46 protein-coding genes and 1 pseudogene (2 of these 47 only partly in view) are annotated in these 57,671 nt (G+C 59.0%); 19 read left to right on the forward strand and 28 right to left on the reverse strand.

Annotation, left to right across the window (positions count from 1 at the left end; translation table 11 throughout):
* Both tsf and rpsB read right to left on the reverse strand, forming a co-directional pair.
* Positions 1 to 511 carry the 5' portion of a translation elongation factor Ts gene (gene tsf / locus RYB09_RS05470; protein ID WP_005743432.1) on the reverse strand. It extends 353 nt beyond the left edge of the window, so only the first 511 of its 864 coding nucleotides appear in the window; it begins with the start codon at positions 509 to 511; the stop codon falls past the left edge of the window.
* 190 nt (positions 512 to 701) lie between these two features.
* The gene (gene rpsB / locus RYB09_RS05475) at positions 702 to 1,445 is read right to left on the reverse strand and encodes a 30S ribosomal protein S2 (protein ID WP_002554730.1); all 744 of its coding nucleotides are present in this window, start codon (positions 1,443 to 1,445) and stop codon (positions 702 to 704) included.
* A gap of 312 nt (positions 1,446 to 1,757) precedes the next feature.
* Here rpsB and map point away from each other — a divergent pair, with 312 nt between their 5' ends.
* The 4 genes and pseudogenes from map to RYB09_RS05495 all read left to right on the forward strand — a co-directional run bounded on the left by map (position 1,758) and on the right by RYB09_RS05495 (position 7,510).
* Positions 1,758 to 2,540 (forward strand): type I methionyl aminopeptidase, encoded by a 783-nt coding sequence (gene map, locus RYB09_RS05480; RefSeq protein ID WP_316887625.1) that lies wholly within the window; start codon positions 1,758 to 1,760, stop codon positions 2,538 to 2,540.
* A 50-nt stretch (positions 2,541 to 2,590) separates the two neighbouring features.
* Positions 2,591 to 5,287: a [protein-PII] uridylyltransferase gene (locus RYB09_RS05485; RefSeq protein ID WP_058399653.1), complete on the forward strand. Its 2,697-nt coding sequence runs from the start codon at positions 2,591 to 2,593 to the stop codon at positions 5,285 to 5,287.
* 51 nt (positions 5,288 to 5,338) lie between these two features.
* Positions 5,339 to 6,532 (forward strand): succinyldiaminopimelate transaminase, encoded by a 1,194-nt coding sequence (gene dapC / locus RYB09_RS05490; RefSeq protein ID WP_316887626.1) that lies wholly within the window; start codon positions 5,339 to 5,341, stop codon positions 6,530 to 6,532.
* 133 nt (positions 6,533 to 6,665) lie between these two features.
* Positions 6,666 to 7,510, forward strand: a pseudogene (locus tag RYB09_RS05495) (matrixin family metalloprotease).
* A 161-nt stretch (positions 7,511 to 7,671) separates the two neighbouring features.
* Here RYB09_RS05495 and RYB09_RS05500 read toward each other — a convergent pair.
* Positions 7,672 to 7,902: a hypothetical protein gene (locus tag RYB09_RS05500; RefSeq protein WP_058399650.1), complete on the reverse strand. Its 231-nt coding sequence runs from the start codon at positions 7,900 to 7,902 to the stop codon at positions 7,672 to 7,674.
* 233 nt (positions 7,903 to 8,135) lie between these two features.
* On the opposite strand from RYB09_RS05500, the gene RYB09_RS05505 reads away from it, so the two are divergent.
* From RYB09_RS05505 to RYB09_RS05520, 4 genes are read left to right on the forward strand one after another with little or no spacing between them, the layout of a single operon-like run.
* Complete coding sequence (locus RYB09_RS05505) at positions 8,136 to 8,483, forward strand: ArsC family reductase (RefSeq protein WP_002554735.1); 348 nt, start codon at positions 8,136 to 8,138, stop codon at positions 8,481 to 8,483.
* Positions 8,484 to 8,530: 47 nt separating this feature from the next.
* Positions 8,531 to 9,565 (forward strand): 2,3,4,5-tetrahydropyridine-2,6-dicarboxylate N-succinyltransferase, encoded by a 1,035-nt coding sequence (dapD, locus tag RYB09_RS05510; RefSeq protein ID WP_002554736.1) that lies wholly within the window; start codon positions 8,531 to 8,533, stop codon positions 9,563 to 9,565.
* A 58-nt stretch (positions 9,566 to 9,623) separates the two neighbouring features.
* Entirely contained in the window at positions 9,624 to 10,829 is a 1,206-nt protein-coding gene (locus RYB09_RS05515) for an aminotransferase class V-fold PLP-dependent enzyme (protein ID WP_057421386.1), read from the forward strand.
* The gene (locus RYB09_RS05520; protein WP_122259213.1) at positions 10,826 to 11,233 is read left to right on the forward strand and encodes a SufE family protein; all 408 of its coding nucleotides are present in this window, start codon (positions 10,826 to 10,828) and stop codon (positions 11,231 to 11,233) included. Before RYB09_RS05515 ends, RYB09_RS05520 begins: the two co-directional genes overlap by 4 nt.
* Here the strand turns inward: RYB09_RS05520 and tcdA are convergent.
* Entirely contained in the window at positions 11,224 to 12,054 is an 831-nt protein-coding gene (tcdA, locus tag RYB09_RS05525) for a tRNA cyclic N6-threonylcarbamoyladenosine(37) synthase TcdA (RefSeq protein WP_122259214.1), read from the reverse strand. The two genes, RYB09_RS05520 and tcdA, sit on opposite strands and share 10 nt — an antisense overlap.
* 412 nt (positions 12,055 to 12,466) lie before the next feature.
* On the opposite strand from tcdA, the gene dapE reads away from it, so the two are divergent.
* The 5 genes from dapE (at position 12,467) to RYB09_RS05550 (ending at position 18,612) form a co-directional block, all read left to right on the forward strand.
* A complete protein-coding gene (gene dapE, locus RYB09_RS05530) occupies positions 12,467 to 13,618 on the forward strand; it encodes a succinyl-diaminopimelate desuccinylase (protein ID WP_058399647.1) in 1,152 nt (383 codons plus the stop codon).
* Positions 13,618 to 14,427 (forward strand): putative RNA methyltransferase, encoded by an 810-nt coding sequence (locus tag RYB09_RS05535; RefSeq protein ID WP_122259215.1) that lies wholly within the window; start codon positions 13,618 to 13,620, stop codon positions 14,425 to 14,427. The genes dapE and RYB09_RS05535 overlap by 1 nt, the downstream gene beginning before the upstream one ends.
* Positions 14,428 to 14,446: 19 nt before the next feature.
* Complete coding sequence (locus RYB09_RS05540) at positions 14,447 to 14,824, forward strand: hypothetical protein (protein WP_058407359.1); 378 nt, start codon at positions 14,447 to 14,449, stop codon at positions 14,822 to 14,824.
* Between the two features lie 164 nt (positions 14,825 to 14,988).
* Complete coding sequence (gene plsB, locus RYB09_RS05545) at positions 14,989 to 17,490, forward strand: glycerol-3-phosphate 1-O-acyltransferase PlsB (protein WP_230017859.1); 2,502 nt, start codon at positions 14,989 to 14,991, stop codon at positions 17,488 to 17,490.
* A gap of 432 nt (positions 17,491 to 17,922) precedes the next feature.
* Entirely contained in the window at positions 17,923 to 18,612 is a 690-nt protein-coding gene (locus RYB09_RS05550; protein WP_230017857.1) for a DUF4197 domain-containing protein, read from the forward strand.
* 73 nt (positions 18,613 to 18,685) lie between these two features.
* Here the strand turns inward: RYB09_RS05550 and RYB09_RS05555 are convergent, their stop codons facing one another.
* Positions 18,686 to 19,495, reverse strand: a complete 810-nt coding sequence (locus RYB09_RS05555) for a class I SAM-dependent methyltransferase (RefSeq protein WP_230017855.1) — start codon at positions 19,493 to 19,495, stop codon at positions 18,686 to 18,688.
* Positions 19,496 to 19,591: 96 nt separating this feature from the next.
* Between RYB09_RS05555 and RYB09_RS05560 the strand changes: the two genes are divergently transcribed.
* A complete protein-coding gene (locus RYB09_RS05560) occupies positions 19,592 to 20,215 on the forward strand; it encodes an energy transducer TonB (protein ID WP_122259217.1) in 624 nt (207 codons plus the stop codon).
* Positions 20,216 to 20,249: 34 nt separating this feature from the next.
* Here RYB09_RS05560 and RYB09_RS05565 read toward each other — a convergent pair whose 3' ends face one another.
* The 6 genes from RYB09_RS05565 to ppc all read right to left on the reverse strand — a co-directional run bounded on the left by RYB09_RS05565 (position 20,250) and on the right by ppc (position 26,817).
* Positions 20,250 to 20,939, reverse strand: coding sequence for an extensin family protein (locus RYB09_RS05565; RefSeq protein ID WP_122280200.1), 690 nt, complete (start codon positions 20,937 to 20,939; stop codon positions 20,250 to 20,252).
* A gap of 133 nt (positions 20,940 to 21,072) precedes the next feature.
* On the reverse strand, positions 21,073 to 21,936 hold the full coding sequence (locus RYB09_RS05570; protein WP_122280201.1) for a DUF72 domain-containing protein: 864 nt from the start codon (positions 21,934 to 21,936) through the stop codon (positions 21,073 to 21,075).
* 2 nt (positions 21,937 to 21,938) lie between these two features.
* On the reverse strand, positions 21,939 to 22,250 hold the full coding sequence (locus tag RYB09_RS05575) for a hypothetical protein (RefSeq protein WP_002554750.1): 312 nt from the start codon (positions 22,248 to 22,250) through the stop codon (positions 21,939 to 21,941).
* A gap of 237 nt (positions 22,251 to 22,487) precedes the next feature.
* Positions 22,488 to 23,162: a tRNA (adenosine(37)-N6)-threonylcarbamoyltransferase complex dimerization subunit type 1 TsaB gene (gene tsaB, locus RYB09_RS05580; RefSeq protein WP_058399639.1), complete on the reverse strand. Its 675-nt coding sequence runs from the start codon at positions 23,160 to 23,162 to the stop codon at positions 22,488 to 22,490.
* A 91-nt stretch (positions 23,163 to 23,253) separates the two neighbouring features.
* On the reverse strand, positions 23,254 to 23,901 hold the full coding sequence (gene adk, locus RYB09_RS05585) for an adenylate kinase (RefSeq protein WP_002554752.1): 648 nt from the start codon (positions 23,899 to 23,901) through the stop codon (positions 23,254 to 23,256).
* 279 nt (positions 23,902 to 24,180) lie between these two features.
* Positions 24,181 to 26,817 (reverse strand): phosphoenolpyruvate carboxylase, encoded by a 2,637-nt coding sequence (ppc, locus tag RYB09_RS05590; RefSeq protein ID WP_316887627.1) that lies wholly within the window; start codon positions 26,815 to 26,817, stop codon positions 24,181 to 24,183.
* A 380-nt stretch (positions 26,818 to 27,197) separates the two neighbouring features.
* Here ppc and RYB09_RS05595 point away from each other — a divergent pair, with 380 nt between their 5' ends.
* Complete coding sequence (locus RYB09_RS05595) at positions 27,198 to 27,611, forward strand: DUF4398 domain-containing protein (RefSeq protein WP_004657980.1); 414 nt, start codon at positions 27,198 to 27,200, stop codon at positions 27,609 to 27,611.
* A gap of 58 nt (positions 27,612 to 27,669) precedes the next feature.
* Positions 27,670 to 28,452, forward strand: coding sequence for an OmpA family protein (locus tag RYB09_RS05600; protein WP_002554755.1), 783 nt, complete (start codon positions 27,670 to 27,672; stop codon positions 28,450 to 28,452).
* 76 nt (positions 28,453 to 28,528) lie between these two features.
* Here the strand turns inward: RYB09_RS05600 and RYB09_RS05605 are convergent, their stop codons facing one another.
* The 13 genes from RYB09_RS05605 to RYB09_RS05665 all read right to left on the reverse strand — a co-directional run bounded on the left by RYB09_RS05605 (position 28,529) and on the right by RYB09_RS05665 (position 43,541).
* Positions 28,529 to 28,849: a hypothetical protein gene (locus RYB09_RS05605; protein ID WP_058399637.1), complete on the reverse strand. Its 321-nt coding sequence runs from the start codon at positions 28,847 to 28,849 to the stop codon at positions 28,529 to 28,531.
* Positions 28,846 to 29,742 (reverse strand): alpha/beta hydrolase, encoded by an 897-nt coding sequence (locus RYB09_RS05610; protein ID WP_058399636.1) that lies wholly within the window; start codon positions 29,740 to 29,742, stop codon positions 28,846 to 28,848. The genes RYB09_RS05605 and RYB09_RS05610 overlap by 4 nt, the downstream gene beginning before the upstream one ends.
* A gap of 220 nt (positions 29,743 to 29,962) precedes the next feature.
* Complete coding sequence (locus RYB09_RS05615; RefSeq protein WP_193601230.1) at positions 29,963 to 31,282, reverse strand: flavohemoglobin expression-modulating QEGLA motif protein; 1,320 nt, start codon at positions 31,280 to 31,282, stop codon at positions 29,963 to 29,965.
* A gap of 90 nt (positions 31,283 to 31,372) precedes the next feature.
* Complete coding sequence (locus tag RYB09_RS05620) at positions 31,373 to 32,098, reverse strand: TetR/AcrR family transcriptional regulator (RefSeq protein ID WP_005778392.1); 726 nt, start codon at positions 32,096 to 32,098, stop codon at positions 31,373 to 31,375.
* A 77-nt stretch (positions 32,099 to 32,175) separates the two neighbouring features.
* Complete coding sequence (lysS, locus tag RYB09_RS05625) at positions 32,176 to 33,678, reverse strand: lysine--tRNA ligase (protein ID WP_005732488.1); 1,503 nt, start codon at positions 33,676 to 33,678, stop codon at positions 32,176 to 32,178.
* 69 nt (positions 33,679 to 33,747) lie between these two features.
* Positions 33,748 to 34,843, reverse strand: a protein-coding gene (gene prfB, locus RYB09_RS05630; protein WP_122259221.1) for a peptide chain release factor 2 whose coding sequence is annotated in 2 segments (ribosomal slippage) — positions 33,748 to 34,770 and positions 34,772 to 34,843 — 1,095 coding nt in all. Because the reading frame shifts where the segments join, the coding sequence is not laid out codon by codon here.
* 117 nt (positions 34,844 to 34,960) lie between these two features.
* Positions 34,961 to 35,965, reverse strand: coding sequence for a PleD family two-component system response regulator (locus RYB09_RS05635; protein ID WP_058399634.1), 1,005 nt, complete (start codon positions 35,963 to 35,965; stop codon positions 34,961 to 34,963).
* Between the two features lie 45 nt (positions 35,966 to 36,010).
* Positions 36,011 to 37,021 carry a chemotaxis response regulator protein-glutamate methylesterase gene (locus RYB09_RS05640; protein ID WP_122259222.1) on the reverse strand — a complete coding sequence of 337 codons (1,011 nt, stop codon included), beginning with the start codon at positions 37,019 to 37,021 and terminating at the stop codon, positions 36,011 to 36,013.
* Positions 37,018 to 39,393, reverse strand: a complete 2,376-nt coding sequence (locus RYB09_RS05645; protein ID WP_316887628.1) for a hybrid sensor histidine kinase/response regulator — start codon at positions 39,391 to 39,393, stop codon at positions 37,018 to 37,020. Before RYB09_RS05645 ends, RYB09_RS05640 begins: the two co-directional genes overlap by 4 nt.
* Entirely contained in the window at positions 39,390 to 40,079 is a 690-nt protein-coding gene (locus RYB09_RS05650; RefSeq protein WP_058407365.1) for a chemotaxis protein CheW, read from the reverse strand. The genes RYB09_RS05645 and RYB09_RS05650 overlap by 4 nt, the downstream gene beginning before the upstream one ends.
* On the reverse strand, positions 40,079 to 41,377 hold the full coding sequence (locus RYB09_RS05655) for a CheR family methyltransferase (protein ID WP_122259224.1): 1,299 nt from the start codon (positions 41,375 to 41,377) through the stop codon (positions 40,079 to 40,081). The genes RYB09_RS05650 and RYB09_RS05655 overlap by 1 nt, the downstream gene beginning before the upstream one ends.
* On the reverse strand, positions 41,374 to 41,910 hold the full coding sequence (locus RYB09_RS05660; RefSeq protein ID WP_058399630.1) for a chemotaxis protein CheW: 537 nt from the start codon (positions 41,908 to 41,910) through the stop codon (positions 41,374 to 41,376). The genes RYB09_RS05655 and RYB09_RS05660 overlap by 4 nt, the downstream gene beginning before the upstream one ends.
* Before the next feature lie 8 nt (positions 41,911 to 41,918).
* On the reverse strand, positions 41,919 to 43,541 hold the full coding sequence (locus RYB09_RS05665; RefSeq protein WP_058399629.1) for a methyl-accepting chemotaxis protein: 1,623 nt from the start codon (positions 43,539 to 43,541) through the stop codon (positions 41,919 to 41,921).
* Positions 43,542 to 43,830: 289 nt separating this feature from the next.
* Between RYB09_RS05665 and RYB09_RS05670 the strand changes: the two genes are divergently transcribed.
* Positions 43,831 to 49,800 carry an NEL domain-containing protein gene (locus RYB09_RS05670; protein WP_316887629.1) on the forward strand — a complete coding sequence of 1,990 codons (5,970 nt, stop codon included), beginning with the start codon at positions 43,831 to 43,833 and terminating at the stop codon, positions 49,798 to 49,800.
* A 57-nt stretch (positions 49,801 to 49,857) separates the two neighbouring features.
* Here the strand turns inward: RYB09_RS05670 and RYB09_RS05675 are convergent, their stop codons facing one another.
* Positions 49,858 to 50,604 (reverse strand): tellurite resistance TerB family protein, encoded by a 747-nt coding sequence (locus RYB09_RS05675; protein WP_057403261.1) that lies wholly within the window; start codon positions 50,602 to 50,604, stop codon positions 49,858 to 49,860.
* A 288-nt stretch (positions 50,605 to 50,892) separates the two neighbouring features.
* Here RYB09_RS05675 and RYB09_RS05680 point away from each other — a divergent pair, with 288 nt between their 5' ends.
* Positions 50,893 to 52,980 carry a PAS domain-containing sensor histidine kinase gene (locus RYB09_RS05680; RefSeq protein WP_058399627.1) on the forward strand — a complete coding sequence of 696 codons (2,088 nt, stop codon included), beginning with the start codon at positions 50,893 to 50,895 and terminating at the stop codon, positions 52,978 to 52,980.
* A 59-nt stretch (positions 52,981 to 53,039) separates the two neighbouring features.
* Here the strand turns inward: RYB09_RS05680 and RYB09_RS05685 are convergent, their stop codons facing one another.
* From RYB09_RS05685 to RYB09_RS05695, 3 genes are all read right to left on the reverse strand, one after another.
* Entirely contained in the window at positions 53,040 to 54,146 is a 1,107-nt protein-coding gene (locus RYB09_RS05685) for an NADH:flavin oxidoreductase/NADH oxidase (RefSeq protein ID WP_058399626.1), read from the reverse strand.
* A gap of 113 nt (positions 54,147 to 54,259) precedes the next feature.
* Positions 54,260 to 55,975 (reverse strand): single-stranded-DNA-specific exonuclease RecJ, encoded by a 1,716-nt coding sequence (gene recJ / locus RYB09_RS05690; RefSeq protein WP_004666049.1) that lies wholly within the window; start codon positions 55,973 to 55,975, stop codon positions 54,260 to 54,262.
* A 62-nt stretch (positions 55,976 to 56,037) separates the two neighbouring features.
* Positions 56,038 to 56,580 carry a YaeQ family protein gene (locus tag RYB09_RS05695; RefSeq protein WP_002554774.1) on the reverse strand — a complete coding sequence of 181 codons (543 nt, stop codon included), beginning with the start codon at positions 56,578 to 56,580 and terminating at the stop codon, positions 56,038 to 56,040.
* A 333-nt stretch (positions 56,581 to 56,913) separates the two neighbouring features.
* On the opposite strand from RYB09_RS05695, the gene RYB09_RS05700 reads away from it, so the two are divergent.
* A protein-coding gene (locus tag RYB09_RS05700; RefSeq protein WP_058399625.1) for a TIGR02285 family protein crosses the window boundary here: on the forward strand, positions 56,914 to 57,671 show its 5' portion. Its footprint extends 82 nt past the window's final position; the window shows 758 of its 840 coding nt (coding positions 1-758); it begins with the start codon at positions 56,914 to 56,916; the stop codon falls past the right edge of the window.

The raw sequence follows: 57,671 nt of genomic DNA on the forward strand, positions 1-57,671 counted from the left end.
TGGCGATATCTTTGGCCAGCTCGACGTCGCCACCCTTGAGGGTAACAACTACGCCGATCTTGTTGCCGTGCAGGTAAGTACCTACAACATCACCTTCGATACGCTTCAGGCGACGGATGTTGACGTTTTCGCCAACCTTACCGACCAGTACCAGACGCGCAGCTTCCTGAGCTTCGATCAACGGAGCGGCATCAGTCATCTTCTCAGCGAAGGCTTTTTCGACGCTTGCAGCAACGAAAGCCTTGAAGTCGTCTTGCAGGGCCAGGAAGTCGGTCTGCGAGTTGACTTCGATGATGACAGCGGCTTTACCGTCGTCCTTGATGGCGATAGCGCCTTCAGCAGCCACGTTACCTGCTTTCTTGGCGGCCTTGATGGCGCCGGAAGCACGCATATCGTCGATTGCTTTTTCGATGTCGCCGCCAGCCTTGGTCAAGGCCTTTTTGCAATCCATCATGCCTTCGCCGGTACGCTCGCGCAGTTCTTTGACCAACGCTGCAGTAATCTCTGCCATTTCAAAATCCTCTTGGATAGGTCTTCAACCATTCCACCCGGTTCGCCGGGCGTGCAATTCTTGAAAAATCAGGGTGGCAGCAACACATGACAGCAAGGTCATGGCTACAGACCGACAAATCATTTCCTAGGTGGCAAAAAGGGGGCTAAGCCCCCTTTTCGCGTACTGAGTAAACGCCAGGCGTTTGTACTCAGCCTTCTACAGCAGCTGCAGCTGGAGCTTCTTCGACGAATACGTCGGTGCCGCCAGCAACATTGTTACGGCCACGGATAACAGCGTCAGCCATCGAACCCATGTACAGCTGGATGGCGCGAATGGCGTCATCGTTGCCCGGGATGATGTAGTCAACGCCTTCCGGGCTGCTGTTGGTATCGACAACGCCGATAACCGGGATGCCCAGCTTGTTGGCTTCAGTGATCGCGATGCGCTCGTGATCAACGTCGATAACGAACAGTGCGTCTGGCAGACCGCCCATGTCCTTGATACCACCCAGGCTGCGATCCAGTTTTTCCAGATCACGGGTGCGCATCAGGGCTTCTTTCTTGGTCAGCTTGGCGAAAGTACCGTCTTCGGACTGTACTTCCAGCTCGCGCAGACGTTTGATCGACTGACGGATGGTCTTGAAGTTGGTCAGCATGCCACCCAACCAGCGATGGTCGACGTACGGCGAACCGCAACGTGCTGCTTCTTCAGCAACGATCTTGCCAGCGGAACGCTTGGTGCCGACGAACAGAATCTTGTTTTTGCCCGAAGCCAGGCGCTCAACGAAAGTCAGAGCTTCGTTGAACATAGGCAGGGTTTTTTCAAGGTTGATGATGTGAATCTTGTTACGCGCGCCGAAAATGTACTTACCCATTTTCGGGTTCCAGTAACGGGTTTGGTGACCGAAGTGCACACCGGCCTTCAGCATATCGCGCATATTGACTTGGGACATGATAGTTCCTTGATAAGTCGGGTTAGGCCTCCACGTATCCCAATGACCAACCAATGGCATCTGCCAAGGGCACCCAGGTCATCGTGTCGACACGTGTGTGGGTTTGTGCTTCAAGGGCGGACCTTGGAAAGCGGCGCATTTTATATCACAAAAGGGAAGAGAACGGAACTCCCATCAAGTTCTTGTTTTGCGGTGCTTTTAAAGCGGCATCCGTTGCCTATAGAAGGAAGCGATGATTACCCGGCACTGGCGGTCTGATAGAATTGCGCCTTTGCGCACCAACCGCGTGCCAGCCACGCCGAGAGATTCTGTATGACCATCACCCTCAAAACCCCGGAAGACATCGAAAAGATGCGCATCGCCGGTCGCCTGGCCGCCGATGTACTGGAAATGATAACGCCTCACGTAAAGCCCGGTGTGACCACCGAAGAGCTGGACCGCCTCTGCCACGATTACATCGTCAACGAGCAACAGGCGATCCCTGCCCCGCTGAACTACAAAGGCTTCCCCAAGTCGATCTGCACCTCGATCAATCAGGTGGTCTGCCACGGCATCCCGAGCGACAAGAAGCTGAAGAACGGCGACTCGCTCAACATTGACGTTACCGTCATAAAGGACGGGTACCACGGAGACACCAGCAGAATGTTCCATGTCGGCACCGTTCCGGTATGGGCCGAGCGCCTGTCGAAAGTGACTCAGGAATGCCTGTACAAGGCCATCGAAATCGTCAAACCCGGCACTCGCCTGGGTGACATCGGCGCGGTTATTCAGAAACACGCTGAAAAGAACGGCTTCTCCGTTGTTCGGGAGTTCTGTGGTCACGGCATCGGCAAGGTGTTTCATGAGGAGCCGCAGGTCATGCACTTCGGCGAGGCCGGAACCGGTATCGAGCTGCAGGAAGGCATGACCTTCACCATCGAGCCGATGATCAACCAGGGACGCCCTGAAACCAAGATTCTTGGCGATGGCTGGACGGCGATCACCAAGGACCGCAAGCTCTCGGCGCAATGGGAGCACACGCTGCTGGTAACCGCCGACGGTTACGAAATCTTCACTTTACGCAGCGACGACACTATTGCACAAAAAGCCCCCTGACCGGAGGCTGCACGACTGAACACCCGACCCGACGTGAGGAATACTGCTCCATGCCGCAAGTAGATCCAGACTTGTTCGATCGTGGCCAGTTCCAGGCCGAACTGGCCTTGAAAGCCAGCCCCATCGCTGCGTTCAAGAAGGCTATCCGCAGGGCGAAAGACGTCCTCGATGATCGCTTCAAGTCGGGGCGCGACATTCGGCGACTGATCGAAGACCGGGCATGGTTTGTGGATAACATCCTGCAGAAGGCCTGGGATCAGTTCGAATGGAGCGAAGACGCCGATATCGCCCTGCTTGCAGTGGGCGGCTACGGGCGCGGCGAGCTGCACCCGTACTCTGACATTGATCTGCTGATCCTGCTGGACAGTGATGACCACGAAGTTTTTCGCGAACCTATCGAGCGGTTTCTGACGCTGCTCTGGGACATCGGCCTGGAGGTCGGGCAAAGCGTGCGCTCCGTCAATGAATGTGCGCAGGAAGGCCGTGCCGACCTGACTGTCATCACCAACCTGATGGAAAGCCGCACCATCGCCGGCCCCGAGCATCTGCGCCAGCGCATGCTGGAAGTCACCAGCACCGAGCACATGTGGCCTAGCAAGGAGTTCTTCCTTGCCAAGCACGCCGAACAGAAAAAGCGTCATCACAAGTACAACGATACCGAATACAACCTGGAACCCAACGTCAAGGGATCGCCCGGCGGCCTGCGCGACATTCAGACCATTCTGTGGGTTGCGCGACGCCAGTATGGCACGCTGAATCTGCACGCACTGGCAGGCGAAGGCTTCCTGCTGGGCAGCGAAAACGCCCTGCTCGCCTCCTCTCAGGAGTTTTTGTGGAAGGTGCGTTACGCGCTGCACATGCTGGCGGGACGCTCCGAGGACCGGCTTCTGTTCGATTATCAGGTCCGCATCGCAGGCTTGCTGGGCTATGAAGACAACGATGCAAAGCTGGCCATAGAGCGTTTCATGCAGAAGTATTACCGCGTGGTCATGAGCATCGCCGAACTCAGCGATCTGATCATCCAGCATTTCGAAGAAGTGATTCTTTCCGACGACAGCGGCACAGCACAGCCGATCAATTCGCGCTTCCAGCTGCACGACGGCTATATAGAAGCCACCAACCCGAACGTCTTCAAGCGCACCCCATTTGCCATGATCGAGATCTTCGTGCTCATGGCCCAGCATCCCGAGATAAAGGGCGTGCGCGCCGACACCATTCGTTTGCTGCGTGAACATCGGCACCTGATCAACGATGATTTCCGTAACGATATTCGTAACACCAGCCTGTTCATCGAGCTGTTCAAGTGCGAGATAGGCATTCATCGCAACCTGCGCCGAATGAACCGCTACGGCATTCTCGGGCTGTATCTGCCGGAATTCGGCCATATCGTCGGGCAGATGCAGCACGACCTGTTCCACATCTATACCGTCGATGCGCACACGCTGAATCTGATCAAGCACCTGCGCAAGCTGCAATACACCGAAGTCTCCGAAAAATTTCCGCTGGCCAGCAAAATCATGGCTCGCCTGCCAAAGCCGGAGCTGATCTACCTGGCCGGGCTGTACCACGACATTGGCAAGGGCCGCGGCGGCGATCACTCTGAGCTGGGCGCAATAGATGCACAGGCGTTCGGTACGCGCCATCATCTGCCCGACTGGGACACCCGCCTTATTGTCTGGCTGGTGAGCAACCATCTGGTCATGTCGACCACCGCACAGCGCAAGGACCTTTCAGATCCACAGGTCATCCACGATTTCGCCCAGTTCGTTGGCGACGAAGTGCATCTGGACTATCTGTATGTGCTGACCGTTGCCGACATCAACGCGACCAACCCGACCCTCTGGAATTCGTGGCGCGCCAGCCTGCTGCGCCAGTTGTACACCGAGACCAAGCGCGCCTTGCGCCGTGGCCTGGAAAACCCGGTTGATCGCGAGGAGCAGATCCGTCGCACCCAGACCGCAGCGCTGGACATCCTGGTACGTAACGGCACCGACCCTGACGATGTCGAGCAACTCTGGTCAGCGCTGGGAGACGATTATTTCCTGCGCCACACCGCTGGCGACGTCGCCTGGCACAGCGATGCCATCCTGCAGCAGCCAGCCGACGGCGGCCCGCTGGTGCTGATCAAGGAAACCACACAACGGGAATTCGAGGGCGGCACGCAAATATTCATTTACGCCCCGGACCAGCATGATTTCTTCGCTGTGACCGTGGCGGCGATGGACCAGTTGAACCTGAACATTCATGACGCGCGCATTATCACGTCCAGCAGCAAATTCACCCTCGACACCTATATCGTCCTCGACAACGAAGGTGGTTCGATCGGCGACAATCCGGAACGCGTTCAGGAAATCCGCAACGGCCTGACCGAAGCGCTGCGCAACCCGGATGATTACCCGACGATCATCAAGCGCCGCGTGCCTCGCCAGCTCAAGCATTTTGCTTTCGCACCGCAAGTCACCATTCACAATGACGCCCAGCGCCCGGTGACGGTACTTGAACTACTGGCACCTGACCGCCCCGGCCTGCTGGCGCGCATCGGCAAGATCTTCCTGGAGTTCGATCTGTCATTGCAGAATGCCAAGATTGCGACCCTGGGCGAACGCGTGGAAGACGTGTTCTTCATCACCGACGCGAACAATCATCCGCTGTCCGACCCACAGTTGTGCAGCCAGTTGCAGGACGCAATCGTCAAGCAACTGAGCGTCAACTCAGAGCCCGGCCATGACTTGCGGATCAGCATATGAGCACTCGGCCAAACGAATCGACTCAACGCAGCCCATTGAGGAACACCCCACATGAATAACGCGATGCAACTGCTTCAGCCTTACCCTTTCGAGAAGCTGCGCGCCTTGCTGGCCGGCGTAACGCCCAACCCGGAAAAGCGCCCTGTTGCATTGTCGATTGGTGAGCCTAAGCACCGCTCACCCGATTTCGTCGCCAAGACACTGGCAGACAACCTCGATCAGATGGCGGTTTACCCGACCACGCTGGGTATCCCGGCGCTGCGCGAAGCCATTGCCGGCTGGTGCAACCGTCGATTCGGCGTACCACAGGGCTGGATCGATCCGGCACGCAATGTATTGCCGGTCAATGGCACACGCGAAGCGCTGTTCGCCTTCACCCAGACAGTGGTCAATCGTAGCGATGACGGCCTGGTGATCAGCCCGAACCCGTTTTATCAGATCTATGAAGGCGCCGCCTTTCTGGCCGGAGCCCAGCCTCACTACCTGCCATGCCTGAGCGATAACGGTTTCAACCCCGATTTCGACGCAGTCAGCGCGGACACCTGGAAGCGCTGCCAGATCCTGTTCCTGTGCTCGCCGGGTAACCCGACCGGAGCACTGATTCCGGTTGAAACCCTGAAAAAACTCATCGCCCTGGCCGATGAACATGACTTTGTCATTGCTGCGGACGAATGCTACAGCGAGCTGTACTTTGATGAGCAGACCCCACCGCCTGGCTTGCTCAGCGCCTGCATCGAGCTGGGTCGCCAGGATTTCAAGCGTTGCGTGGTGTTCCACAGCCTGTCCAAGCGTTCCAACCTGCCAGGCCTGCGTTCAGGTTTTGTGGCCGGTGATGCCGACGTTCTCAAGGCCTTCCTGCTGTATCGCACGTATCACGGCTGCGCCATGCCGGTACAGACTCAACTGGCCAGCATCGCTGCCTGGAATGACGAGGATCACGTACGCGCGAACCGGGACTTGTACCGTGAAAAATTCGATGCCGTGCTCGACATCCTCGCGCCAGTGCTCGACGTCCAGCGCCCGGACGGGGGTTTTTACCTATGGCCGAATGTCGGCACCGATGATGCTGCATTTTGCCGAGACCTGTTCATCGATCAGCATGTGACTGCAGTACCGGGTTCATACCTTTCCCGCGAAGTGGATGGCGTCAACCCGGGTGCCGGCCGGGTTCGCCTGGCGCTCGTGGCACCTTTGGCCGAGTGCGTCGAAGCCGCCGAACGTATCCGCGCATTCCTGAGCAAATAAAAAGCCAAGCTTCAGGAATACAGCCCCGCCGCCTGCGTTGTGCGGCGGGGTAATTAGTTACCACCTGCTACACCCTGCACAAACGTACCTTCAACCTTCATTTTTCAGGCTTCCTGAAAGGAAGCGAACTACGATGAAGGTCAACCCCATGTCCGCACCCACCACACAGGGCATAAAGCTGCCTGCATCCTGCGCCATGCGCAGTGCAACGAATCATCAAGCCTCGTACGAAACCGCCATTCGCGAAAACCCAGCCAACGCGGCAATCACTCCCACTTACGAATCAGAAACAGGCTATGACACCGAGGAGTCAACGCGCATGGCACGTCTTCTGGTGTCGTTCAGCAAATACTGGGCACGCGGTCGGACTCTGAAAATTCTTTTCCAGAAAGACCCTCCTGCCATTCTGACGACACCCATCGTCGACGCTGCGAAGAAGTGGCTGCCTCACATAAGTCTGAAATTCGAGTTTGTGACAGGCGGGGCCAGCGATATTCGAATCGGCTTCAACGAACATCTGAACTGGAGCGCCATAGGCCTGATGCCCTGTTGGCCGAGCAGAATGAAACCACCATGGAATTCAACGTCAAGGAGCTGTACACGGCAGAGCTGAAACCCATGCCGGACTTGACGCGTATCGTGCTCCATGAATTCGGGCACGCCTTGGGAGCAGTTCACGAGCACCAGCATCCTCAGGCAAACATCCCCTGGAACGAATCGCTTCTACGCCCCCTGCTTTTGCAATCCGGATTGACTGACGAAGAAATCAATACCAATTTTTTCGACAAGTACGAAGCTGCTGATTTCTACCATTCGGCTTACGACCGTGATTCTGTCATGCATTACGATATTCCCAACGGCCTGACCCTTGGCGACTTTGAAATTATCAACACAGGCAAGACGCTCAGCCCTGACGACATCGAAGTGATGGGCTCCATATACGGGGACCGGAAGAACTCAAAGTTTGAAACGCGGTGACAGGACATCGCAAAGAAAATACTGATCGTCAGGCAGTGACGCGCAAGCAGTGCCTGCAGGGCGCTGGCCGACAGCCCTGCGGAACTCGCCAGTAACCGGATTTGAGCCATCGCGCCACGTACTTCACCCCGTGTGGCGCGATGGCTTTACAGCGATACCGGTCACTGTCGTGTTCGCAATTTTTCCGCAACCCACCCGACCGCCCAGCTTACCGGGTCATGGGACTGCATGGGCAGCAACGGCTTTCCTTCACGGGCGGCCAGCCTGCCTTGCGTCTCAGCCTCACCATGAATCCAGATCGTACTTTGCTTGAACCCCTCGGCACGTTGACGTTCCCTGTAATAACGTTGCCGGACAAGCGCTTCTTGACGCTTTCTCTCTTGTTCAGACATAACGCACCCAGCCTTTAAATGGAAAGCAATAATTGCCCGCCCGGGCTTGCCACTCAAGCGTGGAAGGGTGAAGTTTTCTTAATGACAGTTAGGGTTATTATCTAGTTTTTGTTCAGTCTTTGTACCAGCGCTGTCACAACACGATGCGGTCTGACGTGGCATAATACCCGGCTAAATTGCGAGGAGAGAAAGTGGGGAGTATCGAGCAAGATCAGCCACCCCACCCCAAAACGATGACTTACACTCTATTTGGCATCAAAGCCTGCGACACCATGAAGAAGGCCCGCACCTGGCTCGACGATAATTCCGTGAGCTACGATTTTCATGACTACAAGACACAGGGCATCGACCGGGAACACCTCGCGCAGTGGTGCAATGAACACGGCTGGCAGGTCGTGCTGAACCGCGCAGGTACTACCTTTCGCAAGCTCGATGACGGACAAAAGGCCGATCTCGATCAAGCGAAAGCCATAGAACTGATGCTCGCGCAGCCGTCCATGATCAAGCGTCCGGTGCTTGATCTGGGCAATAAAACCCTGATCGGCTTCAAGCCCGACCTGTATGCAGCGGCTTTACAGTAAGCCAGAGCGCTACTGAAAGCCCCTTGATAAAGCCAAGAGGTATTTACATGTCCACTACCCTGTTCAGCCTGGCCTTCGGCGTCGGCACTCAAAATCGTCAAGGCTCATGGCTCGAAGTATTTTACGCTCAGCCGCTGATCAATCCTTCCGTAGAACTGGTCGCGGCCATCGCGCCTGTTCTGGGTTACACCAACGGCAATCAGGCAATCACCTTCAATGTCGACCTGGCATACAAGCTGGCCGAGGCGGTCAAATCCGTGGACGCGACCCAGGCCGCGCTGCTGACTCGTCTGGCGGAAAGCCAGAAGCCGCTGGTTGCCACCCTGCTGGCTGAAGACGCAACCCTGACGTCGACTCCAGAGGCTTACCTCAAGCTGCACCTGCTGTCGCATCGCCTGGTCAAGCCACACGGCCTGAACCTGGCAGGTATCTTCCCGTTGCTGCCAAACGTAGCCTGGACCAGCCAGGGCGCGGTCGACCTCGCCGAACTGGCCGAACGTCAGCTTGAAGCACGCCTTAAAGGCGAACTGCTGGAAGTGTTCTCGGTCGACAAATTCCCGAAAATGACCGACTACGTCGTACCGAGCGGCGTTCGTATCGCTGACAGTGCTCGCGTACGTCTGGGCGCTTACATCGGCGAAGGCACCACCGTCATGCACGAAGGCTTCGTCAACTTCAATGGCGGCACCGAAGGCCCGGGCATGATCGAAGGCCGCGTTTCTGCAGGCGTATTCGTCGGCAAGGGCTCTGATCTGGGTGGCGGCTGCTCGACCATGGGCACGTTGTCGGGTGGCGGCAACATCATCATCAAGGTTGGCGAAGGCTGCCTGATCGGTGCCAACGCCGGCATCGGCATCCCGCTGGGTGATCGCAATACCGTGGAATCGGGTCTGTATGTGACCGCCGGTACCAAGGTCGCGCTGCTCGATGAAAACAACGAACTGGTCAAGATCGTCAAGGCACGCGAGCTGGCAGGTCAGAACGACCTGTTGTTCCGTCGCAACTCGCAGACCGGCGCAGTGGAATGCAAAACCCACAAGTCGGCCATCGAGCTGAACGAAGCACTGCACGCTCACAACTGATGCTGTGTGCGGGTTCAAGGCTGCGGCCTTGACCCCGCCTCCACACGCTGGACGAACAATGCCCCTCATTTCTCCCTGGCGTGGCGACTTCCCCGCTATCGCCGCCCTGCAACGGCAAGGCCAGACCTATCTGGACAACGCCGCCACCACGCAAAAACCCCAGGCGCTGATCGATGCCCTGACTCATTACTACGTCAACGGTGCCGCCAACGTGCATCGTGCCCAGCATCTGCCGGGCGCACACGCCACCCAGGCGTTCGAAGCCAGCCGTGGCAAGGCCGCGCACTGGTTGAATGCCGGCGAGAGCGGACAAATCATCTTTACCCACGGGGCCACTTCTGCGCTCAACCTGCTGGCCTATGGGCTGGAACATAGTTTCACTGCGGGCGACGAGATCGCCATCAGCGCACTGGAACATCACGCCAACCTGCTGCCGTGGCAGCAACTGGCTCAGCGCCGCGGCCTGAAACTGGTGATACTGCCACTCGATCCCGATGGCGTGATCGACTGCCATGCTGCGGCCAGCCTGATCGGCCCTCGCACGCGTCTGCTCGCAGTCAGTCAGTTGTCCAACGTGCTCGGCACCTGGCAGCCGCTCGCCCGCCTTATCGCACTGGCGAAGGCGCAAGGTGCGCTCACGGTGGTGGACGGATCACAAGGTGTGGTGCATGGACGCCATGATGTACAAGCACTGGGCTGCGACTTTTATGTATTTTCCAGCCACAAGCTTTATGGCCCTGAAGGGCTTGGTGTGCTGTACGGACGCAACGACGCGCTACCGAGCCTGACGCACTGGCAGTTCGGCGGCGAGATGGTACTGACCGCCGATTATCAACACGCGAAATTTCGCCCGGCACCGCTGGGCTTTGAAGCGGGCACCCCGCCCATCGCCAGCGTGATCGGTTTGGGCGCTACACTGGCTTACCTGGAAAGCCTTGATCATCAGGCGGTCGCGGAACACGAAGCAAATCTGCACCGGCGCCTGCTTGAAGGCCTGCAAAGGCGTGAAGGTATTCAGGTATTAGGCTCTCCGGACCTGGCACTGGCCAGTTTCGTCGTGGACGGCATACACAACGCCGATCTGGCTCATCTGCTGACCGAACAGGGTATTGCCGTGCGCGCTGGTCGTCACTGCGCGATGCCACTGTTCGATACGCTCGGCCTGCCCAGCGCAATTCGTGTTTCGCTGGCGCTCTACAATGATTCAGATGACTTGCTGCGGTTTTTCAGCGCACTGGATCAGGCACTGGAGCTGCTTCGATGAGCCTTCCCGCATTGGCGCAGACCGCGCTCGACAGTTTTTCCCAGCCACAGAGCTGGGAACAGCGCGCACGCCTGCTCATGCAATGGGGGGATCGCCTCCCCTCGTTGAGCGACGAAGAAAAGACGGGCGACAATCTGGTACACGGCTGCGAAAGCAAGGTCTGGCTGACCGGCGAAGTCAGCGCAGGTGCCTGGCTGTTCCGGGCCAGCAGCGACGCCCGGCTGATTCGCGGTCTGGTGGCGCTGCTGCTGGCCCGCGTTAACGGTCTGTCGGCCCCGGAGCTGGAAGCCGTGGACTTGCCTGACTGGTTCAGTCAGTTAGGCCTTGGTCGCCAGCTCTCGCCGTCACGCAGCAACGGCCTGAATGCCGTACTGCAGCAGATGCGCCAGCTGACTCAAGCCTGATCGGGCGTTGCAACCGCTGGCTTGACCCGCTCCGAAGGCCGTCGCGCACCTGCAACCAGCTTGTCCACTGCACGCGTGGCGGCGACCATGCCGAACGTGGCAGTGACCATCATCACCGCGCCGAAGCCGCCTGCACAGTCGAGCTTTACGCCCTCACCGACGAACTTCTTTTCCAGGCAAATGCTGCCATCAGGCTTGGGGTAGCGAAGTTGCTCGCTGGAAAACACGCAAGGCACGCTGTAGTGGCGGTTCGGTGTGCGTGAAAAGCCATAGTCGCGACGCAAGGTGGAACGGACCTTGGAAGCCAGCGGGTCGTTGAACGTGCGGTTCAGGTCGGCGATCTGAATCAGGGTCGGATCGATCTGCCCACCGGCCCCACCGGTGGTAATCATCTGGATCTTGCGCCGTTTGCACCACGAAATCAGTGCTGCCTTGGCGTTGACGCTGTCGATACAGTCGATCACGAAATCCATGTCCGGGGTGATGCACTCAGCCATCGTATCGCGGGTCACGAAATCAGACACCGCATGCACGATGCAATCAGGATTGATCGCGCGAATCCGCTCGGCCATCACTTCGACCTTCTGGCGACCGACCGTGCTGTCCAGTGCATGCAATTGGCGGTTGCTGTTGCTGACACAGACGTCGTCCATGTCAAACAGCGAAATCTCGCCGACGCCACTGCGCGCCATGGCTTCGGCCGCCCACGAGCCCACGCCGCCGATACCGACCACCGCCACATGAGCCGCGCGCAGGCGCGCCAGCCCTTCAATGCCGTACAAACGGGCGATGCCAGCGAAACGTGGATCTTCTGCGCTCATGATCAATACCTCAAAAACCGGCGCGCATTATAGGGGGTTGTCGGGGGTTAAGGCACCCGGCTTGTCGCCCCGTCGAAATCAGGGCTGACGGGGCAAAAACTATCTCGGGCCTCTCATATAACCCTTTCGCTCCGCACAAAGCCTCTACAAACATATTTGTCCGAGCAGCGAGCAAATAAGAGACGAGACGTCAGGTCCGGGCCTGAGATTCTGGATAGCCATGCTGTTCGCACAATTAATCCCTTATCTGGCAGCCATCATTATTGCCGTCCTGTCTGCTCGCACGACCCGCCCTCCCCTGTCGACTGCTTGACCTATCCACAGCGCACAATAAACGACGGCCCCAGGTCGTCGTTTTGCTTTAAGATATCCGCCTTTTCGCGCCCAAAGTCTTGCTACCGGAGTTCTGTACATGACTGCCCCTACCGACCTGTCGCCCACCCTTCAACTTGCCTGCGATCTGATCCGCCGCCCGTCAGTGACGCCGGTCGATGCCGACTGTCAGGCAGTGATGATGCAACGCCTGGGCAATGCCGGCTTCAAGCTGGAGCCCATGCGTATCGAAGACGTCGATAACTTCTGGGCCACACACGGCACTACCGACGGCCCGGTACTGTGCTTCGCAGGTCATACGGACGTGGTCCCTACCGGCCCGGTTGAGAACTGGCAGAACGACCCGTTCGATGCGTTGATCGACGAGCACGGCATGCTCTGCGGACGCGGTGCAGCGGACATGAAAGGCAGCCTGGCAGCCATGCTCGTGGCCGCCGAGCGCTTTGTAGCCGATCACCCGAATCACAAGGGTTCGGTGGCATTCCTGATCACCAGTGACGAAGAAGGCCCGGCGCACCACGGCACCAAGGCTGTCGTCGAACGTCTGGCAGCGCGCAAGGAGCGTCTGGACTGGTGCATCGTCGGCGAACCTTCGAGCACCACGCTGGTGGGCGATGTGGTCAAGAACGGGCGTCGTGGCTCGCTGGGCGCCACCCTCACCGTGCGCGGCAAACAGGGCCATGTGGCTTACCCGCATCTGGCGAAGAACCCTATTCACCTAGCAATGCCGGCACTTGCCGAACTCGCCGCAGAGCACTGGGACCACGGTAACGATTTCTTCCCGCCGACCAGCTTCCAGATCTCCAACCTGAACGCCGGCACGGGTGCAACCAACGTCATCCCGGGCGATCTTGTAGCGGTTTTCAACTTCCGCTTTTCGACCGAGTCGACCGTCGAAGGCTTGCAGCAGCGTGTCGCCGCCATCCTCGACAAGCATGAGCTGGACTGGCATGTGAACTGGGCGCTGTCCGGCCTGCCGTTCCTGACCGAGCCGGGCGCATTGCTGGATGCCGTGTCGTCCAGCATCAAAAGCGTCACGGGCCGCGACACCAAAGCCTCGACCAGCGGCGGAACCTCCGACGGCCGATTCATCGCAACCCTGGGTACGCAAGTGGTTGAGCTGGGCCCGGTCAACGCGACGATTCACCAGGTCAACGAGCGGATTCTGGCCAGCGACCTCGATGTGCTGACCGAGATCTACTACCAGACCCTGGTCAAGTTGCTCGCCTGATGCTGACCTGCCCGATCTGCTCTGCGCCGCTCAGTACCGCCGACAACGGCGTGGTATGTCCGGCCAACCACCGCTTCGACCGTGCACGTCAGGGGTATCTGAACCTGTTGCCGGTGCAGCACAAGAACAGCCGCGACCCTGGCGACAATCAGGCCATGGTCGAGGCGCGACGCGACTTTCTCAACGCCGGGCACTACGCTCCGGTAGCCCGGCGTCTGGCTGAACTGGCCGCCGAGCGATCCCCCGCGCATTGGTTGGACATCGGCTGTGGCGAAGGTTATTACACCGCGCAGATTGCCGAAGCCTTGCCTCATGCCGATGGCTATGCGCTGGACATCTCCCGTGAAGCGGTCAAGCGCGCCTGCCGTCGTGACCCGACGCTGACCTGGATGGTCGCCAGCATGGCGCGTGTGCCACTTCCGGATGCCAGTTGCCAGTTTCTGGCCAGTGTGTTCAGCCCGCTGGACTGGCTTGAAGCCAAACGCTTGCTGACGCCAGGCGGCGGACTGATGAGGGTTGGTCCGACCAGCGAACATCTCATGGAGCTGCGTCAGCAGCTTTACGATGAGGTCCGCGATTATGCCGACGACAAGCACCTGTCTCTGGTGCCACCCGGCATGCAGCTGCAACACAGCGAAACCCTGCGCTATACGCTGAAGCTGATCGACGGCCAGTCCCGTGCCGATTTGCTGGCCATGACGCCTCACGGGTGGCGCGCCAGCGCCGAGCGCCGGACTGCCGTCATTGAGCAATCAGGACCTTTCAAGGTCACCGTTTCCATGCGCTACGATTATTTCGTGCTGCAATAAGCATTCAACAGAGGCACCCATGCGCCAACCCGATATCGAGATTTACCTGAAAGACGAAGACGTCGACCACAAGGCTATCGCCCAATGGCTGAGCGTCGCCCTGGGCCCGTGCAGCGACTGGAACCAGAAAGGCCAGACCTGGAAGTGCAAGGCCGGCAATGTGACCGTAACCTGGCTGCCCAGAGCAGTCGGCAAATGGAACAGTCTGCATCTGGACAGCGATCAGACCCCGTGGGAAGACGACATCGCCTGCGCCCGCGCCGCATTCAAGGCCTTGAACGTCGAAGTCCGTTGCGCCCCGGGCACCTGGGTTGAAGAAGAAAGCGACGAGACTGCCGACCGCTGGATACGCGTGAGTGCCGACGGCGAGGAAGAAATCACCTGGCGCACTTCGTAAGCCTTTCGCAGCGACGGTATCAGGATGTGCCGTCGCGGCTCTCAAAGGTGGCCGCTCAGTCTTTACTCTTCTACAGACACCAGGCTTTTTGCCGATCGCTTCGGGATACGTCACACTGACACCCATCTCGGGCAGTCGCCCGTCCCTTACTCAGCAGAAGCCGTATGACCCGTTCTCCGTTCCGTCGTCTTGTGTTCGGCACCCTGCGCCGATTGTTGTATCTCTGGGTGCGCTCGGAAACCATCAATCAGTCGTCTTTTACGCTCAACCTGGACCGTAGCCGTCCGGTGTTCTATGCCTTGCAGTCGCCGTCTATAAGCGATCTGGCGGTGATCGACACTGAATGTCGCAAGGCTGGCCTGCCTCGCCCCGTATTGTCGGTAGCGGTCGGCAACCTGATAGAGCCAGCTGCATTCTTTTACCTGACCCCGGCGCCTGACTGGCTTGGCCGCCAGGACAAACGCGGCGCACCGCCGACACTGGAACGTCTGGTCGCAGCCGTGAGCCAGAACCCCGGCGAAGATGCGCAGATCATCCCGGTCAGCGTGTTCTGGGGCCAGTCGCCAGACCGCGAGTCCAGCGCCTGGAAACTGTTGTTCGCCGACAGCTGGGCGGTAACCGGCCGGTTGCGCCGTCTGGTCAGCATCCTGATTCTGGGCCGCAAGACCCGTGTACAGTTTTCCGCGCCCATTCACATCCGCGAGCTGGTGGGTGAAAACAAAGGTTACGAACTGACCCTGCGCATGACCCAGCGTCTGCTGCGCGTGCACTTTCGCAACCTGAAAAGCGCGGTCATCGGCCCGGACGTTTCGCACCGGCGCACGGTGGTCAAAGGACTGCTGGACGAGCCGCTGGTCAAGCAGGCGATCATCGAAGAAGCCGAACGGGAGAACATCACCCAGGACAAGGCACGGGACCGGGCGCTGAGCTACGGCAACGAGATCGCCTCGGACTATACCTATTCCGTCATCCGCTTCATGGAAGTCGTCCTCAGCTGGTTCTGGAACAAGATTTACGACGGCATCAAAGTCAGCCACATCGAAGGCGTGCAGGAAGTGGCACCAGGGCATGAAGTCATTTACGTCCCTTGCCACCGCAGCCATATCGATTACCTGCTGCTGTCCTATCTGTTGTTTCGCAACGGGCTCACGCCGCCGCACATCGCTGCTGGCATCAACCTGAACATGCCGGTCGTCGGCAGCCTGCTGCGCCGTGGCGGGGCGTTTTTCATGCGCCGCACATTCAAGGGCAACCCGCTGTATACAGCGGTTTTCACCGAGTACCTGCACACGCTGTTCATCAAGGGTTTCCCGGTCGAATACTTTGTCGAAGGCGGTCGCTCGCGGACCGGGCGAATGTTGCAGCCCAAAACCGGCATGCTCGCCATCACCCTGCGCAGCTTCCTGCGCAACTCGCGGATGCCGATTGTGTTCGTTCCGGTGTACATCGGCTACGAGCGCGTGCTGGAAGGCCGTACTTATCTGGGCGAATTGCGCGGAGCGACCAAGAAGAAAGAGTCGATCTTCGACATTTTCAAAGTCATCGGTGCGCTGAAGCAGCGTTTCGGCCAGGTATCGGTGAACTTCGGCGCCCCCATCAAGCTGGCCGAATTCCTTGACGGCGAACAACCGGACTGGCGCGAACAGTCGCTGGCACCGCAATTTCGCCCGGAATGGCTGAGCGAAACCACTCATCGGCTGGGTGAGCGTGTGGCCCAGCACCTGAATGAAGCCGCCGCTGTCAACCCGATGAACCTGGTTGCTGTGGCCTTGCTGTCAACGCAAAGGCTGGCGCTGGACGATCAGGCCATGGAGCGTGTTCTCGACCTCTACCTGACGTTGCTGCGCGCCGTACCTTACTCACCACACACCACATTGCCGGAAGGCGACGGGCGCTCACTGATCGAGCACGTCAAAGGCATGGACCTGCTCGCCGAACAAAAAGATGCACTGGGCAAAATTCTGTACCTCAACGAACAGAATGCAGTCCTGATGACGTACTACCGCAACAACGTCTTGCACATCTTTGCCCTGCCCTCACTGCTGGCCAGCTTTTTCCAGAGCTCGTCGCGCATGAGCCGCGACCAGATTCTGCGCTACACACGTGCGCTGTATCCATTCCTGCAATCGGAACTGTTCATTCGCTGGCCGCTGAGCGAGCTGGATGAGGTGGTCGATCAATGGCTGGCTGCGTTCGTCGAGCAAGGCTTGCTGCGCTTCAAAAAGGACGTCTATGTGCGTCCGGAGCCCAGCTCCCGCGAGTTCGTGCTGCTGACCCTGTTGTCACGGGCCATCGCGCAGACCCTGCAGCGCTTCTACATGGCAATCGCCTTGTTACTCAACAGTGGACAGAACACATTGAGCGCCGAACAGCTGGAAGACCTGTGCACGGTCATGGCCCAGCGCCTGTCTATTCTGCATGGCCTTAATGCACCAGAGTTCTTCGACAAGAGTCTATTCAGGCACTTCATCCAGACCTTGCTGGACCTGGGCGTGCTGCGCAAGGACAGCGCCGGCAAGCTGAGCTATCACCCGATGCTGGGCGAACTGGCAGAAGGTGCGGCCAAGCGGGTGTTGCCGGCCGAAATCCGTCTGTCGATACGGCAAGTGGCGTTACACAGCAATGAAGAAGAGCAGGATGCGGGAAATGGTGAAGGGGTAGCGTAGGGCTTTTCCGCAATTAGCCGGGGATCTTTAGACACGTGTTTTATGCTCCCCGGCCGCTGCTAAGGTGTGGTTTGTACCCATGACTGGTACTCATCACACTCAATAAGAAATTGAAATGTCCAGCGACCCCCTGGTAAGTGAAGCCCGCGAAAAACAGATTACCCAGCAAGTGCCATTGCCGTTTGAACTGGGCTATGCCGCAGGACCAGAGCGGTCTGAAGATCAAGGTCATTCAAGTGAACGGTTGATTGTTCTTCGCTGCAAAGGCTTTCATCAACGGCGCGTTTTCAGCGCGCCGTTGATGTTTTTGTTGCTGCGCACCGCATCATTTCCATCGGCACTAAACAGCACTGTTTCCTTTCGGGCTTCGGGTGGATACCGCAAGTTCCTGATACGCTTGATCCCGTACCCACTTCTCACAAGGACGCTCTCATGCCTCGCTTTTCGTTCACCTTCGCTGGTCTATGCGCCGGTCTGCTGCTGTCGGCCAACGTCTTCGCCCTGTCGCTGAACGACCTCTCGCAATCGGATGCGACCGGTGGTCTCAAAGACGCGCTGACCCAAGGCGCACAGGTCGCGGTCAAACAGCTCGGAGTTCCCGGCGGTTTCAGCAAGAATGAAGCGGTGCGTATCGAGCTGCCAGGCAAACTCGGTCAGGTCGCGAAAAAAATGAAAATGCTTGGCATGGGTGCTCAGGTCGATCAGCTGGAAACCAGCATGAACCAGGCCGCCGAAGCTGCAGTGCCTCAGGCTCAGGCGTTGTTGGTAGACGCCGTGAAAAAGATGAGCGTGACCGACGCCAAGGCCATTTTAAGCGGCGGGAAGGACTCGGCAACCCAGTACCTCAACAGCACCAGCCGCGAACAGATCCGCGCCAAGTTCCTGCCTATCGTCAAGAAATCTACCGATCAAGTCGGTCTGGCACAGAAGTACAACGCATTCGCTGGCAAGGCGGCGGCACTTGGCGCGCTGGACAGCAAAAATGCCAACCTTGAAAGCTACGTGACCGAACAAGCGCTGAACGGGCTGTTCGAGATGATTGCAAAACAGGAAGAAAGTATTCGCGCCAACCCCGCGGCAGCCGCTACAGGCCTGGCGAAGAAGGTATTTGGCGCGCTTTGAGTGCAGGGTTAGCGCCTGTATTCACGGGCGCATCTGCGTTTGATTCGGGCTCAGGCCGTCGACGCTACAAGCGCTATGCACCGCTATCGTCTGTGACTGCCTTAGGCTTCAAGGCCTTCTTCGGGTAGATGTCGTAGCGGCTGGATTTTCCATCCAGCGCATAACCTGGCTTGGGCCCGTCAATGCATGGGGCCTTGCGCGGGCGTTTGACCACAACACGGTGAGTGGCAAGCGCAAGAGCCGCTTCCAGCAACGCAGGCGCATCCATGTCATCGCCGACCAGAGGCCGGAACAGGCGCATTTCCTTTTTGACCAGAGCGGTTTTTTCCCGATGCGGGAACATCGGGTCGAGGTAAATGACCTGCGGCGGCTCCGCTGTCCAGCCACGAATGATTTCAATGGAGTTGCCGGTCAACAGCTGCATCCGCGCAACGATCGAACCCACGTCACGATCATCGCGTCCGCGCGCCAGACCGTCTTCCAGCAGTGCAGCAATAATCGGCTGACGCTCGATCAGGCTCAGCTCGCAACCAAGACTCGCCAGCACGAACGCATCCTTGCCCAAACCTGCCGTAGCATCCAGCACGCTGGGACGAACGCCTGGCTGAATACCGACGGCCTTGGCAATCATTTGCCCGGTGCCACCGCCAAACAGACGACGATGTGCCACTGCACCCTCGACAAAATCAACTCGCACAGCGCCAGGCGCATCGTCGCCCAACTGCTGCAATTGCAGGCCATCGTCGGTTGATTGCAACGCAAAATCAGCTTCAGCGTCGTGCAACGGCAAGCCTAGACGCTGCGCCCAATGCTCCGCCTGCTCCTGCCCTGCGACCGCGAGCGCTTCGACCCGGATACGACTGCCTGTTTGCTGCTCAATCATTACGCCCACACACTCAAAAATTGTTAATGATCGGCAAAGTCTGCCGATAACCAAGTATCCGGCATTTTGCCAGACCCAAGGCCAGTACTGATCGCTATGTCAGAGATTGTTCAATCATCCATCGGCTATTTGTCGCACTCAGGCGACTATAGCGTTCGCAACAGCCGCACACTGGGTGGTGTGACGCAGCTGTGGTCGGATGCATTTGCCCGAGCGATGGCGGATCAGGTCAGCGAAAGCACTCCAGTGCCGGTGCACCCGACGGCCGTTGAAGTGGATGTTGAAACAGGCGAACCGGTCGCTGGCGCAAAAACCCTGAGCAAGATTGTCGAGCAACGGGCCTGCCCGGTCACCGACACCGAGGTCAAACCACCTGAGCCGCTGTTCCTGCCAATTGCGGAGTTCGACCTTGACTTGCTGCCGCCGCCTGCCGAGCCCTTCAGCATGGCTGAGCTGATCGAACAACAACGTCATCTGGAATTCGAGAGCCACTGGGTACGCCCTACAGTTCTGAACCCGTACAGCGACAGCGTCAACCCGGGCCCCGGCCCTCAACCACGCCCATTGCACCTGCCAATCGCCGAATTCGAATGGGAACTGGCCGACAAGCCTGCCCTGCCCCTGGATGAGCAGACCATTGCTGCCCAACAACGCCAGTTCGACTACGAGAACGGCTGGGCTCGCCCGCTGATCCTGCAGAACCTGCGGATGGCGGCATAAGCCCCAACGCTCTTGCCGGCAGCTTAAAGGCTCGCTACCTACACACCGACCAGCGCCCCATGTCGACGTGAAAATGATCACGATGCGCCGCGTTGTACTCAGGCCCGAGCACCGTACTGAAGTTTTTGCAGGCGCCGTCACGTAACAGCCTCAGAAAACGCCCCTTGTCCCCTTCGTCGTCCCAATCCTTGAGAACCCCGATGCGCTGACCGTCTGCGAGGCGAAAACCTGCCATATCCAGTGCATTGGCGGTCGCGTGCTGGCTGAGCCGAGCATTGGCGCGGTTGTAGATGTTGCGGCAGGCAAAGCTGCCCAAATGATCGATCCGCGCTACCCGCTGGCCGAAAACAGCCTGGGCGGCGGGTTGCAAGGTGTGAATATCAAACAGCGCATAGGCGACCGCCAACGGGCAACTGGCCAGGAAGCTGCTGCTCAGCGCCACGTCGCCGCCCTGAATGCGCAGGGTATTTTCCAGAGGGCAGCGAGCAGAAGGTTCACTGTCGGCCTGACGACTGAAACGCAGCCCGGACGTACTCAGCACCTGGTCGCACAGCGCAGGGTCGTTCTGCAGTCGTGACAGCTTGTAAGACGTCAGGAAGTTGGGCTCGGCCCGCACATCCAGCGGCGTCCAGGGGTTCCAGCGCGCAGGTACATCGACCCAGCCGCGCCAGACTGCGAACGCCCCCATTGCACAGATCAGCAGGAATACCAGAAGCACACGCATGCTCAGCCCATGCCCCAGACAACAGGGGTGAATTTGAAGAAGGGTTTGTAAATGGCAAGCAAACAGCGCAGTTGCGAATCCATTAGCGGGCTCTCCACAAGGTCGGGCTCTGTCAACCCACACCTGGAAGACCTCAGAGCAAGCCCAACTGTTCCACCTGAGGCCCGCGATCCAGCTCGAACAATGCCGGCAAGCCAGGCAATCGCGCCATTAGTTGCTGGTGAAAGCGCATGGCCTGCTCGGCAGCCTTGATGTTGTCAGGGGTGTGCAGGAAGACATAAGGCGTGCGCCCCTCTTCGATCCACACGGCGACCTTTTCCACCCACTGCACCAAAAACTGATCATTGGCCTTCAGGTCAGGACCGCCGATGAAACGGACCTGGGGAAACAGCGTCAGCGCAGCAGGACGAGGCGGCACCTTGGGCTTTTTCGATTGCGCGTGCAGGACTGCGGGATCGCTCGAGACACAGCTGAACAATGCCCGGGAGTCGAGACAGATGCGCTCGACGCCTCGATCCAGCAGCAGGCGATTGAGCATGCGCTCTTCATCACCCTTCATGAAAAACGCGATGTTGCGTACTTCTACGGCGAGCGGCACATTGAGTTCATCAAGAAAACCGGCCAGCTCGGCCAGACGCTGCGGTGTAAAGCTGGCGGGCAACTGCAGCCAGAACGGTGCGATCCGCCCACCCAGAGGCGCAAGCAGACGGATGAATTCCTCAGCTGCGCCCACCTGCTCACGAAGGTCGCCGTTATGACTGATGTCTTTATGGAATTTGGCGGTGAAACGAAAATCATCGGGCATCGTTTCTGCCCAGCGCTGCACTGTAGTGGCGGCGGGACGGGCGTAAAATGTGGTGTTGCCTTCGACAGCGTTGAATACCTGAGTGTAGAGATCCAGGAAATCATTCGGGCGGGCATCTTCGGGATACAGCGAATCGCGCCAGGCGTTTTCACTCCATGACGGACAACCTAGGTAGTAAGGCAGGCGAGACACGGTCAAACGTGAAGATCGAGCCCCGATACTTCAAGGTCCCAATCGACAAAGCTGGCGGTGGTCAGGTAGCTGGCCAGCGCGTGAGCGACACGAGAGCTCATGGAGCGCGGGAAAATGATGTCTTGTGGACGCGCAGGCACGTTGGCAGTGCTGCCAATCGGTGAATCACCCGCGTCGCGACGAGCCTGCGCCGGAGGCGGCGGCAACTCGGCATCAACTACGACTTCCTCGAAAGAACCTTCAACGGTCGAAGGCGTCTTCTGCGGCTTTCGCTTGATGGGGTAAGAGCGTGATGAGGTTCCGTCTATGCGCATCGATTATATACTCGGCGTCGATAGTGGCAATTTAGCGTTACTGCCTTGTAGTTCGCAAATTGCTTAACGATAACTAGACCACACATATTGCAAATTGTTTTCGCCAAATGAGATTAAAGACCATTCAGACGATAAACGGTAGATGGCGAATTGATATTTTTCCAGCTATAGACGGAATAGTATGACTTGGACAGGCACGACAGCAGAACACTGTGGCGTGCCTTGAAGCCAATCACATCAACGCGCTTTGGGCGTTGCAACCTTATCGCGCAGATAGACCGGCTGGGCGTCGTCTGCCGGCAGGGCTTCGCCACGCGCCCAGGCGAAGGACGCCAGCGTCAGCAAGTCCTGCGCATGGGGCAGCATGCCTGCGTCATGACCGGCCAGACTGACCGGGATGCGCTCGGCATAGCCCCAGCCAGTACCGGCTCCAAACCATTGTCCACTGGTGTGCGCAGGCAGTGTCGCCAACTCGGGCGCCATGACCGCCTCGTTGCCGAGCAGACGCATCTCCCCGGCTGTCTCGTGATAGCAACCCCAATACACCTCATCCATGCGCGCATCAATGGCCGATGCCACCTGGGACACGCCATGCTCACGAAAGGCACGCTGGGCCAGCACGGCAAGATTGGAAACAGGCAATACCGGGCGCTCCAGCGCGAACGCCAGGCCTTGCACGACACCAATGGCAATGCGCACGCCGGTGAAAGCGCCAGGGCCGCGCCCGAACGCGATGGCATCCAGCGCCGACATCGCAATGCCTGCCTCGGCCATCAGGCTTTTGATCATGGGCAGCAGCCGCTGGGCATGCAGGCGCGGGATCACCTCGTAGTGGCTCAGCACTTTGCCATCGTGCAGCAAAGCGACCGAGCAGGCTTCAGTGGCGGTGTCCAGGGCCAGCAAGGTGGTCATCGGTGTTTCCGTCATGGTCAGGGTGAAAAGTGCAGCAGTATAAATGACAAATGGCCCGCAAGCGGGCCATTTATTGTTCAGACTGAAAGTCTTACTTCAGGGCTTCCAGTACTTTTGCAGTGATCTCTTCAACCGAGCCGACGCCAGGAATATGGCTGCATTTGGGCTTGCCATCCTTCGCTTCCAGCTTGCTGTAGAACTCGACCAGCGGCTTGGTCTGGGCATGGTAGACCGACAGGCGATGGCGCACGGTCTCTTCGACGTCGTCCTTGCGCTGCAGCAGCGGTTCGCCAGTCACATCATCGATACCCTCGACTTTCGGCGGGTTGAAGATGGTGTGATAGATGCGACCAGAGCCTTCGTGAACCCGGCGGCCCGACATGCGCTTGACGATTTCTTCGTCATCAACGGCGATTTCCAGCACGTGGTCGATTTCCAGACCTGCTTTCAACAGGGCTTCGGCCTGAGGAATGGTGCGCGGGAAGCCGTCGAACAGAACGCCGTTCGCACAATCCGGCTGGGCCAGACGATCCTTGATCAGACCAATGATCAGGTCATCGGAAACCAGACCACCCGAGTCCATGACGCTCTTGGCCTTCAGGCCAAGCTCGGTTTCAGCCTTGACTGCAGCGCGCAGCATGTCGCCTGTCGAAACCTGCGGGATGCCGAACTTTTCAGTGATGAATTTTGCCTGAGTACCTTTACCGGCCCCGGGAGCTCCTAGCAGAATCACGCGCATCGTCATGCTCCTCAAAATTTTTATAGTGAAATCAACGGATTCGCCTCGGGGGCCAATCTAAAAATAATCAGGCCAACAGGCCGAAAGGCTGATCAAGATACACAGCCGACCGAGGCCGCACAAGCCGCCAAAAGTCGCATTAACCGCGTGCGCACCGGCTTGCGCGCCCCGATTGTCGAGCGGCGTGATCTGTATCAACGTTTCCGGCAGGCCAGCCCGCAAACCCGGCATTGCCAATGCCGGGCCAAAACGGCCCGGCAATTAAAGTAATGCGCGTGTTCAACCAGTGTTACGCAGACCGGCAGCGATCCCGGCTACAGACACCAGCAGCGCCAGTTCCAGAGGGCTGTCCAGACTGGCTTCGCGACTGCGGGAGCGGGACAACAGCTCGGCCTGGAGCAAATGCAACGGGTCGAGATAGGTGTTGCGCAGACTGATGAATTCCAGCGTTTCAGGGCTATGCGCCAGCAGTTGCTTCTGCCCGGTCAGCCCCAGAACCACATTGCACGCCTGCGACAATAGGTCGCGTAAATGTGCGCCTAAATGTTGCAGCTCAGCACTGACCAGACGTTCGTCATAGAGTCGGGCAATGTCCGAATCGGCTTTGGCAAGGACCATTTCCAGCATGTCGATGCGGGTTCTGAAGAACGGCCACTGTTCGCGCATCTGCGCCAGCACCGTCCCCTCGCCGCGCTCCAGAGCCTTGCTCAGCGCGGCTTCCCAACCCAGCCAGGCGGGCAACATAAGACGCGTCTGCGTCCAGGCGAAAATCCACGGAATGGCGCGCAGGCTTTCCACGCCACCTTCACGGCGCTTGGCCGGGCGACTGCCGAGTGGCAGGCGCCCCAGTTCCTGCTCGGGCGTTGCCTGACGGAAATACTCGACGAACTCAGGGTTCTCGCGCACTACCGCGCGATAGGCACTGACCCCGTCAGCGGCCATCTGGTCCATCATTGTCCGCCACGCCGGTTGCGGAGGCGGTGGCGGTAGCAGGGTCGCTTCCAGCACCGCTGCCAGATAGAGATTGAGGTTCTGTTCGGCGATGTCCGGCAGGCCGAATTTGAAACGAATCATTTCCCCTTGCTCGGTGGTCCGGAAGCGCCCGGCTACCGAACCTGGCGGCTGCGACAGAATCGCCGCATGCGCGGGACCGCCACCACGACCAACCGTACCGCCGCGACCGTGGAACAGCAGCAGTTCGACCTGCTGCTCGCGACAGATCTCCACCAGCTTTTCCTGCGCGCGGTATTGGGCCCAGGCCGCCGCCGTAGTGCCCGCGTCCTTGGCCGAGTCGGAATAACCGATCATGACTTCCTGCGGGCCGTGCAAACGCGAGCGATAGCCAGGCAAGCCGAGCAGCGTCTCGATCACCGGCCCGGCGTTATCCAGGTCAGCCAGGGTCTCGAACAACGGCACCACACGCATCGGTCGTTGCAGCCCGGACTCCTTGAGCAGCAACTGCACGGCCAGCACGTCGGATGCCGAACCTGCCATCGAAATGACGTAAGAGCCCAGCGACGCGGCCGGAGCTGCGGCCACTACCCTGCAGGTTGCCAGCACTTCTGCGGTGTCGGCTGCCGGTTTGAAGTAGCTTGGCAGCAACGGTCTGCGGTTGTTCAGTTCGCGCAACAGAAAGTCGATGCGGGTCTGCTCGTCCCACTCCTCGTAGCGACCCAACCCCAGATAATCGGTAATTTCAGTCATCGCCGCACAGTGGCGACTGGAGTCTTGGCGGACATCCAGACGCACCAGAAACAGGCCGAACGTGACGGCACGGCGCAGGCAATCCAGAAGCGGCCCGTCGGCAATCACGCCCATGCCGCACTCATGCAGCGACTGGAAGCACAGCAGCAGCGGGTCCAGCAGCTCGCGGTTGTCTCGCAGCACCGCTTCAGGCGCAGGCAAGGTCTCGCTCAATGAGGCATTGGCCCAATTGCGCGTCGCGCGCAGGCGCTCACGCAGACGCTTGAGTTCTGCCCGATAAGGCTCGGCACTGTCACCGACGCTGGCCCGCAAGGCGTCGCTGGCCTGCTGCATCGACAGCTCTGCGGCCAGGTTATCCACATCACGCAAATAAAGGTCAGCCGCCATCCAGCGCGCCAGCAGCAACACTTCACGGGTAACCGCGGCCGTGACATTCGGGTTGCCGTCACGGTCTCCGCCCATCCACGAGGCAAAGCGGATCGGCGCGGCCTCCAGAGGCAAACGCAGGCCGGTGGCTGCGTGCAATGCATGGTCAGCCTTGCGCAGGTAATTCGGAATGGCGTGCCAGAGGGAGTGCTCGATAACCGCAAAACCCCATTTAGCCTCATCAACCGGCGTGGGCCGGATACGCCGGATCTCTTCGGTATGCCAGGCCTCGGCGATCAGACGCTGCAAGCGCGAGGTAATCTGTGCGCGCTCGGTGCTGTTGAGGTCGCGATGATCGAGCGCGGCCAACTGCGCAGCGATGGCGTCGTATTTCTGAATGAGCGTACGGCGTGCAACTTCGGTGGGGTGAGCCGTCAACACCAGCTCGATTTCCAGCTTGCTCAGCTGACGCGCCAGAGCTTCAGGCGTGTGACCTTCCGTTTTCAGGCGGTCAAGCAGCTCGGGCAGCACCCGCGACTCAAAGGGCAGAGGCTGGGTATCGTCACGGCGATGCATGAGCTGATACTGCTCGGCAATATTGGCCAGGTTGAGAAACTGGTTGAACGCACGGGCCACAGGCAGGAGTTCGTCATCACCCAACCCGTCGACACTGGCGCTGAGTTGCTCGGCACCTTCTGCAGAACCGCGCCTGCCCGCCTTGGCGCCTTTGCGAATACGTTCGATCTTGTCGAGGAATTCAGCGCCTCGCTGCTCACGAATCGTGTTACCCAACAGCTCACCCAGCAGGTGAACGTCTTCGCGCAGACGCGCATCGATATCGGCCATCGTTCCTCTCCCGTTTTTTGTCTGGGCTCAGTTGCGTACCCGCAAAACAGCGCGGGCGTACGTGAATTCGAATCCGCATTGCCAACAGTGCACCAAAAGCCTGCAATTGGACAAATGGTTCAACAAAAAGCCGCGCCTCAACGCCTGATTAATCCTGCAGCGACGTCCGTTCACATGTCGACCAACATGCTGACCGCTTTCTGAAGCCCCCTGAAAATTCCTGACCACGCAGTAGATATTTATCTGAACTATTCAAAAACCGCGCAGGTCGGAGCCTTTAACCATTACAGGAAAGCCCGAAAGGCAGCAGGCGGTTGTACGACCTCATGCCCGGACTTGATGCAACAACTGTCATGGATAACCACGTTCGGAGTCAGACAATGGAGTTGATCACCATGAACACCTTAACTGCCAAAACCAAGTTCAAAGGCCTGCGCGGTCTCAAGCTGGCTGCGCTGGCGCTCGGTAGCACCTTTATCCTCGCCGGTTGCGCAGGTAACCCGCCATCCGAGCAATATGCAGTTTCGCAATCGGCCGTCAACAGCGCTGTCAGCGCTGGCGGTACCGAATTCGCAGCGGTGGAAATGAAGTCGGCTCAGGACAAGCTCAAAGAAGCTGATCTGGCCATGCAGGATCACAAGTACGACGAAGCTCGCCGTCTCGCTGAACAAGCCGAGTGGGACGCTCGTGTAGCAGAACGCAAATCTCAGGCCGCCAAGGCTGCCAAAGCTGTGCAGGATGCTCGTCAGGGCGTCAACGAACTCCGTGAAGAAGGCCTGCGTCAGGTGCAGTGATTGCCCTGAACCCTTTCTGTTTTCATGAATTCGTAACTGATTAAAGGACGACAATATTATGCGTAAACAATTGATGATCCCTGCTCTGCTGGCCATGAGTGTTGCCCTGGCAGCCTGTGCAACCAAGCCAAACCCTAACCTGGAACAGGCTCGCAGCAACTTCACCGCGCTGCAGACTAACCCGGAAGCCACTAAAGTAGCGGCGCTTGAAACCAAGGACGCCAGCGAATGGCTGGCCAAGGCAGAACAGGCTTTCCGTAACGATGATGACGTCAAGAAAGTTGACCAACTGTCTTACCTGACCAACCAGCGTGTAGAACTGGCCAAGCAGACCATTGCCCTGCGCACCTCCGAAGCGGCTCTGCAGAACGCTTCTGCCGACCGCGCCAAGGCACGCCTGGAAGCTCGTGACGCTCAGATCGCTGCGCTGAAAAACAGCCTGAACGCCAAGCAGACCGAACGCGGTACCCTGGTAACGTTCGGTGACGTGCTGTTCGACTACAACAAGGCCGATCTGAAGCCGACCGCTCAAGGCGACATCGGCAAGCTGGCTGCTTTCCTTCAGGAAAACCCTGATCGCAAAGTGATCGTTGAAGGCTACACCGACAGCACAGGTTCTGCTTCCTACAACCAGTCGCTGTCCGAGCGCCGCGCCAATTCGGTTCGCATGGCACTGGTACGCATGGGTGTAGATCCAGCGCGCGTTGTGACCATGGGCTACGGCAAGGAATATCCGGTTGCTGACAACACCAGCAACTCGGGCCGTGCCATGAACCGTCGTGTGGAAGTTACTATCTCCAACGACAACCAGCCTGTTGCACCGCGCTCGTCGATGAAATAAGCGACCGAGCCGCTGCACTCAAGCCCCGCCTGCGCATACAGGCGGGGCTTTTTAATGCCGAAAATTATCGCCGTCTTTATTGCTGTGGCGTCTGCTGGCCGACGCACCGCACCGCTCGCCTGTGGTCATCAATCAAAACGCCTGACAAACCCTTTCGCGACGTGTCGAACAGCACCAGCACGCCATCAACGCATTGCGCCACCTCGTCCGCTGGCGTCGCGGCGATCTTGTAGTCCTCGCCAGGCACGGTCTTGAGCAGGGTGAACTCACTGAGCAATAGCGCATCTTCAGGCTTCGCAAAATGCAGATAGCCGTAAAACCACAGGCAGCCGACGGTGCCGATGACTGCACCGACAGCGCTGAGGATCATGCCGTTGAGGTTACGCTCGCGACTCATGGCGCTGGCGGTGTAGCAGGTGTCGGATAGTTGGGCACTTGCGCAAGGCGACGCAGGCCGTTGAAATGCGTCGGGTCGTCCAGATAGCGCAGCATCACCTGACGCCAGAGAGGGTCGGCGAACGTCTGTACGTGCTCGCCACGGGTCAATTGCAATACCCGCGGTGGAGGCGCGGCCTTGTACAGCTCGATGCCATTGGCGAGCGGCACCAGTGTGTCGTCCATGCTGTGAAAGATCAGCATCGGTGTGCCGGCCAATCGTGGCAGGCCGTTGACGGCGCTGTCGGCCTCCGGGATCAGCCAGGACAAGGGCGTCTTCAACGGCCAGGTCAGCCACGACTTGCTCAGCGAGTTTCGCGCGACGCTACGGTAGCTGGCCGGCACGCTGTCCAGCACCAACGCCTTGAGCCGCGAGCGCTCCTGCGGGTGTTCTGACAGGTAATGCACCGCCAGTGCTCCACCAATGCTTTGCCCCAGAACCACAAGGGGTTTGCCTTGCACTTGCGGTGCAGTGTTCAACCAGTCAAAAGCGGCCTGAACATCCTGATAGACCGCCGGCAGGCTCGGCTCGCCCTGCGACTCGCCATAACCGCGGTAATCCACCATCAGCACCTGATAACCCTGCTCGGGCAACCACCAGACGCCACCAAGATGCCAGGACAGGTTGCCGCCGTTGCCATGCAGATGCAGCACCGTACCCTTGACCGGCACACCCTCTTTCGCGGGCAGCCACCAGCCATGCAGGCGCGTACCATCGGCGGCGGTGAGGTTCACATCCTGATACTGCAGGCGCGCCTTGTCGGGTGTGAACGGAACACCTTGCTCGGGGTAGAACAGCATCGAACTGCAACCGGTGAGTGCGAGGAACAGGGTGAAGATGCCGAGCAGTTTCAAATGGGGTTTCCTTGCTGTTTTCATCGCCACATCACCGCCGTGCTGGCGCAGAGCAATGGCACGATAGTTACAAGATTATCGTTCCTCACGCCCCAGCGTGGGAATGCCGTTCTGGACGCTCTGCGTCCGATCCTGACTGTGCAGCGCGGCGCAGATTTGTGACGCGGAGCGTCACCCACTGCGTGCCAACGCGGAGCATTGGCACGATAGTCAGTTCGGCCTACAAAATATTCGAGTAGTCCGCTTCGATACGGTCCAGGCTCAGGTGGTTGAGGAAGTTGGAGAAGCACATCCAGGCCGATAGCGCGTTCATGTCACGGAACTGCTCAGGCAGGTATTTGGGTGCCACCACCAGCCCTTCATCCACCAGTTGGCGCAGGCTGCGCATGTCTTCCAGCGTGGTCTTGCCGCAGAACAGCAGCGGCACCTGTTCAAGCTTGCCCTTGCGCACGGCCAGCTGAATATAGTTGTAGACCATGATGAAGCCTTTCAGATAGGACAGGTCTTTAGTGAACGGCAAGCCGTTGGGCACCGAGCCGCGGAATACGCGACTGGCGTTGCCGTAGCTCTCCGACATGCCAAAACCCTGCTCGCGGTAGAACTCGAACACCTGCAGAAAATCAGCGCCCTGCTCGGCCATGTGAATGGCACGGGTACGATTGGTCAGCTTGCGCAAACGGCTGGGGTAGGAGGCGAAGGCAATGACTTCCATGAGAATCGCCAGGCCTTCCTGAGTCACCGTCGATGAAGGCGGACCTTTGGACAGGAACGTACAGATCGGCTGGTTTTGCCCGTTCAACGTGGTGCCGACGTGTACCAGCCCTTCGTGAACCTCCAGCGCCCGTACATCACGCTCATTGAACATTGCGTCGGTACGGATCTTGATATAGTCGGCACCCGCAGCCGCGTCGGCGACGATACCGTCGGACTCGAAAACCCGGATGGTCTCCTCGGCTTCACCGAACACACGGTTCAAACGCGATTGCAGCAGCGAAACAGCGTCCTTGGCCGTGAGGGTTTTCGGCTCGTCCTTGAGATCACCACGCCCGGCGATGTTGTTCAGGTAATCCGAGAGCATCAGGCCCAGATCGGCCAGCGTCGGGTCACCGGCGTGAAAGGCATCGGACGCAGCGCCATACAGCTCCTGCGAGATCAGCCCGAAGTCAGGCGTGCCACGCGCTTCGAGCATACGCACCACCATGCGGTACTCACGGCACATGCGGCGCATGATCTGCCCGACCGGGTTGAACTGCCCCAGTTGACGCGTGACATCGCGCTCGATGTTCTGAAACTCTTGTTTCAAGGCAACCGAATCGAAGCCCAGCGGGCGGTTTTCGTAATAGGCACGGTCCACGGCAGGAAGCGCCTTGCCCTTGGCGGCCAGAAAGTCCTTGCGGACTGTCTCATCCCATTTAACTGCATCCAGAATGCGAATCGGCGTCTGTGCAACGACGATCCGATCCGATAACGCACGAATAGTCTGTTGATACTCGTCCACCGGTACTCCTTGGCTGGCTGTTTCGCTACTGCTCGGCGGCATGAGAACACGCCACCGCTGGAAAATATCGAAATTGGCAGGGTCGTCAAGCCGTCTGAACCGCCGACCCAGAGCACGTCGAACGAAGTATAGTCACCCTCGAACCGGCTGCGGCGTCCCCAGAACCAGACGCATCTGCCGGGTCAGAATACAGAGCATTTCTTCGTCCGCCTGACGCTGTGGGCCATGCAGCAGGCCTTGATACTCAATGCGCCGGATAAGCCCCGTCAACACCTGAGCGTCCTGATAGGGCTGCAACGAACCAATCACCTGAAAGAACTGACAACTGCCCTGCAACAGAATTTCCTGATGGGCCATCACCAGAGGGGTCAGACGCGGGTTGATCAGCGCTTCGTGGTAGAACGCCTGTTCGGCAATCAGGTAGTCGCGCCGGGTCAGCAATTGATGCCGGATATGCTCCATCACCATACGCGCAATATCGTCAGCCAGCCGAAATCGATCGGTCGGGCTGCCCGAACTACGGCTCATCATCTCACGCAGAATACCTTCAGTGTTCTGCCAAAGCCGCGCCAGGTAATCGGCACTGCGCTGTACATACTGGGCGAAGGCATCGGTCAGCAGGTCATCGATGTCCTTGAAGTAATAGGTGGTTGCCGACAACGGTACGCTGGCCTCAGCGGCCACTGCGCGATGACGTACAGCGCGCACGCCGTCGCGTACCACGATACGCATGGCCGCATCGAGAATGACCTGCCTGCGCTGTTCACTGCCTTCGCGGGCCGCCTTGCGGCCTTGATACTTGACACTTTTGGCCACCGCGCTCGCTACTCCGGCGGCCCCTTCTCTGGCAATCGTCACGACAGCTTCCTTTTTAAATCGTCCTGAAAAACACCTAAAAAAAAGCCGCCCATTGAAGGCGGCTGTTTTTTCATTGATTACGCTTGCGGGCGCATGTGCGGAAACAGAATGACGTCGCGGATCGAAGGCGAGTCGGTGAGCAGCATCACCAACCGGTCGATGCCGATCCCCTCGCCCGCAGTGGGCGGCATGCCGTACTCCAGCGCACGGACGAAGTCGGCGTCGTAGTGCATGGCTTCGTCGTCACCGGCATCCTTGTCGGCCACCTGAGCCTGGAAGCGTTCGGCCTGATCTTCGGCGTCGTTGAGCTCGGAGTAGGCATTGGCGATTTCACGGCCGCCGATGAACAACTCGAAACGGTCGGTTACGCTCGGATTTTCGTCGTTGCGACGAGCCAGCGGAGAGACTTCGAACGGGTACTGAGTGATGAAGTGCGGCTGTTCCAGCTTGTGCTCGACCAGCTCTTCGAAAATCATCACCTGCAATTTGCCCAGGCCTTCGAAGCCGAGCACCTTGGCACCGGCCTTTTTGGCAATGGCACGTGCCTTGTCGACGTCCTGCAGATCGGCAGCGGTCAGATCCGGGTTGTACTTGAGGATCGAGTCGAACACCGACAGGCGCACAAACGGTTCGCCGAAGTGGAACACCTTGTCGCCGTAAGGCACGTCGGTGGTGCCCAGAACCAGTTGAGCCAGTTCACGGAACAGCTCCTCGGTCAGGTCCATGTTGTCTTCGTAATCAGCGTAGGCCTGGTAGAACTCGAGCATGGTGAACTCGGGGTTGTGCCGGGTCGAAACGCCCTCGTTACGGAAGTTGCGGTTGATCTCGAAGACTTTCTCGAAACCACCGACCACCAGACGCTTGAGGTACAGCTCCGGCGCAATGCGCAGGAACATTTCCATGTCCAGCGCGTTGTGGTGGGTTTCGAACGGCTTGGCTGCCGCACCGCCGGGAATGGTCTGCAGCATCGGCGTTTCGACTTCAAGGAAGTCGCGCTTCATCAGGAAGCTGCGAATGTGAGCGATAACCTGCGAGCGCACACGGAAGGTCTCGCGCACGTCTTCGTTGACGATCAGGTCGACGTAACGCTGGCGATAGCGCTGCTCGGTGTCGGTCAGGCCATGGTGCTTGTCGGGCAGCGGACGCAGCGACTTGGTCAGCAGGCGAACGGTGGTCATCTCGACGTACAGGTCGCCCTTGCCGGAGCGTGCCAGGGTGCCTTCGGCAGCAATGATGTCGCCCAGGTCCCAGGTTTTCACTTCAGCCAGGGTTTCTTCAGGCAGGGTCTTGCGGTTGACATAGACCTGGATGCGCCCGGTCATGTCCTGGATCACCATGAACGAGCCACGGTTGAGCATGATGCGACCGGCTACCTTGACCGGAATCGCTGCCTCTGCCAGTTCTTCCTTGGTCTTGTCGACGTACTGTTTCTGCAGGTCGTTGCAGTAGCTGTCGCGGCGGAAGTCGTTGGGGAAGGCCTGACCCTTGGCACGGCCTGCAGCAAGCTTTTCCTTGCGCAGGGCGATCAGGGTGTTTTCTTCCTGTTGCAGGGCTTGCGGGTCGAGTTGTTGGTCGCTCATGTCTTTAAATATTCCATCACAGGTTCGCCCTCGTCTTGCGACGAGGGGCTTGAGGTGTCGGCTGACGGTTTACAGCCCTTGCTTGAGGCTCGCGATCAGGTATTCGTCGATATCGCCATCAAGCACCTTGTCGCAGTCGCTGCGTTCGATATTGGTCCGCAGGTCCTTGATACGCGACGCGTCAAGTACATAGGAGCGAATCTGATGACCCCAGCCGATATCGGACTTGGTGTCTTCGAGCGCCTGGGACGCTGCGTTGCGCTTCTGCACTTCCTGCTCATACAAACGGGCCCGCAGCATTTTCATGGCGGTGTCCTTGTTCGCATGCTGGGAACGTTCGTTCTGGCAACTGACCACGGTGTTGGTCGGGACGTGGGTGATACGTACCGCAGAGTCTGTGGTGTTTACGTGCTGACCACCGGCACCGGAGGAGCGGTAGGTATCGATGCGCAGGTCCGACGGGTTGATGTCGATTTCGATGTTGTCATCGATTTCCGGCGAAACGAACACGGCCGAGAACGAGGTGTGGCGACGGTTGCCGGAATCGAACGGGCTCTTGCGCACCAGACGGTGAACGCCGATCTCGGTACGCAGCCAGCCAAAGGCGTATTCGCCCTTGATGTGCACGGTAGCGCCCTTGATACCGGCGACTTCACCGGCAGACAGTTCCATGATGGTGGCGTCGAAACCGCGCTTGTCAGCCCAGCGCAGGTACATGCGCAACAGGATGTTGGCCCAGTCCTGCGCTTCGGTGCCGCCGGAACCGGCCTGGATGTCCAGGTAGGCGTTGTTGGGGTCCATCTCGCCACTGAACATGCGACGGAATTCGAGCTTTTCCAGCGATTCGCGCAGGCGCTCGACTTCGGCAGCGACGTCATCGACGGCGGCCTGGTCTTCTTCTTCGGCAGACATCAGCAACAGGTCTTTGGCATCGGCCAGACCCGAGGACATTTCGTCCAGGGTTTCTACGATCTGCGCCAGCAGGGAGCGCTCGCGCCCCAGTTCCTGAGCGTAGGCCGGGTTGTTCCAGACGTTTGGATCTTCGAGCTCGCGGTTGACTTCGGTCAGACGATCATGTTTGTGATCGTAGTCAAAGATACCCCCGAATGGTTTCGGAGCGCTCGGACAAATCCTTGATGCTGTTTAGGATCGGGTTGATTTCCATGGTAGGCAGCACTCGCAGGCGAAATTTTCAAAGCCGACGAGTATACCCCAGGCAAGGCCACGAAAGCAGCCCGTCGAGCAGGCGTTGTGAGGCCTATTTTACCGGCCACTGGCGGCGTCAGCCTGCCGCGACCTGATTGCGTCCGTTGTTCTTGGCCTGATAAAGCCCCTTGTCGGCATCCAGAATCAGCTGGCGGCTGTGCATCCCGACCTGCGGCGTCAGGGTAGCGACACCAATACTCACGGTAAGGCTGGAACCAGGCGTTGGAGCGATATGCGGGATATTCATGCCTGACACGCTCTGACGCAGTTTTTCAGCCAGCAGACGCGCCCCGCCTGGAGAAGTATTGGGCAGGACCATGGCAAACTCCTCGCCGCCGTAGCGCGCGGGCAAGTCCGACGGGCGACTGCAACTGTTGCGGATGGCTTTCGCCACCTGACGCAGGGCCTCGTCGCCCTCCAGGTGCCCGAAATTGTCGTTGTAAGCCTTGAAGTAGTCGACATCGATCATCAGCAGCGACAACTGCGCCTGATCGCGAGTGGCACGCCGCCACTCCAGCTCCAGGTACTCATCGAAATGGCGGCGGTTGGACAGTCCCGTCAGGCCATCGGAGTTCATCAGGCGTTGCAGCACCAGATTGGTGTCAAGCAACTGTTGCTGGCTGACCCGCAGGGCACGATAGGCCTCGTCACGCTGCAGCAGTGTCATATAGGAGCGCGAGTGGTAGCGAATGCGCGCCACCAGTTCGATGTTGTCCGGCAGTTTGACCAGATAATCGTTGGCCCCGGCCGAGAACGCGGCGCTCTTGATCAGCGGGTCTTCCTTGGTGGACAACACGATGATCGGGATATCGCGGGTCAACGGGTTGCTGCGGTACTCGCGAACCAGCGTCAGACCGTCCAGGCCCGGCATGACCAGATCCTGAAGAATCACGGTCGGCTTGATCCGCACAGCCTGGGCAATTGCCTGATGCGGGTCGGCGCAAAAGTGGAAGTCGATCGATTCGTGGCCAGACAGTCCACGCCGGACAGCCTCGCCAATCATGGCCTGATCATCAACCAGAAGCACCATGGCGGTGTTCTCATCCGGGGTCTTGATCTCATCCGTCTGCAGGTCATGCATAGTGTTTCTCCTGATCGCCGACCACAGGTGAATGCACCTGAACGGTCATTGAGTAAATACCTCGACCAAGCGAGGGGCAATGGCGGGCAGCGGACGGATCTCAACAGCAGCATCAATGGCTGCGGCCGCTTTGGGCATCCCATACACAGCAGAACTGGCCTGATCCTGGGCGATGGTCAGAAAGCCTCGCTCCCGCATTGCCTTGAGTCCCTGCGCACCATCGCGCCCCATGCCGGTCAGTAGAACGCCGACTGCCTCACCACTCCAATAACGGGTTACGCTCTCGAAAAACACATCGATCGAGGGCCTGTAGACTTCATTCACTGGCTCTGCGGTATACGCCAGCGTACCGTCCTTGAGCAAACGAATATGATGATTGGTTCCGGCCAGCAGCACCACCCCAGGCTGCGGCGTTTCGCCTTCCTTTGCCAACCGCACGGGCAAGCCGGAAGCGGAAGTCAGCCACTCTGCCATACCGGCTGCAAATACCTGATCAACATGCTGCACCAGGACGATCGCTGCCGGAAAGCTCACCGGAAGCCCCTTCAGGAGGATCTCCAGCGCCGCGGGACCGCCCGCCGAAGAGCCGATTGCAACGAGCCTGTCGCGCCTCGCCGGCTCCGATCTCGGCGCAGCCACCACGCGCTCTCGGCCGACGCGCTGACCGATCAGCCAGTCGATATTGAGTATCTTGCGCAGCAGGGGCGCCGCCGCCTCTTTGGGGTTGGGACCGCCGATGGCAGGCGTATCCACCACATCCAGCGCACCGTGCCCCATCGCTTCGAATACGCGGCGCATGTTCTGCTCGCGGTCGACGGTTACGATGACAATAGCGCAGGGTGTTTCGGCCATGATCCGACGGGTGGCCTCTACGCCATCCATCACCGGCATGATCAGGTCCATCAGGATCAGGTCCGGGGTCTGCTCGACGCAGCGCTGCACGGCATCGGCACCATTGGACGCCACCCATATGATCTGGTGCGCGGGCTCGAAGGCCAGCGCGCGACGCAGGGCTTCGATGGCCATGGGCATGTCGTTGACGATGGCAATCTTCATCCTTGCGCGTCTCCTATCAATTCGACAACAGCGTCGAGCAAGGCATCATCGTGGAAACTGGCTTTGGCCAGGTAGTAATCCGCTCCGGCGTCCAGGCCGCGGCGTCGGTCTTCTTCACGATCCTTGTAGGAAACAACCATGACCGGCAATGACTGCAAACGGGTATCACGGCGCAGCAACGTCACCAGTTCTATACCGTCCATGCGCGGCATGTCGATGTCGGTGATGAGCAGGTCGAAGTCCCCGGCACGCAGGGCATTCCAGCCGTCCATCCCGTCCACGGCAACCGATACTTCGTAACCGCGACCGACCAGCAGCTTGCGTTCCAGCTCGCGAACAGTCAAAGAGTCATCGACCACGAGAACCCGTTTGCGCGATACATGGTCGACCTGACGGTTGCGCCGGTCAATACGCTCCAGGCGTCCGGTATTCAGGAGCTTCTCCACCGAGCGCAGCATGTCTTCTACATCAACGATCAACACTACAGAACCGTCATCAAGCAAGGCCCCTGCCGAAACATCCTGAACCTTGCCCAGCCGCGCATCAAGCGGCATCACCACCAGCGTACGCTCACCGATGAAGCGTTCGACGGCTACGCCATAAACTGCATCACGCTCGCGAATAACCACAACCTTGAGCGCTTCGCCGGCATTCTGGGCGGGCGGCCGATTCAATAACTGACTGGCCGAGACCAGACCGACATGGCGCTCTTCATCCCAGAAGTGCTGACGCCCTTCCAGTTGCAAAATATCATCCGGCTGCAAGTCGCGCATGCGCTCGATATGGGCCAGAGGGAAGGCATAGGCTTCTCCGCCCACTTCCACCACCAGGCTGCGCACTACTGAAAGCGTCAGCGGCATTTCAATCCTGAAACGACTGCCCTCGCCCGTCCACTGCTGCAGCTCGACACTGCCGTGCATCTGGCGAACCATATGCTGCACAGCATCAAGCCCGACACCACGACCGGAAATCTGCGTGACCTTGTCGCGCATGCTGAAACCCGGCAGAAACAGAAAACTCAGCAGTTCCTCCTCGCTCAACTGCGCGGCGGTTTCTGCTGGCGAAAGCTTGCGTTCAACAATGCTCTGGCGCAAACGCTCCAGGTCTACGCCGCCACCGTCGTCACTCAACTCGACCACCAGCAAACCGGCCTGATGCGAAGCCTGTAGACGAATCAGGCCCTCAGGATCCTTGCCCGACGCCGCGCGTTTCTCTGGCGATTCGATACCGTGGTCCACAGCATTGCGCAACAGATGGGTCAACGGCGCATCAAGCTTTTCCAGTACATCGCGGTCGACCTGGGTCTTCTCCCCTTCGATCTGCAAGCGGACCTGTTTGCCCAGCTCACGCCCCAGATCTCGGACCATGCGCGCCTGACCGTTCAGCACATCAGCGAAGGGCCGCATGCGGCAGGCCAGTGCGGTGTCATACAGCAGCTGCGCGCGCTGCGCCGACTGCCAGCCAAACTCATCCAGCTCTGCGGTTTGCTGGACCAGCACCTGTTGCGCCTGGGACAACAGGTTGCGTGCATCTTCCAGGGCTTTTTGCACATCAGCCGGGGGGCCTTCTTCGCCAAAGCTCGCACCCAACACTTCAAGCGCGCGGTCGCTGCTGCTTTGCAAGCGTTTGAGGCGCTGCATACCGGCCAGCAGCGGCTTGAGTCGCTGGGTCTCGACCAGCGATTTGCTGGACATGTCCAGCAGCCCGTTCAAACGCTCGGCAGTGACCCGCAATACACGCTCGCCGCCTTCGGCCACTCGACGTTCACGCAAGGGGGTAAAAGGTGCTTCCGGTTCCGGCGCCGACGTGGCTGCGGGCCTGGATGGCGGACGCGACTCTGCTGGCAGCGGATCAGGTGCAGGGTTGATTATTGGCTCAGCCCCTTGGGCTGAAGACTCAAGCTGCTGCATCGCGCTGGCCAGCAATGCGTCCGAAGCAGGGTCAGGCAGCGGCGTATTGACCGTGCGCGCTGCGCCAGCACCGGACGCCAGCAGCGCGTTGAGCCTTTCAACATAACTGTCGATATCGGGCTGACCGACGCTGTTACCGCCTGGCGTAGCGATACTCATCAACAGGTCAGTGCCGGACAGCAGCGCATCGATGTGCTCGGCCTGCAGCAATAGACGGCCTTCCTGGGCGCTGACCAGACAGTCTTCCATCACATGCGCAACGCTCACCCCGAAATCGACGCCGACAATGCGCGCCGCGCCCTTGAGCGAATGTGCCGCGCGCATGCAGGCTTCCAGCTGATCCGCCTGGGTCGGGTTACGCTCAAGTGCCAGCAGGCCCGCACTCAATACCTGAGTCTGCGCATCGGCTTCCAGCGTGAACAGTTCAAACAGTGAGGCGTCACGCATTTGATCTGGCGTCATGTAAGGCTCCGGTGCACCGCCGACAACAACTCTTCTTCGTCCAGCCAACGCAGGCTGCGGCCCTTCCATTGCAAAACGCCGCGAGTGAAACGGGCGTTGGCATGAGTACCGGACGCAGAAGCGGCTTCCAGCTCACGCTCGTCAATGGCGTGAATGCCGTCTACCTCGTCCACCGGCACCACGACCGGGCCGCCTTCAGCGGCAACGATCAACATGCGCGGCACCACCCGTGCCGACTGGGTACTCGCTGCATTGCTGTCGAGCCCTAGCAGCTCGACCAGCGATATGCACGCTACCAGAGCACCCCGTACGTTGGCGACACCCAGCATCGCACGCGAGCGCTGGTGCGGCAGCGAATGGATGGTCTGGTTGGGGGCGACCTCCGAGAGACAGCGGGAGGCCAGCCCCAGCCACTCTTCACCAAGACGGAATACCAGAATGGAGCGGGTCTTGATGTCGCGCAGCAACACAGAGCCCTGAAACTGTTCATGCGACTCCTGGGCCAGCGCGTAGCGGTCCAGCAGACGGGTGGCCGCTGCGGAATAAACCGCGCAGTTGCGGCAGTGGATGTGCTCTTCAAGCAACGGGCAGGAACGATCACCGTGAATACCGATACGGTTCCAGCAGTCATCGATATCCAGGGCTTGGTCATGGGTAAGACTGGAAAAACCGGACACACCCGTCATCAATGGTTTCCTTGTTTATTCGCGCCACGTGCAGCGCGGTCCTGCAAGCGCCGGGCCCCGGTACTGTCACCCTGGGCGGCCAGCAACGCCGCCAGTTGGGCCAGCGATTCGGAATGCTGCGGTTGCAGGTACAACGCCTTGCGATAGAAACCCTGAGCCTGCGCCACGCTACCTTCTACTTCGCTGAGCAGGCCCAGCCAGTAAAACACCTGTGCAACCGGCTCATGCTGTTGCAGATAGCGTTCGCAGGCAGCCCGCGCCTCGACACTTTTGCCTTCGTTGGCCAGGCCGGCAATCCTGTCGAGCAGCGCCGAAACCTCGCTATTGCCAGTGACAGCAACCGGCTTGACGATGGGCGCAAATGCTGCGGACGTTCGTGTGGCAGGTCGTGGCGCAGGCGCTCTGGCAGGTGCATCAGGGACCGGGCGCGGTGCAACCGGCGCGGCTACCGGCGCCGGAGTGCGAGCCTGGACTGGAGCCGGAGCCGGAGCCGTCGGTTCGACTGGCGCATGCCGGAAGGCAAATGATTGCGCAATACCGATCGAACGCATGCCAATACCTGCCAGCAGGTTGCCCTCCGCCGGCCCGATGAACAGCAGGCCGTCTTCCCGGGTCAGCTGCTTGAGGACCTTGAACACATGTTGCTGGGTCTGCCGATCAAAATAGATCACCAGGTTGCGGCAGAAAACGATGTCATACGCGACCTGCGAAGCCAGTTTCGGATCGAGCAGGTTGCCAGCCTGAAAACTCACACAAGCGCGCACACTGTCGGCGATTTCAAACCCGTCAGCGACCGGGTTGAAATACCGCTCGCGAAAACCGGTGTCGCTGCCCCGGAACGAGTTCTTGCCATAGATGCCGTGCTCGGCCTTGGCAATCGAAACAGGGCTGATATCAATGGCATCGACCTTGAACTGCCTGGCATCGACCCCCGCATCGAATAACGCCATGGCAATCGAATAGGGTTCCTCGCCGGTCGAGCATGGCAGGCTGAGAATGCGCAACGGGCGCACACCGGCAAGGCTGGCTATACGTTCACGGGCCAGCATGCCCAGTGTGACGAAAGATTCCGGGTAGCGAAAAAACCAGGTTTCAGGAACGATCACCGCCTCGATCAGCGCCTGCTGTTCTTGAGGCGACGACACCAGAAGGTGCCAGTACGCATCACTGTCGGGGCAATGGGCGGCCGTCGCACGCTGACGCAAGGCACGCTCGATGATCGCCTCGCCGACCGAGGTCACATCCAGCCCGATGCGCTCCTTGAGGAAGCTGAAGAAGCGTGAATCGTCGACCTTCATGGCGCGTCCTCAAGCAATTCGAGGTCGATTGGCGGCACCGGGTACAACAAATCTCGAACCGGCTCGCTCAACAGCTCCTGAACGTGAATCCATTGCAGCAGCCCCTGCTCATCCTCGCGAACCGGCCCCAGGTAAGGTGACAGGCGATTGTCCAGCCCATACGCCTTGAACTGTGACACCGGGCAACGCAGCGTTTCGGTGGCCTGCTCCAGAATCAGCCCGAGCAACTGCGCCGGGTGCGCGTCGTCGTGCCGATAATGCACCAGAACCATGCGTGTGCTGGTGCGCAAGCGCGCTGACTGACCCGAGTTCAGCGCACTGATGTCAATCACCGGCACGATCTCGCCGCGATGGGCAAAGATCCCCGCCACCCAGTGCGGAGCCTGGGCAATTGCCTTGAGTTTCACCCGAGGCAGGATTTCAGCAATCTCTGTCGCGTCCAGCGCATAGCGGTCTTCGCCGATGCAAAACAGCAGAAAGAGTTTGCTGGTGGTCAGTGGCGTGCCGTTGCGCCTCGGCGATTGATCCGTCATTGGAGTGTTCAGACCTTGAATCGCGAAACGCCACCGCGCAGCCCGACCGCGACCTGACTCAGCTCGTCGATGGCGAAACTGGCTTGACGCAGAGACTCGACGGTCTGGCTGCTGGCATCCGCCAGTTGCACCAGTGCCTGATTGATCTGTTCGGCACCGGTAGCCTGAGCCTGCATACCTTCATTGACCATCAACACACGGGGCGCCAACGCCTGTACTTGCTGAATGATCTGCGACAACTGCTCGCCGACCTGAGTGACCTCGAACATGCCACGGCGCACTTCTTCGGAAAACTTGTCCATGCCCATAACGCCTGCGGAAACCGCCGACTGGATTTCCCGCACCATTTGCTCAATGTCATAGGTGGCGACAGCAGTCTGGTCGGCGAGGCGGCGCACTTCGGTGGCGACCACCGCGAAACCACGGCCGTACTCACCCGCCTTCTCGGCCTCGATGGCTGCGTTAAGCGACAGCAGGTTGGTCTGGTCGGCCACCTTGACGATGGTAACAACGACCTGATTGATGTTGCCGGCTTTCTCGTTGAGGATCGCCAGCTTGGCGTTGACCAGGTTGGCAGCGCCCATCACCTGATGCATGGTGTCTTCCATGCGTGCCAGCCCCTGCTGGCCGGAACCGGCGAGAATCGACGCCTGATCTGCTGCCGAGGTGACTTCGGTCATGGTTCGCACCAGGTCGCGCGAGGTGGCAGCAATTTCCCGCGAGGTCGCGCCGATCTCGGTGGTGGTTGCCGCGGTCTCGGTAGCGGTGGCCTGCTGCTGACGGGAAGTCGCAGCGATTTCAGTGACAGAAGTCGTTACCTGCACCGAAGAACGCTGGGCCTGCGCAACCAGCGCAGTCAGCTCGGTCATCATGTCGTTGAAGCCGGTTTCGACCGCATTGAACTCGTCCTTGCGGGACAGGTTAAGGCGGGTGCTCAGATCTCCGGTACGCATGATGTCCAGAATCCGCACAATCAATTGCATCGGTGCCATGATCGAACGCATCAGCAACAGCCCACAGGCCGCTGCAGCCAGCACTGCCACCAGCAAAGACAGGATCATGCTGACCTTGGCAGCCAGCACGGCATTGACGATATTGGCAGTGGCCTGATCAGCCAGCTGCTTGTTGGCGACAATCAGGTCGTTGAGCTGCTTGCGGCCCGTGAGCCAGACCGGGTTGACCTCGCCATAGAACTCGGCGCGCGCACCGGCGTAATCGCCGCGATCATACTTGGCGTGGACATCGGCAAGCATGCGCGAATAGGCTTCGCGGCGTTTTTCGAAAAGCGCAAAGCTGTCTCTGTCCGCGTCATCGAAGATGGACTTCTTGTAGCCGTCCATCTGCGCCTGCAGGTTTTCGTCAAACCCCTGAAACTGGTCCCTTTCCTGCTTGGTCAGCGCACGCCCCTGCCCTTCGGCAATCAGCTCCAGGGTGCGGATGTAACTTTCGCCCCAGGCGCTGCGCACCAGCGTGCTGTAGTAGACACCGGGTAACGCATCAAGACGGACATCTTCCTCGCTGGACTCGATGGACAACAGTCGTGAATAAGATACAACGACCATCAACAGCATGATTGCGATGATGACGGCGAAACTCGCCAGAATCCGTTGGCGCAAGGTCCAGTTCTTCACAGTCAGCCCTCAAGAGTTCAACGACGGCATCGGGCCGTGTTCAAGAAGCGGACCGACGAGCGGTCCAAGCGGCGTGAGTATAGCCCAGCCGTCAACCGGTACACGGGGAATGAAAACCAAATCATGGCACCTGCTCATTAACCCGCTTTCCTGCCTTCTTGTCGGCACTTGTCACCACTACTTGAGCACAAGGTCTCAGGAACCTGTGCAGGCTATAAATAGTTAGCACTTGCTGTCCCGACCTCAAACGTAAGCTTTGTCGCCTGCTCACTCACGACAAGGCACTTCAATGCTGGATCAAACTTCGCCGGGCAAGGCATCTACCGCCCCGCATGTGCAACTTATAAAAGATAAATCACCCGGGTGGCTGCTTGACGCAGAATCGGCAACCCATGCGGCTCTGCGCAAAACCTCCGGACGCCCTTTGCAATGGCTGACGAGCGCGCGCGCATCCAGCCCGGAGCAAGTCGATAAACTTCAGCAGCTCTATGCCGAGCATCGCCAGAATGAACAAAAGGTTCGTCCGACGCTTGATCGCCTCTCTACACTGGAAGAATTTGCGACACCTCTTCTGACGGCGGCGATCAAGGACCGCTTCGGGCTGGACGTGGACGTCGCCCGAACCTCGCTGTTTCACGCCAGCCGGGCCAGGGTCGACCAGTCGTTCCTGGCGGCATCCCGAGACCCCATCACTCAAGCCAACATTGCCTTGAGGGCCGCCTGTCAGAGCCTGCTAAAGGCTGCACTGCAGAATTTCGAAACGTGGGAAACCGCGCCTGGCGCGATGGATTCGGACTCGGGCATAGAGGCTCAGGTGTTTTCCGCCTTTGAAATCATCGGTCAACAGATCGCCGGCCAGTCCTTGCCGATATCTGCAACCGGGCTCGCAGCAATGTGCCGCGAGCTGGACCTGGGCGGTAAATACCAGACCCACCTGGAGTCCGTCTTCAATGCACCTTCAACACCCGAAGAAACAGCGGACGCTGCGGCATCCAGGCTGCGCAAGGACTTCCTGAAACTTCAGTCATCGTCCATCCGGCTTCAACTGCAGATTGCCTCGCTGCAGAAACTGGTCAGCCCGCCATTGCAGGGCGCGTTACTGGATATTCTCGAAGGCAAGCAAAACGTCCGGCTTGATAACAGGCCAGTCACCTGCAGCGTGCTGTGCCTTGGGGATGTCGAACTTGACGGCCCGTTCGTTATTGGCAAAGACCGCGACATGGCAACTCAGGCAGAAAAAATTGTCGTCTACATTCCGGACGATCCGGTTGCGCCATTGAAGGAATACGACTCGGTCGAGGCGTTTATAAACTCGTTGCGCGACCGGATGTTCATCGATGGGTATCTGAATTTTTTCATGCGCTTCATACCGGCGCGCCATCGAAGTGCCTTGTTTGAAAAGCTGTCCGAGCGTCTGCACCCCAAAGTCAAGAAAGGGGGGTTCTTCGAGCGCCAGTGGCTGGAACGTGAAGCTGACCGAAACGCCCGGCTGGACCTGAGAGAAATCCCGCTGCAAGGTCTCTTGCCGGAGGCCCTGTACGATCGCAAACGGGCAGCGTTGAAGGACAATGCGCTGTTTCATGGCGTGCCAACAGCGGCGCAGGACCAGAAAACCTTCGACGAGCGTGTGCAGTACTTCAAGGACAAAGCCTTCGACGTCTTGAACATCGCCGCTTTTGTCGTTCCGGTATTGGGCGAAGTGATGATGGCCGTCACCGCCATTCAGCTGGCCCATGAGGTTTATGAAGGTATGGAGAGCTGGGCCAAAGACGAGAGACAGCAGGCGTTCGCCTACCTTTTCGATGTGGTGGAGAACATTGCCCTGATGTCGGCCCTTGGCGCTGCGATGACGGGAGCAGCAGGCATCCCGGCGATACAAGTGCCCGAGTTCGTAAACGGACTCAAACCCGTGGAATTACCGGGTGGAATGACTCGCCTCTGGAAGCCTGACCTGGCACCCTTTGCCCATGACGTCGTGCTGCCAAAGGGTCTGCATCCCGACGCCACAGGCCTGTACACCTGGCAAGACAAGCAATGGTTGCCACTTGAAGGGCGAACGTACTCGGTCAGACCTGAGCCGACCGGCGATGGTTATCTGATAGAGCACCCAGCCAACCCGCACGGCTATCAACCCGCCCTGCGCCACAATGGCGCGGGAGCATGGCTGCATGAACTTGATCGCCCGCTGGAGATGGAAGGTCTGACACTGTTTCGACGGTTGGGGTATTCCAGCGAAGCGTTTTCCGACAGCGCAGCCAGACGCATCCTGAAGGTCAGCAATACGCCTGAATCCGTGATGCGCCAGGCACTGGCTGATCAGCGCCGCCCACCGGCCTTGCTCGAAGACACAGCGCGCCGTTTCAGGCTTGATCAGGAAATTGATCGTTTCATAGAGCAGATGGAAGCCAACGATGCAGACGCAGCAGCGCCCCTCCAACTTGAACTGCTGAGCCATGACCCTGGCTGGCCGAACAATCGCGCTCTGGTGCTGGTGGATGCCCAAGGCAACACGCTCCATCGGCTCGTTGCGGCGCAGCAGTCTGGCGCTGCTGCCCCCCTCGATATGCATATTCGTGCCGATCAGCCAGATGCCCTGCGCCAGGTCCTGGAAAAACTGAACAATATCGAAATCCGGACTCTGCTCAACGAAGAGTTCGGTGCGGGTCAGCCGGGCACCGCACCGCGGCTGATCGCTTTACGCACGCAATTGGTGGCGCGTGCCCGAACAACCAGAGCCTGGTTGTTCGAATCACATTACCGCGCCCTGAAAGTCACCGATACGGACGGCGCGCAAACCCTCCAGCAGGCGTTTGCCGGCCTGCCGCCGCTGGTCGTCGAGGAATTGGCCAGCCACGCCTCGCCAGCCGAGCGGATACAACTCACTACAGAGCGCCGCGTACCGTTACGAATGGCCGAAGAAGCCAGTGCCTATTTGCAGCAAGTGCGGCTGGCACGGGCCTATGAGGGCCTTTACCTGACCTCGGTATCCAGCGCAGATACCGATTGCCTCGCCCTGCACAGCCTTGAAGCCCTTGCGCAATGGCCTTCAAACGTCAGGCTGGAGGTGCACAATCGCTTCTTTGGCGGCCAACTGCTCGACAGCATCGGGGCCCAGGAGGCTCCTGTTCGCAAGGTACTGATCAAAGATGGCAATCGTTATGAGACCCGTGACGCTGACGATCAGCACCTGCACGGGCTGGACGATCTGTATTCATCCGTACTTCACGCCCTGCCCGATGCCGAGCGCAGCCAATTGGGTTTTGCCCATACCGGCCAGGGGCAGGCGCTGGAGGCTCTGATTCAGGAAACCCCTCTGCCTCGCCAGACTCTCGCGCCACTGCTGAAAATGCAGGCGCTCAAACCCGGCTCCAAATCCCCCATGCGTCTGGCCGATGGGCGCCTTGGTTATCCCTTGAGCGGTAACGGCAGAACCGACTGGCATATGACCGATGAAAGTCTGCTGGACAAGATCCGTTTGCTGGAGCTGGAAGACGCGTTCCCCGAAGACATTCTCAGCCGCCTGCGCCACACCGGCCGGGATAATCGGGCTATCGATGAACGACTCAACAGTTTGCTGGGCGAACAAATGACGCTGCGGGCAAGTATTGACGCCTGGACCTCTGAGGTCGTGGCAATGCCCTCCATGAGTCAGGCGCATATCGATAGCCGGACGCGTATCAGTGAGGCGATCTGGAACCATTGGCGCATCAATAACCTGCCTGAAATCGGGCGAACGCTTGAGCCACTGTATCTGCAGCAGGTATCCCTGACTGACTTCCCACGACACCTGCCAGATTTTGTCTACGCGCGGGTGGGCAGACTCTATCTGGAGAATATTTCGATCGAACCCCGAGTGCGCCCGGGCGCGGAGCTTTCAACACCGGTAGCCACGGATCTACCCAGACAGTTGACCAACAGCTTCGAACTTGGACACTTTCTGCAACGCTTCCCCCACACGCGCTCACTCATTCTGGTCGGCGAACCCGGCGCCGGTGCGGATCCGGAGATATCGGCCTTCCTCAACCTGCCCCAGCAGGTGTCCAGTGTGCTGCCGCAACTTACTGAACTGGGACTGATAAACCAGAGCATTTTTCTGGATCAGGCGCAGATGGAGCACTTGCGCGATATGCCTGATCTCAGGTCGCTGAACCTCAGCGGCAACCGGCTGGTCAGCTTGCTACCCATGGACCTTGGCTGGCTGCATCTTGACCGGTTGATACTGGAACGAGTCGGCATGCACCGCTGGCCTTCCTGGCTGACGGACATAATCCCGAACAATATTCGTGAGCTGTCGGTGGCTCATAACAACCTGACCGAACTGCCGGACTGGATCCTCGACAATCCCCTCAACCCCGAGCATCAGACCCTGATCGATTTGCGCGGCAACAGCCTGTCCAGGCATACGGTGATGCACGCACGCATCAATGAGGCTGTACCCGACTGTTCGTTTCGCTTCCTCATGGACACGCCGCTCGCCGTGCAAGCCGCTATAAACATGCAATTGCGCGAAGGTGCCGAGTTATCTGCCACCCTTGATCAGTGGACACACGCCTCAAGTTCGCTGGCCATCACGAGTGAACGGACCATCGAAGCCCGCCGCGAGATCGGCAGGATACTGACTGATCACTGGCGAGCGTTCAGCCTGGGGCAAATCCACCGTCCACTGCGCCTGGAAAACCTTTCGCTGGTCGACTTTCCCCGCCAGCTGCCGGAGTTCTTCTATCGTCAGATACGCTATCTGCACCTGAGCAGAGTCACGGCCACGGGATCTGATCTGGACCAGTTGCTGCGCCGTATGACTGATCTGAACTCACTGGAAATGAACGGGTATGTCGCACCGCTGCTGCAACTGCCTCCGGCGCTGCTTGAACTTCGATCACTTCGTTCGCTATTGCTGATTGACCAGGGAATGGTGATCGAGCAAAAGCACATCGATTTCTTCAGCCGTATTCCGACGCTTGCAAGGCTGGAACTGGATGGCAACCGGATGGGTGCGATCAGCGATCTGTCTGCCCTTAGCAATACCGCGCTCAACTGGCTATCACTCAATAACGTCGGATTAACCGAATGGCCGACCTGGGTGAATGACATGATTCCAGCACATCTGGGGACGCTCCTGCTGGAGGGCAATCTGATTACTGACTTGCCGGAGCATATTCTGGCCAATCCCGGCAGCGAATCTTCGCACACGGAAATAAGCTTGCTGAACAACCCGCTTTCCGAAGACAGCATGCGTCGAGCACACTTTTCAGAAAGCTATGGACGCTCTTTCACCTTTGACATGGACCTGCCACCCGAACTCGCAGCGATGGACTGGACGGAGCAGCATGATTCGGACTCATCGATATCAGACTACGAGTCAGAAGACAGTCGGGCATCGACTCCAGAGCCAGTGACTGCCGAACCCTGGCTGGACGACAGCAGCCCGCTCATCGCCGCGCGGCGTGCGCTCTGGGAGCAACTGGAAATCAGCGACCACAACCGAAGGCTATTGGACCTGATCGGTTCGCTGCGCCACAGTGCCGACTATCGCAATACGGCCAACCGGGCAGCACTGCAGGAGCGCGTCTGGCGAGTACTCGGCGCGGTGAGTCAGGACCCTCAACTGGGAATGACCCTGAGTGCTATCGCCGAAGAACCACTCAGGCTGTTCCGTGACAACAACACCTGCCCGGACGGCATCCTGCTGGAGTTCAACCAGATGGAGGTGATGGTGTTCATTCGTCAGTCACTGCACGATGTGGTGCCGGAGCAGCGAGGTGCGCTGCTGTATCGGCTGACAACCCGGCTTTATCGCCTGTCCGAACTGGATGCTGCTGCCCGCGAACAAACCGGGAACCGCGATGAAGCCGAAGTCCGCCTGGCGTATCGCACCCACTGGGCAAGCGCGCTGGACCTGCCTGTGCCGCCGGAAGGCATGTTGTACCAGGCTCACGCCGCCATCAGGCCGGGAGAGTTCGAGACAGCCCTGCTTCGCGTGCAGGCCGGAGAGCAAGGCGAACCATTCCTGCGCTTCGCCCAGCAGCAGGATTACTGGATCAACTATCTGCGCGAAACCCATGCTGGACGGTTCGATGCACTCGAACGTATTTACAGGACTGACCTGACCCGACTCACCGACGAATTCGAACAGCGCAACATCAGTCTGGACAATCCGGAATACGAAAAACGCATTCGGGAATTTGAAGCCAGCTTCAAGGAACAGCAAACAATGCTGATAAGGGAGCTGACCAACGCCGAGGGGCTGGAGCATCATTGATGGCATGGGCCGCCTGACACACAGTGCGCCAGGCGGCCCGGCAGCGGACGTGGCAGCTTACTCGGCGCCCCGCACCTGTGCTTCCAGTTCGGCCTTGAGACCGGGCTCCAGTTTCAACTGGCGCGCCAGCTCATCGAGATAGGCGCGCTCCATGAAATGCTCTTCATCCACCAGCATGACACTGGCGATATACATTTCCGCCGCCATTTCAGGCGTGGTCGCGGCGCGAGCCACTTCTGCCGGGTCCAGCGGTTTGTTCAACTCGCCCTGAAGCCATTGCTGAAGCGCCTGATCGCTGTTCAATTTGCTGAACTCCCCCTCGATCAGTTCACGCTCACGCTCATCCACATGACCATCGGCTTTTGCAGCGGCAACCAGTGCACGCAGGATGGCCTGGCTGTGCTGCTCGGCTTCAGCCTCGGGCAAGCGATCAATGGTTTGCGGCTCACGCTGACCGACGAGGCCCTGACTGGACTGCCAGTTGTTATAGGCCTTATAGGCCAGTACGCCCAATGCCGCCAAGCCTCCGTAAGTCAGCACCTTACCGCCCATACCGCGCGAGCGTTTGCCGCGCAGAAGGCTCATGGCACCTGCAGCCAGTGCACCGCCACCGGCGCCGGACAGCAGACCGCCAAGACCGCTCTGGGAGGTCCCTTGGCCTTTGCCGCCGCCGAGCAGGCTGCCCAGACCATTGATCAATGAATCGCTGCCCGAAGACTGCTTGCCGGATTTGCCGTTAGCCTTGTCCTGCAACATGCTTTGCCCGGATTTGAGCAACTGATCGAGTAAGCCACGCGTATTCACAGAAAGCCTCCTACAAGGTTTGTCAGATGAGTCATTGACCAACAAGTTGACAGGAAGTCACTGACTCAAGATTACCGGTGTGCTTCCGGATGTTACGATTCCCGACCAGCCCCATTCATCCAGTCATTCCCGATATCAGCGAAACACGTGCAACGCGCGGCTCTGATAAGGGGTCAATAGTGGAGCAGCCGGTACGAAAAGCAGTTAAAAAGACTGCTCGTCCAGATTGATCAACCTTAAGTACACCCATATGAACGCAAGACGCATACCGTCAGGAGCTTGCCTGAAGTGATATCGCCCACTGGTTTCCCGACAGCTAACGGCACGGCTGCCGGGATTATCCGATCAAAGGACTGGAGCCAGACACCACTCGGACCCATCGAGCGTTGGCCGGTATCGCTGAAAAACACCCTGAATCTGATTCTGAACTCGCCGGAATCGATGTATCTGCTCTGGGGACCGGAGCTGGTGTTTTTCCACAATGATGCTTATACCCCCATCCTCGGCCCGCGTAAGGATAACGCCATTGGCGCGCTTATTCCGGACCTCTGGGCTGATGTGTGGGATCAGGTCGCGCCACTGGTCATTGATGCATACGCCGGCAAGCCCTGCCATTACAAGGACATGCCGCTGAGCATGGCGCGCTATGGAGAGGTGGAGCAGACATGGTGGTCATTCTCCTTCTCGCCGGTGATCGACGAGCAAGGGATGATCGTTGGCATGTTTTGCATCACCAACGAAACCACCGAGCATGTCCTCAGTCAGCAAGCGTTGCAGGACAGTGAGCGCAAACGCCTGAAACTGATCGACGATCTGGTAAATCTGGAACGACGGCAGACCGCCAGGCTGGCGCAGCGGACCCTGGAGCTGGATACATTCTGGGAGATTTCCCCGGACCCGCTGGCGATACTCGATTTCAACGGCATTTTCCTGCGGGTGAACCCGGCCTGGACAGTGCTGTTGGGCCGCACTGAACAAGAGCTTCTGGGCAGTTCGATCATGAGCCTGTTGCATCCAGATGATGTCCGTAATACCGAGGATGCCCTGCAACACGCCATCAATCATGTTTTGCCGCTGTTCGAGAATCGCTACCTGCATGTGGACGGGACCTATCACTGGTTCGGCTGGACCGCTGCGCCAGGCAATGGAATCATTTTTGCGCTGGGCAAGCACCTGACCCATGAGAAAGATCGCATCGAAGCATTGCGTATTGCCGAAGAAGCACTGATTCAGGCCCAGAAAATGGAAGCGGTCGGACAGTTGACCGGCGGTTTGGCCCATGACTTCAACAACCTGCTGATGGGCGTGACCGGCAACATGGAGTTGCTCCTGTCGAGGATCAGACAAGAGCGCTTCACGGAGCTGGATCGCTATATCAATGCAGCACTGGAAGGCTCAAGACGCGCAGCCTCCCTGACGCACCGCCTGCTGGCATTCTCGCGCCGTCAGACACTGGCCCCCAAGGCGACGGATATCGACCTTTTGGTGGCGGGCATGGATGAACTGATCCGGCGTACCGTGGGCCCTGCCATCGATATGCAGGTCATTGCGTCACGAGGGCTGTGGTCGACCCTGGTGGACCCGCATCAGTTGGAAAACTCGCTGCTCAATTTATGTATCAACGCCAAGGACGCCATGCCCGACGGCGGGCAGCTGCTGATTCAGACCGGCAACCGTCATCTGAATGCAGCCGCAGCGGCGAGGTATCAGTTGCCCGCAGGTCGTTACGTGGAGTTATGCGTCAGCGATACAGGCACGGGCATGGACAAAGATGTCATGGCACGGGCCTTCGATCCGTTCTTCACCACCAAACCGTTAGGCATGGGGACGGGCCTCGGGCTGTCGATGATTTACGGCTTTGCACGGCAGTCCGGAGGCGGCGTCAACATCACCTCAAACGTCGGAGAAGGCTCGAAAGTCTGCATCCTGCTGCCGATGCATGAAGGTGAGCCTGAAGCGGTGGCACTTGAAGACAACCCTCTACAAGTGCCCGCACCTGGCATCAGCGATGAAACCATTCTGGTCGTTGATGACGAGCCCGCTGTGCGTCTGCTGATTGCCGAGTTGCTTGAAGACCTTGGCTATACCATTTTGCAGGCCGAGCGAGGCGCCGATGCTCTGACCATTCTGCAGTCAAAAGCGGCCATCGACCTGTTGATTACCGATGTCGGTCTGCCCGGCGGCATGAACGGTCGCCAGGTCGCAGACGCCGCCCGGGATGTTCGGCCCGACCTGAAAATACTGTTTGTGACCGGCTACGCTGAAAACGCGGCGCTGGCCCACGATACGCTAGAACCTGGCATGCATGTACTGCCCAAGCCTTTTGCCATTGCCGAACTGATCGGACGCGTCACTGAACTGCTGGAAGGCGAATAAAAATGAGCGCCCTGCGGCGCTCACTTATTTGCTACTTCCTTCCGTAAACCGAACGGGCATCAATCCCGCAGATCAGACTCATGAATCGGCTGATCCCGATGTGTGGCGCGTTGGTACTGTGCAGGCCAGGTCGCCAGACGCCCGCCCAGGTCTTCATCGGCACGCAGCGGCCAGTACGGATCACGCAGCAGCTCACGCGCAAGCAGGATGATATCGGCCTGCCCGGTGCGCAAAATATGCTCTGCCTGGGCCGGATCAGTGATCATTCCTACCGTCCCTGTAGCGATTTCGGACTCTTTGCGAACCCGTTCGGCAAAACGCGTCTGATAGCCTGGGCCAACCGGAATTTCCGCGTTGGCTGACGTGCCGCCCGACGACACATCGATCAGGTCGGTACCCAGCGCCTTCAGACGGCGCGCCAACTCTACCGTTTCATCGGCGTTCCAGCCGTCTTCCACCCAGTCGGTGGCGGACACGCGAACGAACAACGGCAGCTCTTCAGGCCACACTGCGCGCACCGCTTCGGTGACTTGCAGCGTCAGGCGAATGCGGTTCTCGAATGAACCACCATATTGGTCGGTGCGCTGGTTGCTCAATGGCGACAGGAACTGGTGCAGCAGATAGCCGTGGGCAGCGTGAACTTCTACCACCTTGAAGCCCGCGGTCAGCGCGCGCCGTGCGGAATCGACAAACGCCTTGATCAGCTCCTGAATCTGCGTTTCGCTCAGTTGCACAGGCGCCGTGTGCTGCGGATCAAAAGCAATTGCCGAAGGCCCGACCGGAGTCCAGCCACCTTCATTGAGGGAAATGCTGCCGTGCTTGCCAAGCCACGGGCGCCAGGTGCTGGCCTTGCGACCTGCGTGCGCCAGCTGGATGCCAGCCACCGCACCCTGAGCATTGATAAAGCGGGTAATACGTTGTAGCGGCTCGATCTGTTCGTCGTTCCACAGCCCCAGGTCTTCGGGGGTGATGCGGCCGTCCGGCGTCACCGCCATCGCTTCAGTGATGACCAGGCCGGCGCCGCCAACCGCTCGGCTTCCCAGATGAACCAGATGCCAGTCGTTGGCCAGGCCGTCGACACTGGAATACTGGCACATCGGCGAGACTGCAATACGGTTGCGAAGGGTCAATTGGCGCAGGGTGTAGGGTTCAAGCAGCAGGCTCATGGCAACCTCTCGTAATGAAAATTCAGGTGTCCAGGCACCGTTCATTCAATGAACAGGTTTTGCAGACAGTCTGTTGTCGACAACCCGATAGCGAGAGGGGTTCCTGCTGATTGTCAGCGTGGCGCGATGTGCACCACCATCAACTGCACGGTTTCGTTGCCACGAAACTCGTTGAGGTCAAGTTTGTAGGCCAGTTCGACCCAGCGAATGTTGGGGTTGGGCCAGATGTCACGGTCGACGCCGAACGCAATGCCATCGAGCTTGACGCTGCCGCACTCGGTCTTGAGCACCATTTTCAAATGACGCTCGCCCACCACCCGTTGTTCAACCAGTTGAAACACGCCATGGAACAACGGCTCGGGGAAGTGCTGCCCCCAGGGACCGGCATTGCGCAGTGCGCGGGCCAGTTCCAGATGAAACTCCTCGACGGCCAGCGAACCGTCAGACAGCAGACGTCCGGTCAGGTCCTGCTCGTCGAGCTGACGACGCACTTCCAGGTCGAACGCTTCGGCAAACGCCGGGAAATTCTCTTCGGGCAGCGAGAGACCTGCCGCCATGGCGTGCCCGCCGAACTTGCTGATCAGATGTGGATGACTGGCAGCCACAGCATCCAGCGCATCGCGAATGTGAAACCCCGGCACCGAGCGAGCCGAGCCTTTGAGCACGCCCTCCCCGGCACTGGCGAATGCGATGGTGGGTCGGTGGTAGCGCTCCTTGAGGCGCGAGGCCAGGATACCGATGACACCCTGATGCCATTCGGCATCGAACAGGCACAGGCCGAACGGCATGGACTCCAGCGGCAGGTCCTTGAGCTGCGCGAGCGCTTCGCGCTGCATGCCTTGCTCGATGGATTTGCGATCCTGGTTCAATTCGTCCAGTTGCACGGCCATTTCTCGCGCCAGTGTCGGGTCGTCGCAGAGCAGGCACTCAATGCCCAGGCTCATGTCGTCCAGGCGCCCCGCCGCGTTCAAGCGTGGTCCGAGAATGAACCCCAGGTCAGTGGAGGTGATGCGCGAAGGTTCACGCCGTGCGACTTCCAGAATGGCGCGTAGCCCCGGACGGGCACGCCCGGCACGGATACGCATCAGGCCCTGATGGACCAGAATGCGGTTGTTGGCGTCCAGCGGCACGACATCGGCCACGCTGCCCAGCGCGACCAGGTCCAGAAGCTCACCCAGATTGGGCTGGGCACGCTGGTTGCTCTCGAACCAGCCGGTGTCACGCAAACGCGCACGCAAGGCCATCAACACATAGAAAATAACCCCGACACCGGCCAGCGATTTGCTGGGAAAGGTACAGCCTGGCTGGTTGGGGTTGACGATGGCGTCTGCCGCCGGAAGCTCGTGACCCGGCAAATGGTGATCGGTGACCAGTACCTGCAAGCCTGCCGCCTTGGCAGCGGCCACGCCTTCGACGCTCGAAATGCCGTTATCCACAGTGATCAATAACTGAGGTTCGCGCTGCAACGCCACTTCGACGATTTCCGGCGTCAGGCCATAACCGTACTCAAAACGGTTAGGCACCAGATAATCGACGTGTGCCGCGCCCAGCAGGCGCAGCCCCAGAACACCCACGGTGCTGGCAGTCGCGCCATCGGCATCGAAATCACCGACAATCAGCATGCGCTGGCCTTCGCGCAGCGCCGTTACCAGCAGGTCTACCGCAGCATCGATACCCTTGAGTTGCTGATAAGGGATCAACCGCGCCAGGCTTTTGTCCAGCTCGGCCTCGCAGGCCACGCCCCTTGCGGCATAAAGACGAGTGAGCAAGGGCGGCAGGTCGCCGAGAAACGGCAAGGTATCGGGCAATAGACGAGGTTCGATGCGCATGCGGGTCAGCTGATTCTCTTTGCAGTGTCGATGAATGTTTTTTCGATCGGAACCGGCGGCTGTCAGCCGCGTTCGCCCGCAAGCCATTGCAACTGGACTTCATGCTGGCCGCGGTCGTCGGTGACGAACACCGTTCCTTCACTGATCATCACATCCCACTTGATGACCCGCGGCATATCCTTGGCCAGCACTTCCAGCACGTCCTGCGGGACGGCGGCAATATTGACGTTTTTCAGGTTCTTGATCGCCGGGATGACCTTGCCTTCCCAAACACGCAAGCTGCCGTAGGCCAGCAGGCTGGTGCGTTCGGTGCGACGCGAGCACCAGGTCAGGCGGTCGGCATCCGGCTGCCCGACTTCGATCCAGTGCAAAACCCGATCATCCAGGCTTTTTTCCCACAGTGCGGGTTCGTCCACATCAGACAGGCCGCGACCGAACGACAATTGTTCGTTGTACCAGAAGGCATAGGCCAGCAGGCGCACGGTCATGCGTTCTTCGGTTTCCGAAGGATGGCGGGCAATGGTCTGTTTGACGCTCTCATACACTCCGCGATCGAGGTCGGTGAGGTTGAGTTCGAATTTGTAGGTCGTGGACGGCTGGGCCATGAACGGGCTTCTAGAGTCTGGAGGTAAGACCGCAAGTCTAACCGATGCCGGGCCTGTGAACGAACTTGCTCGCGCAGGGGATGTAATTGCTCCGACTTGCAGGCTATACAAAAATCGATAGCCTGAAACAAAATTCTGATACAGATTGGCTTTATAGACGATCTGCTCCGAGTACCTGGATCCCGGCAAGGGACTGCCGAAGCACTTGAATGTGACGCCACAGGCGCAGCGCCACTCAAAGAGCTGCCACCCTACTCCAGTTTGCTGAATCTTTTTCGAGGATGAAACCAGCGAATGTCCCTTCCTGCCTCGTACTGCACAACGGCTCGATTGATGCTCGCCCTATCGCTGGCAGCCCTGTCATGCGCCAGCCAGGCAAGAGAGACACTGACCTGGCTGATGCGCGACATACCGCCTTCGACGATCTTTTCCGGGGTCATGCGCGGGCAAGGTGCCATTGATCAGCTCATGCCTTTGTTAACGGCACGAATGCCCGAATACGATCACGTGCTGATGCGCGTCAACCGTGCCAGGGGCCTGCAGATGCTTAACGACGGCACGTCTCTGAGTTGTGATCCCACCATGCTGTGGACTGAGGAGCGAGCCAGAACCCTGCTTTTCTCCATACCGATCGGAGCCATATTCAGCAGCGGCCTCATTGTACGCAAGGAAGACATGTCGACGTTCGAGCCGTATGTCGAGGATGGAAAAATCGACTTCGCGGCGCTGATGGCCAGCCGGACGATCAAATTGGGCATAGTTGCTGAGCGCAGCTATGGAGAACTGATCGACCATACGCTGCAAGCTGTCGACGAAGAGGCGCTGGTGCTCCATTACGGTAACGATGCCACCGGCAGCCTTCTGCAAATGGAACGCCTGGGGCGCCTGCAAGCCTTTATCAGTTTCTGGCCGGAAGCGCGCTATCAGGCCATGCAACAAGGCATAAGGCCGGATGAACTGGCCTTCTTGCCGATCAAAGGCAACCCGGCCTATCAATTCGTCTATATCAGTTGCAGCGACTCACCTGAAGGCAAAAAAGCCCTCGCACAGATCAACCGCGAGATGCGTGTGTTGCGCGAAAGCAGCTTGAT

This window comes from Pseudomonas syringae group sp. J254-4 (genome assembly GCF_032586855.1).
In the GTDB taxonomy this organism is placed as follows: domain Bacteria; phylum Pseudomonadota; class Gammaproteobacteria; order Pseudomonadales; family Pseudomonadaceae; genus Aquipseudomonas; species Aquipseudomonas amygdali.

What these genes read in the sequence shown, in the direction of transcription:
- rpsB (WP_002554730.1), bottom strand. Translation starts at nt 1,445, where the DNA reads ATGTCCCAAGTCAATATGCGCGATATGCTGAAGGCCGGTGTGCACTTC.
- map (WP_316887625.1), top strand. Translation starts at nt 1,758, where the DNA reads ATGACCATCACCCTCAAAACCCCGGAAGACATCGAAAAGATGCGCATC.
- RYB09_RS05485 (WP_058399653.1), top strand. Translation starts at nt 2,591, where the DNA reads ATGCCGCAAGTAGATCCAGACTTGTTCGATCGTGGCCAGTTCCAGGCC.
- dapC (WP_316887626.1), top strand. Translation starts at nt 5,339, where the DNA reads ATGAATAACGCGATGCAACTGCTTCAGCCTTACCCTTTCGAGAAGCTG.
- RYB09_RS05500 (WP_058399650.1), bottom strand. Translation starts at nt 7,902, where the DNA reads ATGTCTGAACAAGAGAGAAAGCGTCAAGAAGCGCTTGTCCGGCAACGT.
- RYB09_RS05505 (WP_002554735.1), top strand. Translation starts at nt 8,136, where the DNA reads ATGACTTACACTCTATTTGGCATCAAAGCCTGCGACACCATGAAGAAG.
- dapD (WP_002554736.1), top strand. Translation starts at nt 8,531, where the DNA reads ATGTCCACTACCCTGTTCAGCCTGGCCTTCGGCGTCGGCACTCAAAAT.
- RYB09_RS05515 (WP_057421386.1), top strand. Translation starts at nt 9,624, where the DNA reads ATGCCCCTCATTTCTCCCTGGCGTGGCGACTTCCCCGCTATCGCCGCC.
- RYB09_RS05520 (WP_122259213.1), top strand. Translation starts at nt 10,826, where the DNA reads ATGAGCCTTCCCGCATTGGCGCAGACCGCGCTCGACAGTTTTTCCCAG.
- tcdA (WP_122259214.1), bottom strand. Translation starts at nt 12,054, where the DNA reads ATGAGCGCAGAAGATCCACGTTTCGCTGGCATCGCCCGTTTGTACGGC.
- dapE (WP_058399647.1), top strand. Translation starts at nt 12,467, where the DNA reads ATGACTGCCCCTACCGACCTGTCGCCCACCCTTCAACTTGCCTGCGAT.
- RYB09_RS05535 (WP_122259215.1), top strand. Translation starts at nt 13,618, where the DNA reads ATGCTGACCTGCCCGATCTGCTCTGCGCCGCTCAGTACCGCCGACAAC.
- RYB09_RS05540 (WP_058407359.1), top strand. Translation starts at nt 14,447, where the DNA reads ATGCGCCAACCCGATATCGAGATTTACCTGAAAGACGAAGACGTCGAC.
- plsB (WP_230017859.1), top strand. Translation starts at nt 14,989, where the DNA reads ATGACCCGTTCTCCGTTCCGTCGTCTTGTGTTCGGCACCCTGCGCCGA.
- RYB09_RS05550 (WP_230017857.1), top strand. Translation starts at nt 17,923, where the DNA reads ATGCCTCGCTTTTCGTTCACCTTCGCTGGTCTATGCGCCGGTCTGCTG.
- RYB09_RS05555 (WP_230017855.1), bottom strand. Translation starts at nt 19,495, where the DNA reads ATGATTGAGCAGCAAACAGGCAGTCGTATCCGGGTCGAAGCGCTCGCG.
- RYB09_RS05560 (WP_122259217.1), top strand. Translation starts at nt 19,592, where the DNA reads ATGTCAGAGATTGTTCAATCATCCATCGGCTATTTGTCGCACTCAGGC.
- RYB09_RS05565 (WP_122280200.1), bottom strand. Translation starts at nt 20,939, where the DNA reads ATGCGTGTGCTTCTGGTATTCCTGCTGATCTGTGCAATGGGGGCGTTC.
- RYB09_RS05575 (WP_002554750.1), bottom strand. Translation starts at nt 22,250, where the DNA reads ATGCGCATAGACGGAACCTCATCACGCTCTTACCCCATCAAGCGAAAG.
- tsaB (WP_058399639.1), bottom strand. Translation starts at nt 23,162, where the DNA reads ATGACCACCTTGCTGGCCCTGGACACCGCCACTGAAGCCTGCTCGGTC.
- adk (WP_002554752.1), bottom strand. Translation starts at nt 23,901, where the DNA reads ATGCGCGTGATTCTGCTAGGAGCTCCCGGGGCCGGTAAAGGTACTCAG.
- ppc (WP_316887627.1), bottom strand. Translation starts at nt 26,817, where the DNA reads ATGGCCGATATCGATGCGCGTCTGCGCGAAGACGTTCACCTGCTGGGT.
- RYB09_RS05595 (WP_004657980.1), top strand. Translation starts at nt 27,198, where the DNA reads ATGGAGTTGATCACCATGAACACCTTAACTGCCAAAACCAAGTTCAAA.
- RYB09_RS05600 (WP_002554755.1), top strand. Translation starts at nt 27,670, where the DNA reads ATGCGTAAACAATTGATGATCCCTGCTCTGCTGGCCATGAGTGTTGCC.
- RYB09_RS05605 (WP_058399637.1), bottom strand. Translation starts at nt 28,849, where the DNA reads ATGAGTCGCGAGCGTAACCTCAACGGCATGATCCTCAGCGCTGTCGGT.
- RYB09_RS05615 (WP_193601230.1), bottom strand. Translation starts at nt 31,282, where the DNA reads ATGCCGCCGAGCAGTAGCGAAACAGCCAGCCAAGGAGTACCGGTGGAC.
- lysS (WP_005732488.1), bottom strand. Translation starts at nt 33,678, where the DNA reads ATGAGCGACCAACAACTCGACCCGCAAGCCCTGCAACAGGAAGAAAAC.
- RYB09_RS05635 (WP_058399634.1), bottom strand. Translation starts at nt 35,965, where the DNA reads ATGCATGACCTGCAGACGGATGAGATCAAGACCCCGGATGAGAACACC.
- RYB09_RS05640 (WP_122259222.1), bottom strand. Translation starts at nt 37,021, where the DNA reads ATGAAGATTGCCATCGTCAACGACATGCCCATGGCCATCGAAGCCCTG.
- RYB09_RS05645 (WP_316887628.1), bottom strand. Translation starts at nt 39,393, where the DNA reads ATGACGCCAGATCAAATGCGTGACGCCTCACTGTTTGAACTGTTCACG.
- RYB09_RS05650 (WP_058407365.1), bottom strand. Translation starts at nt 40,079, where the DNA reads ATGACGGGTGTGTCCGGTTTTTCCAGTCTTACCCATGACCAAGCCCTG.
- RYB09_RS05655 (WP_122259224.1), bottom strand. Translation starts at nt 41,377, where the DNA reads ATGAAGGTCGACGATTCACGCTTCTTCAGCTTCCTCAAGGAGCGCATC.
- RYB09_RS05660 (WP_058399630.1), bottom strand. Translation starts at nt 41,910, where the DNA reads ATGACGGATCAATCGCCGAGGCGCAACGGCACGCCACTGACCACCAGC.
- RYB09_RS05670 (WP_316887629.1), top strand. Translation starts at nt 43,831, where the DNA reads ATGCTGGATCAAACTTCGCCGGGCAAGGCATCTACCGCCCCGCATGTG.
- RYB09_RS05685 (WP_058399626.1), bottom strand. Translation starts at nt 54,146, where the DNA reads ATGAGCCTGCTGCTTGAACCCTACACCCTGCGCCAATTGACCCTTCGC.
- recJ (WP_004666049.1), bottom strand. Translation starts at nt 55,975, where the DNA reads ATGCGCATCGAACCTCGTCTATTGCCCGATACCTTGCCGTTTCTCGGC.
- RYB09_RS05695 (WP_002554774.1), bottom strand. Translation starts at nt 56,580, where the DNA reads ATGGCCCAGCCGTCCACGACCTACAAATTCGAACTCAACCTCACCGAC.